We start from the raw sequence: 49,540 nt of genomic DNA, 5'->3' as shown, positions 1-49,540 counted from the left end.
AACAATGTATTTTTTCGCTAATATGTGATTTTTTAGGCTCAGTTTCCTTTCTTATTTCCGTAATTTCTCTATGTGCCAGATCAGGGTGCGGAATGTGGGATAAAAGCTGGCACTTTTTGAAAGCACTTCGGCTTACTTCGACTTACTTCGACTGCGCCCTTCGACGCTGCCCTTCGACACCGCTCAGGACAGGCTCAGTACAAGTCGCTCAGTACAAGTCAAAATAGCTAAAACCCTTTACCTGTAAAGTTTTCGGATTTATATGGCTAACGCCACGCTACGCTATCAGCAAACCCTAAATATTTCCTGTTTCCCCAGTTACCAGTCACCAGTCACCAGTCACCAGTCACCAGTCACCAGTCACCAGTCACCAGTCACCAGTCACCAGTCCCCTGCTATAATTGCCGAATTTTCCACAGATAGCTAGATAGCCAATTTGTCAGGATATGAGCCATTATTGGTACTAACAAGTTGCCACTCAATAAGGCGCTATATGCCAAGATGATACCGATAATAGTTGCCCAAATTACATAAGGCCATTGTTCAGCACCACTGAGATGTAATACTCCAAAACAAAGACTGGAGACAATGACGGCTACATGATCAGCGCCCAAAGCGGGTAACATGACACCGCGAAATAATAATTCTTCACTTAAACCCGGTAACAGCCCCAGCCAGAGCAAGTCTGGTAAAGCTAACGGTTTAATTACCATTTCTAGGTAATAATCTGCGCTTTTGCGATAGGGAGGAGAGAAGCGATAAGCTAAACCACTAAAAACAGTGATGACTAAACCCAACCCCAAACCCAAAAATAAATCCTGGGGTTCCCAGTACAACTTAAATAGGGCAACGTTACCAAAGCGCAGCCACAATTTGGCGGCTATCCATAAAATAATCGCTGTTGCGCCCATAGCTACGAGGACTTGGGTGCGTGAGAGTTCAGGAATTTCTGGTTCTTGCTTTTGTTGTTCTACCACAGGCGTTTAAATAATGAGGACTGGACTGGGGACTGGGGACTGGGGACTGGGAGCAGGGGGAGAATAACTAATAACTAATAACTAATAACTAATAACTAATGACTAATGACTAATGACCAAGGATTAATACCTGCTTTGTGGGCGACTAAGACACCGACTGCTTCTAAATATGAGTTTACCTTTATAGATTTTATTCCTAACGCTGGGGCAGGAACTTGTATTAAAGTTTTATTTTCTGTAACAGTTATTATTTGGCATTGTTTCTGGCTTAAACTTAGTAAGGTACTACTCCCACAGGCGTTTGCTGGTACTATAACGGCATCTACTTGATCTGCCCAAATGTCTGCTTGTAAAGAATTGATAAATTCTCTGTTGACGATAAACTGAGGGGCGCGACTTAAACCGACAAGGACGCATGGTAAAAAAGTATAACCTATTTCTTCGGCTGCGGAACGGGGAGATAAATCGGGATCTGGGGGTGCTGGTGCTAGGGCTGGTGCATGGGCGCAAGGTATTTTAAAGGTTCGCACTAATAAATGGCTAATTACTGCTTCTGCACCTGCTAGGGGGTCTACGCCTTTTCCATGACGGTAATTTTGCGTTGCTTGTTCATCTATATGATCGGGAAACCGGGCTACTACTGCGATCGCCTCTGCTTTCTCTTTTTTAATCAATTTTTCTGCTGCCCGCAATAAACTGTCTGGGTTGCCGATTGTTCCCCAACTGGCTCCAGATGGGGATATACGTAATTCTACGTTTAATGGGGCATCTGTAATTACATGATTTGTAAGATTTAGTCCTAGTGTGGCTCTGGCTGCGTCTGCTGTTTGCAGGTGTCGCAGCATTAATTCTGGTTCTAGTCCTTGGTCTAAAAGTAAACCTACTCGGTTACTATGCACGGGTCTTAAACCCCATTCTCCAGCGGCAAATTTATCTAAACCATATCCTTCTACATAGAAAGAGTTGGGAATATTCCAGTATAAACTTGCACCGTTGAGGACATTGGGATGAGTAATCAGGCGATCGCACACCTGTGATATAACTCTAGCTACTGGTAATGCGTCACCTGCATAACCACCTATGGACGCGCCTATGCCGGTAGGTATAATTAAAATTGCTGTATATGGGCGTTGCATGATGGTATTATGAATTATGTTTCCGCGCAATCTCCGTCAGAAGATCCCGCAGGGTAGGGACACAGGAGCAAAGGCGCAAAGTTGCTGGTTGTAAATTTCTCAGTTTTTTCATGCTCATTCAGCAACGCCTTAATCTTAATTATTCAGGGTTTGCTGTGGTGACAACTGCTTCTATTGTTGCTTTTTCCTGTTCTGTATCTACGGAAGTAACCGCCCAGCGCAGGGGTTCACCTTGTTTTTTTAGTTCCGCTTCAATGGCTTTTTGTAATTCTGTGGGTGTTTCTTGCAGGTCTATTTCGGCAGTAATAAAATGGGTGGTCATGATGGTAAAATATAGGGTTTTGGTTATTTATAGAATACAGCTATTTTTGGGTAATTGGTGATTGGTGATTGGTAAACATTTATTACTTATCCTATCACTCATCACCCATTAATCGGTTGACTAACTTTTACCAAATTGCTTTTGATAAACTACTTCTTCTTTGTCTGTTTCGATTTTTAAATCAGAAAGAGGTTTAGCTACACAAAGTAAAGCATAACCTTGTTTTTGCAATTCTGGACTTACACCCATTCCCTCAGATTGATCTACGCTTCCTTCAGTGATCAAAGCAGCACAAGTTGTACAAACTCCAGCATGACAGGAAGCTGGTAACTCTAAAAGTTTTGTTTCTGCAACAGCTAAGATGGTTTCATTGTCAGGAACTTGCAAATTATAAATTGTGCCTTGGTGGTTAATTTCGACGGTGTAAGTTTTGGTCATATTTAAAAGAGGAGTCTTTCAACTGATAAATTACCTATTTTATCTCATAAGATGCAAATTTCACAATGGTTACTTTTAACTACAAATTTTGCTAGTAATGAATCCTGATTCATGAATGTTTACTAAACATGATCATTTCATTACCCACAACGGGACTACGTGCAATTAATTTATTTTCAGCATCAACAAGTTGTAAATGTGTAAAATCTAGTTCTTGAGAGCGTTTTAATATATCCGCTGCTAATTGTTGCTGTTGTGATGGTTCTAAGGTGTACCAATCATCACTAATTCTTATGGTTAAGTCGCTGGTGCGAAAATTAGCTTGGACTAATTTTATCAGATTAATAGAAATATTTTCATCTTCTTTGGTTTGTACGGAGATAACGGTAATTTCCGCAAGTTGCTGTTCTATTGCTGCTATTAAAGCTTGTTCTGGTGTTAATTGTACTGCTTCTGGTTCTGGTGTTGGTTCTGGTGTAGGTTCTGGTGTGGGTTCTGGTGTAGGTTCGGGGGTAGGTTCTAGTGTAGGTTCTGGTGTGGGTTCTGGTTCGGATGTGGGTTCTGGTGTAGGTTCTGGGATAGGTTCGGGTGTAGGTTCTGGGATAGGTTTGGGTGTGGGAACTTCTGCAACTAAAGGAATATCTGGGGGAATGGTTGCTACTTGAGTAGGTTTGGGAGTCAAGAAAGCTGCTGTAACCCCGACTATCACCACTGCAAAAATAGCAAAAATTGCGTTTAAGGTAAAATCTGATACATTATTAGCAACTTTGGATGGTAAAAACAAGCGGAATGTTTGTAAAAATTTATCCCATGCTAATAAAACCCTTGCTAAAAGATTAGGTTTTTTTTCAGTAGTTGGAGGTGGTTCTGTTTCTAGTTTGACTACTGTATTTTCTAAAATTCCTATTGTTCCTCGGAGAAATTGAATTATTGCTGTTTTCCAAATTGGTTGATTTTTTTGGTAAGGTTGTGGAGCAGGTGGAGTTTTTTGTTCTTTTCTGGGTTTGCGTTTTCTATCTTGTGACATATAATTGATGTTGATTTGTTGATTTATTGATTTATAAATATGAAACGTCGGGAATTTTTAGTTTTAGGTGGTCTGAGTGGGTTGTTTTCGGGTTTGTTTGCTGGTAAGTTTGTGAATAAAAATCTTAAAAATCCTTTTTTAGAAACTGCTATAGCTGCAAATTCCAACCAAAAAGATTTGTTATTGCGGTTTGTGTCGGTTGCGGATACGGGAACAGGTGCTAAAGGACAGTATGCTGTTGCTAGGGCGATGAATTTTTATCATCAAAAAAATCCCTATAATTTAGTTATTTTAGCTGGTGATAATATTTATAACAATGGGGAAATTGAGAAAATAGGGGCAGTTTTTGAACGTCCTTATCAACCTTTGTTGAAAAAAGGTGTGAAATTTCATGCTTGTTTAGGTAATCACGATATTAGAACTGATAATGGTGTTCCACAGGTAAATTATCCTGGGTTCAATATGCAGGGAAGGTACTATACATTTATTAGGGATAATGTACAGTTTTTTGGTTTAGATACTAATGGGAATGCTGACTGGAAAAATCAGCTAATTTGGTTAGATAAAGAATTGAGTTTAAGTAAAGCTGCTTGGAAGATTGTATTTGGTCATCATCAGATTTATGCTTCTGGTGTTTATGGGAGTAATGCGAATTTTATTAAGACGTTTACTCCTTTATTTCAAAAGTACGGTGTGCAACTTTATATTAATGGTCATGAACATCATTATGAACGCACTCGTTCTATTAATGGTACAACTTATTTAACTTGTGGTGCGGGTGCGGGAAATCGTTCTGTGGGTCGTTCTGAGTGGACTGAATATTCTACAAGTAATTTGAGTTTTGCTGCTTATGATGTGTATGCAGATAGAATTGAGGTGAGTGGTATTGGTACTAATAATCGTGTTTTTGATCGGGGTTTGATTAGGGTGAAGGGTGTTTGATAATAATTGTTTGAATTAGGATTTTCAGGATGTGATTTTGTCAGAATCAGGTGGTTATCGAGCGACCTGTACTGAGCGCAGTCGAAGTAAGTCGAGATAATGTCCAGGATTTAAGGATTTTTAGGATGTGTTTTTTGATAAAATGCTATTTGAGTTGCTTTGATTAATTTGTAAACAGATATGCTATAATCATGAGCTATAGCAGAAGGCTAGAGTGAAACCCTTGCTATTATCAGTTGTTAAGGATTAATAATTTCATAATAATTCTGGCTACAGCTATATGAATAAAGAATATATAATTTATGTTGGTTCAGTTTTTCAGTTGGAGTGGTATTTTGATGAACATGGTAAAAGTGAAGCTCTGGAGTATTTTAATCAACTATCCGAACAACAACAATTAAAATTTTTATTTTTAGTGAAAAGAATTGGTGATTTTGGCAAAATAAGTAATAAAGAGCAATTTCGTAATGAAGGAGATAAAATTTACGCTTTTAAACCACAACCAGATAGATTTTTATGTTTCTTTTTTACTGGTAAAAAAATTATTGTCACTAATGCTTTTCAGAAAAAAACACAAAAACTACCCAACAATCAAAAAGAGAAAGCTATACAATATATGAATGCTTTTATTCAACGTCATGAGGAAGGAAAATATTATGAAGAAGAATGAACAGTTATCAACTTTTGATAGAATGATGCAAGATGATGATTTTCAAGCTAAGTTTGCATCAGGATATCAGGAGTTTTTACTATCTGAATTTTTAGTTTCTATCATGGAAAATGATCATATTTCTATTGAACAATTAGCTAAAGAAGTTAATCTTTCTCCTGCTGTTATTCAAGATATTTGTTCTGGAAAGAAAAATGATATTAACTTTAGTAAGTTTTTGCAAATAGTTCAATCTTGTGGGTTTCGTCTGGTTTTAGAGAAAGGTGATGATCGTATTCCTCTAGGTTTGTAAATCTGATTATTCATTTTATCAATTTGTCTGAATCAGGATATCCAGGATTTCAGGATTTTCAGGATGTTGAATTTATTAATACCCACATACTTCATATCCCGGACTTCTTTAAGAAGTCCGGGATCTAGTATTTTGTCTGAATCAGGATATCCAGGATTTAAGAATTTACTGTTGTGGGTTACGCCCTCATTAACCCACCCTACTATACTTATAGTAATTTGTAAATTATTGCTCCTGTGGATTTATCGTTGGTAATTTCCATGAGTCCATCAGTACAAATAGTTTCTAAAATTGAGCGCACTTCTGAAGTAGGTTGACCAAGTTCAATCACTGCATCAGTGAGTGATATACTACCACCTTTACTTTGAGCTAACTTTAAAAGTGTGACAACATCATTTTTGGCTGAAGGTGCAGGTTTGATTTGTCCTTGGGGAAACTGTTGTTGTGGTAGTTGAATATTAGAAGAATGATAACCTGATTCTGGTATTTGTCCATCAAAATTATGGAAACTTCTATCTGAGGTTTTTAAAGAAGATATTAAACAAAGTAATGTTCATTCTATTTTAGAAAATCAAGCTGCATCTACTATCTACAATTATGGTAATTCTTCATTGATTATTAGTAAGCCTAATATAAATAAAAGCCGTATCAATATCTGTAGAGAAAACTCCCAATCTTTAGAAGATATACAAAATCAATCATCTTCTTCGCAAAACCAAACCCCAATAATTGACCTTACAAAAGCACCAGAATTAAACTATAAATATGGACGCACTTCAGAAATTGCCACTCTCAAACAATGGATATTAGAAAATCACACTAGACTAATCACAATTTACGGATTAAGTGGAATTGGTAAAACCGCCTTAACACTGAAATTAATCTCAGAAATTACCACACAATTTGATTATATTATTTATCGCAGTCTTGATAATCTTCCTAAACTGATAACTGTTAAAAACGAACTTAAACAATTCCTTTGTCAATCCCTATCAAAACCATTACCTGAAATCCTAGATTATTTTAAATCATCTCGTTGTTTAGTGATCATGGATGACCTAGAGAATATTTTTCAATTTGGTAACTTCGCAGGTCAATATTTAACAGAATACAAAGATTATAGTAAATTTTTCCAACAAATTGCAAATTCATATCATCAAAGTTGTGTAATTTTAATCAGTTGGGAAAAACCCGCAGATATCGAAACTTTACAAAGTGAAAACCAACATACAAAAACATTACATCTGCAAGGTTTAGGAGAAGATGCTAAAGCAATATTCCAAGAAAAAGATTTAAAAGATGATGAAAAATGGGAAGAATTAATCACACTCTATCAAGGTCATCCTGGTTGGTTAAATATTATCACATTAGCGATTAAAGAATTATTTAATGGTCAAGTTTACCAATGTTTAATAGATGAAGATGAGGTATTTTTAGGAGATATAGAAGCACTATTAGAAAATCATTTAGAACGTTTATCAGAATTAGAATATCATGTAATTAACTGGTTAGCAAGATAAAATGAACCGATAGATATTTCTCAAAAACCTACTGATTTGGAATTATCAAATGCTAGATTTATCAAAGTTTTACAGTCTTTAAATCGTCGGTGTTTGGTGGAAAAGGTGTTAATAGAAGAGAAAGTGAAATTTAAGGTAAATTCTTTATTCAGGATATATCTCAATAATTAATATTATGGTTGATTGAAAAGATTTTATTATCTGCGTTTATCTGCGTTTATCTGCGTTATTATCCTGTAAATCCTCAAATCCTGGACATCCTGATTCTGATAAAATTCAAATTATCTCAACAAGCAACAAAATTACATAAATTTGACATTTATAAAACCCGTAAAGTAATCAGGAGTCAGTAGGGGTTTAGTAATGCTAAACCCGTACATAATTCAGGATATTATCTATTCCACAAATTTAGGACGATTTTGTTGATTTAACTTGAGCTTTTGCTCTAAAACTTCCCAGTTTTCCTGTTCAATCACGTTAATAAATATGTCGAGGTTTTGACGATATTGATGTAGTGAATTGATTAATGCTTGACGATTATATTGCGCCATCATCACCCCTAATTCTGGATTACCAGCACCAACGCGGCTGGTATCTCGAAATCCTGAACTAGCAAGGTTTTGGGCTAATTGAAAAATTTCTGGATCGGTTTCACCCAAACAAGCAGCCATCAAAGAGGCGCTAACCATCACAGGTAAATGGGAAATCCAACTCACAGCCCGGTCGTGTTTTTCTGGCTGACAATGATAGATAATAGAACCAAGCGATCGCACAATTTCCTCTAAAACAGTAATGGCAGTAGTTGGGGTTGTTTCTATTGGTGTGAGTACATAAGGTCGATTCACAAATAAATTGCGCTGTGCGGCCTCTATACCCACATCTGTATTTCCCGCCATAGGATGACCGCCAATAAAATTCTTCCATAGAGGAGAAATTGCATTGACTATAGGTGCTTTTACTGAACCTACATCAGTTACAATAGTAGTCTCAGGCAAATGAGCAACCAACTGTTCAACTTGAGGCACAATCAGTCCTATAGGAGTACAAATAAACACAACTTCAGCACTAGCTAACAAACTCAAATCAATTGATGCTTGATCGACACTGCCAATATCAACAGCTTTTTGACAGGTTGATTCACGACGGCTAACTCCTAAAACATAATGTCCTTGGGAACGTAAATCAAAACCTAATGAACCGCCTATCAGTCCCAGTCCTAAAATACCAATTTTCATTTTTGCCTTTAACAACTAAACTTTGAAATATTATCTGTATTTCTGACTCCTGCTATAACTAAGAAAATTATATGGAGAAGAAAAATGAGCAATTTTTTTAATAAAATGATGGGTAGAACTCGCTATGTAGTTTGTCGTCTATTTGTGCATTTAGCCGGCAGTGAAGTAGCACCAATTTTAGGAGTTTTAAACCGCGCCGCAAGAGAAGCGATTGAAGCTGACGGTGATTTAGAAGTTTTGGGCGAAGGATTAGTAGAAATTTGTGAAACTTTGCTCAGATACGATCAATACTGGCTTTCAGCAGCTAATGAAGGAGATGTTTTTTGGAATGAAGGAGAAGCGGGAGATTATGTCAATGAATTATTTACCGACTGCGCCCAAAGATACGGCGCTGAATTTGATATTAGTTCTTCCTCTGGTTTCGATCAACCTTTATCTATTCCTGTAACGCGCAACGTAGTCATCATGGTGACAGTGGCTTATGAAGGAGAAGTACCAGAATTAGAAACAGACCTTTCCAACATCCAAGCCTTAAAAGAAGGATTGAAAGCTTTCATCAACTTACACTACAACCATAAACTCCGAGCTATCCAAGTGCATTTCTCACCAGCCCAGCTAGGAGACGAACTCACAAACGATCAATTGTTGCAGTATTTTCCAGAATTGATCCCATTGTAACTTGTTGTTACTCTTTAGTTATCACACCTAACATCGACAATGATAACTAACACATAAGGACAATTATCTAATGATCAGGACTATAATGCGTAAACTAACAATTTTTTGTTTAGCACTAAGTTTGTGCTTGACAAGTGTCGCCTGTGGGGGAGGAAACCAAACTACATCTTCTACTCAAAGTAGTAGCCAAAGTAGCAGCCAAAGTGCAACCCCCACCAAATTAAATGATGGACGGTACGACGTACAACAGGCTACTTACAATGATGCTAATGGGGAGTATACGCTGTTTTTACTTGGTAGTCAGCCGCCTACCTTTAGCACAGAAAAGTTACAAATGGCTCGGTTGACAGATGAAGAACTCAAAGCAGGTAAAAAAACCTATCTCAAAGTAGAAAATGGTCAGCCAGCCTTATATCTGACAGAAGACTTTAAAATTGAGTACGTTCACAACGTCACCGAAACCAAAACCAATCCCCAAACCGGACAACAAGAAACCGTAATTGTACGTCAAGAATCTAACTTCTGGACACCTTTTGCTGGAGCTTTAGCTGGTAACATAGCAGGTCAAGCTATTGGTAGTCTTTTATTTAGACCTCAATATTATGTACCTCCCGTTTATCAGCCTGGTGGAATTATGACCGGTTATGGTGGATATGGTTCTAGCTATGATGCAGCCGTTTCCAGTTATCGTTCTCGGTATAATGAACCACCCGCAGCCGTAAGAAATCGTACAGCTTTCCGCACTACAGGTTCGATCAGAAACACAGGGGGTTCTACTTCTACCACAACCCGCACGAATACAGGTAATAGAGCAACAGGTTCAGGTTTTGGTAGCAGTAATCTCCGTCCTTCTGGTAATTCCAGTTCTACTCGCCGTAATTCTGGTAGTAGTTTTGGCAGTGGCCGTTCTTCTGGTAGCCGTTCAGCCGGTTTTGGTAGCAGAAGAAGAAGATAATTTATAGGAGGCAGGAGGCAGGAGGCAGGAGGCAGGAGGTAAATATTTCTTCCCATCTCCCCTCACAAGGGTAGGTATTTTACATTGTCGTGAGGGCAAGACTTGGAGGACAAGGCAGACAAGGTGACAAGGGAGGAAATACGTAACAAGAATGTACAATTGGTAACAAAAACTGAGGCTAAACAGACCTTGTTTTGTAGAAAATCTTCCTTGTCTACTTTCCCTCCTTGTCTTCCAGGTCCTGCCTCAACAGATAATATTAAAAACCTATCCCTGTGAGCATCTCCCCATCTCCCCATCTCCTCATCTCTACTGTCACCTGTCACCTGTTATATTACACAATTGCCAATGCAGGTTGTGGCCAACGACCGACGGCTTTACCAATAACTGCTAATTCTGACATGAGTTGATCAAAGCTGTCTGGTGTTAAAGATTGGGGTCCATCGGATAAAGCCTTGGCTGGGTTGGGGTGAACTTCAATCATTAAAGAATCTGTACCAGCTGCGATCGCTGCCATTGCCATTGCAGGTACAAACTCAGCCCAACCCACACCATGACTAGGATCAATCATAATCGGTAGGTGAGTCAGTTTTCTTAACACCGGCACAACAGATAAATCTAAAGTATTGCGCGTATACTGACGGTCAAAAGTTCTAATTCCCCGTTCACACAAAATCACATTCGGATTACCAGCAGCCAAAATATACTCAGCGGCCATTAACCAATCTTCAATAGTTGCTGCCATTCCCCGTTTTAAAAGCACTGGCTTAGATTGCGCCCCTACTTGTTTTAAGAGAGAGAAATTTTGCATATTTCTCGCCCCTACCTGAATCACATCAGCAACTTCGGCGATTTTTTCCAAATCTCCAGCGTCCATCACCTCAGTAATGATTCCCAGTCCACTGACTTCCCGCGCCTTTGCTAACAACTCCAAAGCACTTTCACCATGACCTTGGAAAGCATAGGGTGAAGTTCGGGGTTTGTATGCACCACCACGCAGGAACTTAGCACCAGCCGCCTTAACCCGCTGTGCAGTTTCCACAATCATGGTTTCATTTTCCACCGAACATGGTCCAGCAACCACAACTAAAGGATGATGTTCACCAAAAATTACAGGCCCATCGGGAGTATTTACCACCACCTCAGAAGCTTCACCGTGGCGGAACTGACGACTAGCGCGTTTATAGGGTACTTCCACCCGTAAAACTTGTTCGATCCATTGACTGAGTTCTTGAATTTGCAGGGGATCTAAATCCGCCGTTTCACCTACTAAACCTATTACTACTTTATGTTTGCCAATGATTTTTTCTGGTGTTAAACCCCAGTCAGCTAATTCTTGAGTTAAACGATCTATTTCTGACTGTGGGGAGCCGACTTTCATTACAACAATCATTTTAAAATCCCTGTATTTTTGAGTAAACTTTGAGTCAAATATTTACCGAGTCAGGAATGTTGATTTAATTTTTGGCTACTGGAATTACTAAATAATTAAGCGAGAAGATATATAAAAAATGTAGCGCCAGGTACTTTGTCTGCATATTGGGTATAAATCAGATAAGAGTCATTTCCTAATTTACCCAATATGGCAGTTATCTCAAGATACCTGAGCGCCGTTGATCAGACGTTCTTTTTGCGTGTTTCTCGCCAACCTTCGACCATTCTGCCCCAATTGGTACTAAATTCACCAAAACCTAGTAAAGTACCAGGTCTTTCTACATCCCAAGAGGCGGAAAGTACACCGTAGGTTATACCTAAAACCCCTAACCCAAATAATCCCATATTCACCAATAATACTGCGATGGGAGGTAATTGGACATGAGCGTAACTGACCAACAAATAGCTGACCACCAGAGTAGTAATACCTAAAGCCGTAGGTATCCCACAAAATGCAGCGACTCTGCGGATCATCCGCTGGCTGACCACTTCAGGAATCGCCATTTCCTCTTTCGTGTAAGGTGGTTGCTGTGGCGACTTTTGATTAGATTCCTGTGTTTTTACTATCGGTTGAGTTTTAGTTTTTACAGGTTTTTGACGCTTTTTATTTGGCTCAAAAGGTAAATTACTGCGTTCTGATCCTTCAGCAGACATAAGCAATAATTCCTAACCACGAATGCCCAGGCGAGAAATCAAAGCCTGATACTTTTCCCGGTCGTTTTTGAGAACATAAGCTAAAAGACGCTTGCGCTGTCCGATCATCTTTAATAGTCCTCGGCGGGAGGAGTGATCTTTTTTGTTAGCTTGCAGGTGTTGGCTGAGGCGGTTAATACGATCAGTCAACATAGCGATTTGGACATCCGCAGATCCGGTATCGGTTTCGTGTACTTGGAAGCCAGAGAGAATTTCTTGTTTGCGCTGTTGCGTGAGAGCCATGATTGATTAAACTTCGATTTTCGCTAAATGTATGCAGCAGTCTCTTATAATATCACAGCAATCAAAGTCTGTGGTAATTTTAGGTGATTGGTGACTGGTTATTGGTGATAGGGTTATTTACCTCCCCATCTTCCCCCTGTTCCCTATCCATGACTTTCGTTCTGTTTTGCGTAAGTCCTGAAGTATTTAATCGAACTGAATATTAGTTATTTTCTTGCATACTTCTAACAATTTTTGTCACCATCTTTCGAGGAAAAAATCTGACACTTTTCGCCAGAATTTGATTTAAAAGTCCGGGAATAACTATAGTTTGACCGCGCATTAAGGCATCATATCCCATCAAAGCCACAGTTTGAGCATCCATCATTTTTTGACCTTTCAACAATTTAGAATCTGCCATTCCTGTGCGTTCATGAAATGCAGATACAGTTGAACCTGGACACAAAACAGTTACTGTTACACCTGTACCTTCTAACTCATTAGCAATAGCTTCAGAAAAGGATAAAACATAAGCTTTAGTGGCAAAATAAACCGCCATTAAAGGACCAGGTTGAAAAGCAGCAGCAGAAGCAACATTTAATATTTTCCCCCTACCTTGCTTAACCATATTTTTGAGAAATAACTTAGTTAAATGAGTCAAACAAACTAAGTTAACCTGCAACATTTCTAATTCATGATTCAAGCTGGTTTCATTAAAAAAACCATAAGTACCAAATCCGGCATTATTCACAAGTACATCAACTTGAATATTATCTTGTTGCAATTCTGTAAAAATTTCGTTGGGAGAAGTATGTATAGATAAATCTTTAACAATAGTTTTGACAAGAATATTAAATTTCTCCTTGAAATCAATAGCGATTTCTAAAAGTTTGATTTCGTTTCTATCTACTAGGACTAGATTGTAATTCTCAGAGGCAAATATACAGGCTAATTGGTAGCCAATTCCACTTGCTGCTCCAGTAATAAGAGCAGTTTCTTTACACTGTAATTGACCTTTGATGTTCATATTATAAACTGGTGTTATTCACCTAAAATTATTAGATTGTAAGGTGGGGAATGCCCACCCTACTTTTTTAAGACTATAATTATGCGAGAGTCAGGAAACCTGTTTGCATTAAATAGGAGGTGTAAGTGATTAATAATTGTGAGTCAATTTGCGGACAAACAATAGAACTTCCTTTCAATGCTTCCAGGGTTTCTTCACAGCTAATAATTGGTCTTCTTGCTTGCAAATACAAATCAGGAATGGTGATTTGTTCATCAGACCAACGCTCTAATAAAAAGGGTTTCAGGGTGTATAATGGATTCTCTTGGTCAGTGACATTATTGATTAATTCATTTTGCCATTGTTCGTAGGGAATCATTTCTAATTTAAAGCCAAAGGTGCGTATCCATTCCACCAATGATTTTAAAGAAGCGGGTTGGGGATGTTGCAAATGGAAAGCTTGACCAATGGATTTTTCCTGTCTAGATAAGTAAACTACTGCTTTACTTACATAGTCTACAGGGGACATATCCAACATATAATCTACATCGGGAAAACATCCCATTTGTAGACAACCTTTAATCATTAAATTGATAAAATCATGGGTGTTACAAATCCCAGTTTGGCTATCTCCAGCAATTAAAGGTGGTCTGTAGATTGTAATCGGTAATCCTCTGTCACCAGCAATTTTAACTAACTTCTCAGCTACCCATTTTGTTTGAGAATAACCTAAGAAAATACCTTGCCAATCATCAAAACTATCTTGTTCTTTAACTACCTTACCAGCGTAAGCGGTAGATTCAAAAACAGCAACGCTAGAAACGTAATGTACAGGTTTAACTTTGGTTTTGCAAGCTAACCTTAAAACTTCCTGAGTTCCTAATACGTTTGCTGCTTTTAATGCCGAATAAGGATAAACATAATTCAGCAAAGCACCACTATGATAAATGGTGTCAATATTGGCAGCTAAATTTTCAAATTGTTCTGCACTAATGCCTAAAAGTGGTAACGATAAATCACCAACAATAGGTATTAAACGCTCACTATATTGATCATCCCAAATGGCATACTGTTGGAGATTTTTGATTAATTTGCTCTTAGCTTCGGCAACATCAGCAGCACGTACCAAACAATAAATAGTTGCTGGGGTTTCTGTTAGAAGTTCCTTAATAATAAACGCCCCTAAATAACCAGTCCCCCCTGTTAAAAAGATGTTTTTAGGATTGGTAACAGCAATCGCATTATTACCCACTGGTTGAATAGTGGGATCTAGTACCACTTCCACACCTAAATCTAAAAATGGTACAGGAATATTGACATTATTAACAGTACCATTGCTGGAGTTTTCTAACTGGGCATTTTCGGGATTTTCTTCTGATAAACGTTGAGAAAGCGCAGCGATGGTGGGATAATGCCACAATAAAACCGGAGAGGGTTTAAAACCTAGTAAATTTTCTAATTTACTAATAATAATCATAGCTTGGGCAGAATCCAAACCATAATTTTCTAGATGTTCTTGAACGTCAATTTCTTCTGGTGTTGTCCCTAGCACTTCTGCTAAGTTAGACACCATAAAATCTTGAATTTGAGCAGCACTATAAGTAGTTGTTAAACTCATGTTTACATCTCCAATTTAGAGTTAAGAGGTTGATATTGACTGTAAAAACTGGGAAGTTGCAAACCTTGGAATTTTAGGTTTTGAATGCGATATAAAAAGGCAGTTCCTAACATAATGTGATTGGCGACATCAACAACATGACGGTTTTGAGGTGCTGCTAAATAAGAACCTTTTACCCAGTCGTTAAAACTGCCCATTGCAGGACCGCACCAAATTTGATAATCTACTTCTCGACCTTTTTCACCGCTACTTGACCAACGAGAAGATAAACCTAAATACCAACGAAAAATTAAAGCCATTTTTAATTTAGGGTTATTAACAGCTTTACCTAATTTTTCCGGGTTTTTCTGTGATAAATAAGCGGCTGTTCCTTCCCAAACTTCGGCGATAGTTTTACGGAAGATTTGTTTTTCTAACTTCTCTCTTTCTGCTTGGGGAATATCTTCAATTGAGTCATAACTGCGGTATAATTCATATAGTTTTTGCGCCCGCATGGGAAACATTGTTCCCCGTTTTAAGACCTGTAATTTGACTCCCATTTCAAACATATCAGCAGCAGGAGCCATCATCATATCTGCCATTTCTGCTTGTGCTAATAACTTTTTGGTGTATTCACAAGCTCCCGATTCTATGCAAGATTGATTGATAGAACCAGTGACTATATAAGCCGCACCCATCATAAATGCAGCTAGGGCGGATTCTGGTGTACCAATGCCTCCTGCTACTCCCACTCTAATCGGTTTTTCGTAATTATATTTACCTTGAATTTCGTCCCGCAAACTAATAATTGAAGGTAGTAAACATACGAGGGGACGATTATCTGTATGACCGCCAGAATCAGCTTCTACGGTAATATCATCAGCCATTGAAACTTTGCTGGCTAAATTTGCTTGCAGTTCGGTAATTAATCCTTGGGCAAGTAATTCTTTAACCATTTTTTCTGGGGGTGGCTGCATAAATTTGGTAGCAACTTCACGCCGAGAAATTTTGGCAATGACTTTATTTTTGATTTCAATTTGATGATTAGAATTTAAACTTAATCCGGCAATGCGATAATAAACAATGTTAGGAGTTAAGTCTAAAAATGCTGATGCTTCGACAGTGGTAACGCCATATTTTAAGTATAATTCTACGGCGCGACGTTCTATTGCTGGTTCGTTGGGACTGTGAATTAAATTAAAAGCATAAGGTCCATTGGGTAGGGCAGTTTGGATGTTTTGAATGGCTGTTTCTAGGCGTTCTGGAGGTAAACCACCTGCACCAAATGAACCTAAAAGTTGTTGTTTTCCTAGTGCAATGACCATTTCTTCGGATGCTATTCCCCCAGCCATTGCACCAGTCATGTAGGCATATTTTACATTATAGGTGGAGAGGAAAGAGCGATCGCCAAATTGTTGCAGTTCTAATGCTGGTAATGATATTAATAGTTCTGCTTGTTCGGATGCACCGTTGTTAGCAGGTGTTAAATATCCGTCGTTGGTTACGCCAATGTTACCTGCTATTTTGACTATATGACAGGGTTTTTCTAGGGTGAGTAGTTTTTGTTTGATGGCGTTTTGTTCAAAGGCAATATAATCTAATGAACCTCTCCAAGCTTGGGTTTGATGTTGGGAAATGTGGGAGAAGGTAAGTCCGTTGTTGGGTTTGTTGAGTACCGTATTAAATGTTGTCACGGTAGTTATTTCCTCAAGTTATCAAGGTTTTTAGTAGGTTGGGTTGACGAAAGGAAACCCAACATTTTGCTTACAAAGATTTTGTTTCGCGCAAAGATGCTAAAGAGCAAAGAGGCAAAGGAAGAAAGGAAGAAAGGAAGAGAATAAAGCATTAATTTTTTTCTCTGCGTTCTCTGCGCCTCTGCGGTTAGTTATTCAAAATTCAGGTATTCTAACAGTAGGATAGGATTAATTTCTACCATCTTACTGATAGCTGAATGCTAACTATTATTTTTCCTGTTGCAGTAAGTTTTGAGCGCAAGCTAATTGCAGTTTGATAATTTCGCTCATTTGTTGGCTGAAGTCTTTTCTAGCTTCTAAAAAGCTGGTGTGTGCTTTTGTTAATTTGGAGTTGTTATTGGTCAGTTTTTGATACTGAGCTATTTTTAAATCGTTCATGTGAATTTTACGAGGTAATTTTTTAGGTGTGGGTTTTTGAGTGCAGGTTAATTCTGAAAAGTTTAATGCTTCTTGGGGTTGAAAACGGTTATCCATGAGCGGTTTTATGGCCGTTTTTTCTGGTTCTGGGTAAATGTCTTGGGGTTGAATTTGGTAAGATGGTTTGAGAGAGTTAATGATTTTATACTCTCGATAATTGGTGTTTGATTCCGGTTTTTGATGTGTATCTTTTTGGAACAGTTGGCGGTTTTCTGCTTTTAAAATTTCGGCGGTGATAGAGTTGCCACCTAGTGTTACTTTTCTCAATGTTGCTTTGTTTTGTTTGGTGGTTGCTAGGGAGAGGTTATACAGGGGAGAAATATCTAATTTAACTCCATGACTGAGCAGTTTTGCTAATGCCTTGACTATTGATGTATGGTCATCTAAGCCACGACGATTTAAGGATACGTTAATGTGTTCTTGGTTGCTGAGAATTTTATCTATCCACCGTGAACAAATACCACCAGCACCAGCTTCAATAAATACTTTTGCACCGTCTTGATAAACTCGATTGACTAAGCGAGGAAAGTCTAATTCCTGACATAATCCTTTGGCGATATTATGGGCAATTACTTCACTTTCTAAGGTAATTGGTTGATATTCTGCCGCAGAATAACAGGTAACTCCGGAAATTTTTTGTGCTGGTAAGTTGTTGAGTCGGAATAGTTCTGGGTATTCTGACTGCATCGCTGGAGCGTGAATAACGTGGTCAAAAGGTGCAGGAAAAGCGTTACATCCTAATTTTTTGATCACTCTTTCACACGCTGCTGGTTCACCGGCAATTAATACTTCTTCTCGTGTATTAATTTGGGTGAGGTAGACACGATTTTCACCTTTTAAAACTTCTCTAACTTGGTCAGGTGTAGACATTAAAACGTAGTTACTCCACAAATTATTATCATGATTTGCAGAATTTTTTGGTAGTCCCCAATACTCTCTGACTGCATTTTTTTGTCCTGATAATCTATCACCAAATAATGATGATGAGTTGAAGGTGTTACTTCCTTGATAGAAGTTGCTCCAAACTCCTTGGGCAACCATCATACTGGTTTCACCTAAGCTATAACCAAAGATATATTTGGGTTTAATTTGGAAGTCATCGCTAATAATTGTGGTGATGAATCTCGTAAAGAGCATTTCTGCTTCAAACATAGCCAGAGAATCATCTAACAATTTCTTTTCTAGTGTTTCTAGTTCTCTGGTAGTTAGTTTTTTCAGACTTCTGGGAAATACTAATTTTTCAACATCGGCTGCCCGTTTGTACAAACTTTTAACAATTACGTCATCAAAGGCTTTAGGAAATAGTCGGAATAATGTCCGTCCAATTCCTACATAAGTGTTAACAGCCGCAGGATAAACAAAGGCAATTTCGCCATTTTTTCCTAATGGTTTGGGTGTAAAATAACTACCAATGGGTGTCACCCAATCTTTGCCATTTACAAAGGCATTGGTTACACCTTTTTTGGCAGAATTGATTTCTTTGAGGAGTTCTTTGTGGTTGCGTCCGGTGATAGATAAGGTATAATTGGCGTTAGGTTGTTGTTGAAAATTGATAAATGTTTGACTGGCTGTGGTTTTCAAACATTCAGCAGTTTCAATGGTTTTTTCTAGGTTATTTAACGCAGTTAATAAGCTAGTTTCATCATTTCCATTGATAGGAAAAAGATGATAGGGGCGTGATTCTAAATATCTGCTATTGCGTTCTTCCTGTTGGGTTTCTTCTGATAAAATAACGTGAGCAAAAGAACCGTCACAACCAATACTGTTAATAGCAGAAATTCGACATTTGACCTCTTTTTGTAAAAACCAAGGTCGAGACTCGGTAGCAACATAAAAGGGGCTTCCTTCCCATACTTGCGGTGTTTTCACACCTGACCAGTTGGGGGTTGCTGGTATATATTTATAGTACAGACTCAGGGCAGTTTTGATTAAACTGGCAATACCAGAAGCCACGAAAGTATGACCAATATTAGCTTTGACGCTACCAATGGCACAGTGTAAACCATCTCCCACCGAAGGATAAGCTTGCAGCATACCCTGAATTTCTGCTTCGTCCTCTTGGGGTATGCCACTACCGCAGACTTCTAAGTAATTGACCTCTTGGGGTTGGATGCAGGCTTGTTTTAATGCTTGTTTGCAGACTTGATTGATGGTATCTGCATTTATCGCCATTGCAGGAGATTGACCAATACTTAAACCATCAATGACTGCATAGATGCGTTGATTGTTTTGCAATGCGGTATCATGTCTCTGCAAAACTACCGCACCTGCACCTTCTCCCACATTCCAACCGTCTGCATTTTGGTCAAAACTGAGGGTATTTATGCCTGTATTTAGTTTACCAAATTGACTTCTCAGGAAGACATTTTCTACACCCCCAGCTAAGTCAACAGCACCTACAACTACTGCTTCAACTTCGTGAGTTGCTAATAGCATTTCTGCTAATTCTAAAGCTTTAAAAGTGGCAGTTTCTACGGCGTTAATAGTGAAGGATGGACCAGAGAAATTCCACAAAGAAGAAACTCGACTGGCCATGATATTGCCGACATAACTGAGATATTCGCCAATATCAACTTGATGGTGAATGCTATCTTTTACTATGTTTTCTAGTTGGGTGATTTTTTCTGGTGGTAAGGCAATTTCCGCAGCATTCAAACCATCTTTTAATTGCCAAGAAGAATTCCACCGTTGTTGTAATTGATGTACAGATAATTCTATATCAGCGGCGATAATGACAGCGACATTATTATTAGGTTGAATGTTACCATCTTTGAGGGCGCGATCGCACACTTTTAATAGTAAAGTTTGCTGCGGGTTGAGTTTTTCAACTTCGTTGGGCGGAATTTTGTAAGCTAATGTGTCAATTTCAAAATCTTTAATGTATGCACCGTTGGGTACTGTTCCTGCTTCTAAACCGTAACCTTGCAATAATTTTTCTTGTTCATTAATCCCATGCCATCTTTTTTCAGGTAAGGGAATAAAATGTTGTTTTCCGTCGTAAATACTGCCCTCAAAGGCATCTAAACCATCACATTCCCCAAAAAAGGCATCCATGCCCACAATCGCCATTTTTGCAGCCATTTGCGCGTTCATTCTTTCTTGATTATTCATTATCTGACTTCCCCTTGCTCAAGAATTATGCTCAATAATTAAATGAGAGTTTGTTCCACCAAATCCAAATGCACTCAAAGCTACACGCTTAGTTTCTTTACTCGGCCACGGTGTGGCGGTTCTGACAATGTTTTGAGGCGATATCACATTATTTTCAGAACCCATCGGCTCACTGACATTAATAGTTGCAGGGATGACATTATTAGACATTCCTAAAATCGTTTTTGTAATCCCCACCATGCCAGCAGCAACGAGTAAATGACCGATATTATTTTTAGTTGAACCTACTAAGGGTTTGGCATTTTTCGCGCCAAAAAATCCTTCAATAGAGTTAGATTCGGTGGTATCTCCTAAGAGAGTGCCGGTTGCATGACACTCTAAATAATCTATTTCTTGGGGGTTAAGTTTTGCTTCGTCATAAGCTCTTTGATAGGCTGTCATTTGCCCTTGAGCATTAGGACTTAAAAGATGTTTACCTTTGCCATCATTAGATAAACCATTACCGCAGATTGTTGCTAAAATTTTGTCCCCATCTCTGACAGCATCACCATATCTTTTTAACATTAACATCCCAATGCCTTCGGAGGTAATTAAACCCCGTGATGACTTATCAAGAGGGCGACTAATGCCATTTTCTGGATATCCTTGAATACCTGAAAATAACATTCTTAAAAACAACGGATCTGAACAACTAATAGCACCAGCTAACATTAAATCTGCTTTACTTGATTGCAGATAATGGGATGCTAATTTAATGGCATAAAATGATGATGAACAGGCAGCATCTATACAAAAATGAGTTCCAGAAAGATTAAAAGCGCGGGAAATTATGGCAGCAGGTAAACCGGAAACCATTGCATTATAGGGTGATGCTTTAGCTGCGGTTAATGTACCACCTAAACGGAAATCTTTTTCCTGTAAAAGTTCACTAATTGCAGGTTCTATTGTTTGCTGATAAATAGGGGCAAACAATTGATTTGATGCTTTAGTTGGTAAAGCGAGAGTTCCTAAAATTACGCCACATTCAGAGAGTGCAGATTGATTTCCCCAATAGCCACTGTTAATAATTGCTTGTTTAGCTGCATACAGTGACCATTTAAAAGTATTGTCCAGACTTTGGACAAATTCCCCAGGTAAATTATATTCGTTGGGGTTAAAGTCAAAGTTACGGATAAATCCACCTTTTAAAAAGTAGAATTTTTCCGGTTTGCCTTTGGTTTTATCGTAGAATATGCTAGGATCTAAACCTAATTCGGTTACGCTAATATCAGAAGTTGAGTCTTTTTCTGCGCTGAGATTCTGCCAAAATTGCTCAGGATTGTTTGCGTCTGGAAAGAGGCAGGATAATCCGATAATGGCTATTTTTTCCACTGTTGAAATCCTCGTTGGGGTAGGAGGGAAAGAAGTAAGTTTCTCACGCAGAGGCGCAGAGGCGCAGAGAGAGAGATTTTTACTTCTTTTCCCAAGTTTCTAAGGATTTACGCGATTCCCCCAAACGTGGTTCAAAGTTTTAATTGTAGGTTGGGTTGACGTAAGGAAACCCAACATGAGAAAAACCAACATTTTGTTGATGTTGTTGGGTTGCGCTGTCGCTTAACCCAACCTACAATTTCTTTATCTATCTATTTCTTACTTAACATTTTCATCGGCCAAATGACTGCTTTTGCTCCTAAAATGCGGGAGTATATTTTTCCTTCTCGACTGTGTAAGATAAAGTTGGCTGTTACTCCTGTATCTGTTTTATTTTCTACTTCGCAGGAAACATAAAATGGTAAATTACAAGGTACTGCTAAAAATTGTTCTGAATACGTTAATTGTCCTGGTAAACATACTTCTTGATGAAAGTGGTTTAACCATATCCAAAGTGATTGGGTACTGATATCTGTGGTATAGGGATTATGCCATTTAACGGGAAATTGTCCTTGTGCTTGTTCAGATATTTCTTGCCAGCAACACTCGACGGTAATTTTATTAGGGTTAACATTTAATACCCTGGTAATTTCCTGGAAAGCTGGTCCATGAAATAAGGATGAATCGCCATTTTGATAAAATTCTTTACCTATAGTGGTAATGATGTTATCTTCTGTGAGATTCATTGCTTCATAGATTGGCGCTTCTGGCATTTTACCCACTACTCTGATGATAGCAGAGAAATGAAAATGGGTTTTACCTTGAGCATTTTTACTCAATATTTTGGTTTGAAATTCTATAAATTCACCATCAGCTTTTGATAGTTCTTGAATTTCTAAAATGTATTCATCTGCGAGGGTGGAATTAAAGGATATTCCCTTTAAGACTTTAAATTCTTTGCAATTTAAGTAGCGATAACCTGGATAAATTTCTTCACAAGCATGAATCATCCAAGACATGGCACAGGTAGCTGGTAATACTTGCACCCCGGCAATGGTATGATCATATAAAAAGGGATTTTCTGCTAATGTCATCCGTCTGCGGAGACGATAACTTTTTAGTTCGCTTTCTAGGGGTGTGGGTGGTAAATTCATGGGACTACCAATCACCACCTGGGATTGATTTTGAAAGGCGGGATGGAGTTCATTAACTAACATTTGTGTACCGATTTCTACGGGAATAATATCAATTCCACGTTCAGCAAATGCTTTTTTCAATTGTGGTGTCACCATCCCACTATCCCAACCACCCCAGTTAATTGCGACTACATGAGTTTGGGGATAATGTTTTTTAAATTGGTGGGCTGATTTGTTGAGAATTTCGTTAGCTATAGCATAATCACTTTGACCAATATTCCCATAAAAACCAGTCACGGAAGAAAACAAAACTAAATGCTGTAATTGTTCAGGATGAATGCAATTGAGTAAATTTTGTAAACCTTGAACTTTGGCAGTATAAACTTTTTCAAAATCCTCAGATGTTTTCTTTTCAATTAACTTATCTGCTAAATTTCCAGCACCGTGAATAATACCTGTAATTTGCCCAAACTTTTGAGCAACAGTATTAAGTTTTTCTTGTAATGCTACTGTATCAGTCACATCAACGCTGATATATTCAGCCTTTCCCCCTGCTGCTTCAATTGCGGCTAAAGTCTTTTTAATTTCTCTGCTGGAAGTAATTTGATTAAATATCTTTTGTACCATCATGGGTGTTGGTTTCTTACCTTGAGAAATCAAATTTTCCATGATGCGTTTTTTCAAAGCTGGTTCTTCTAAACAATCACGGGTATAATCTGGTTCTTCTGTAATTTCTGAACGACCTAAAAGAATGAATTTACAAGGTTGATTTTGGGCTAATTTAATTGTGCATTGTGCAGTGATTCCCTTTGCTCCACCACTGACAACAAATACAGATGATGGGCTAACTTGAAGTGTTGCTGTCATAATTCAACTTTATAATTGATTCTGTGTTGATGAATAAATTTATTTTTTTCTCACGCAAAGACGCAAAGGCGCAAAGAGAAGATTTATTGAACCACGAAGGGCGCAAAGGACACGAAGGAAGAGAGGAAGAAGAGAAAGAAGAATAGAGGTACTTAGGAAATAAGTAATATTTACCTTTGCGTCTTTGCTCCTTTGTGCCTTTGCGCGAAACACAATTTCTTTGTGTGGTGGGCATTGCCCACCTTGCAGGTTATTCGGCTTCAGCTACAAGCGTTACTCTTCCCTTTGAGCTATAACCAACTTCACCAATATATCGGTTAGAATCGTACAATTCTCCCACAATATATTCTGCTGATTGATGTGGGTCTAAGTTGGGATGTAAATCAATTGCTCTCAAGAAGACTTTTGGCCATTCCCATCTCAAACTCTTGGTTAATCCAAATAATCCTGCGCCGATAATTCCGAAGTTTTCTGTGTAGTCTAATCCAAATGCACCGTCAAGATGGGCAACTGTACAAAAGCTAACTCTTCCTTCTAATTCGGCGGCTGTGGTCAGCGATTGTTTGAGATGTTTTGCCATTAAAAAGATGTGTTTGACAATCGCTTTTTCTGTTTCTGAATAGCCGAGATTTGCGGTTGTGAATTGTGGATGTAGGTGAATAAATGCCCCAATCTTTCCATGTTGAATAGTTATACTTTGCAGTAGTAGTTGTAGGTGTTCTTCACTCATGTTTGCTAAGGTGAGGCGGGTAACTCCTACTGGTAATGGTGACTGTTCTGGAACTATTGATTGGGGGAAACTCAAAACTACTACTTTCCAACCTTTTTCTATTAGCGCGTGGGCTAATTTTGTTGTAGTTAAAGAACCGTCATCTGTGATTAATCCAATGTGTCCTTCTGGGAGTTTATATTCCCAAAAATCAGGTCTGGGTAATGTTTTGAGTTTGGCTGGACGACGAGGTAAATTTGGGTCTGCTGGTAGTGGTGGGGTTAAGTCCACCACTTTTTTTATTGTTTCTGTTTGTGTTTCTATCTGGTAAGAATCAAGCTTTTTTTTTTCACCTGCCACCAGTTTTTGGAGGTAGTTAACTATCTGTCCAATTGTTCGCAGGTCGCCTAATTCTTCGATGTTTGGTTTGGGTAAATCGGGGTACGCTTCTTGCATTCCTCCTAATATTTCTACCCGTTTGATGGAGTCAATTCCCAGGTCGGCTTCCATGTCCATGTCTAGTTCTAACATTTCTACTGGATAGCCTGTTTTTTCACTGGTAATTCTTAACAGGGTTTCGGCTATATCCGGGTGTTTGGTACTGGGGACTGGGGACTGGGGAATAATGACTAAATCTTGTTTTACTTCCTCTATTTCTGTCACCTGTAACCTGTAACCTGTCACCTCTTCTATCACCTGTAAACTGTCACCTTTTACCTCATTTTTTACTTCTGAACTGTTAACCGTAACCTGTTTTCCTAGATATTCAACTATTTGCCCAATGGTGCGTTTTTCTGCCAGTTCTTCTAAGTTTGGTTTGGGTAAATCAGGATATAATTCTTGCAATCCTCCTAAGATTTCTACCCGTTTGATGGAGTCAATTCCCAGGTCGGCTTCCATGTCCATGTCAAATTCTAACATTTCGATGGGATAACCTGTTTTTTCGCTAGTAATTGCTAGGAGATTTTTACCTAGTTCATCAATATTAACTGCGGGTTTTGTTGGCTCAGAAATTAATGCTACAGGTGCAACTGGTTCGGGTTTATTTTCTATTACAGGTTCAGCAATTTTTGTAATGGGAACTTGTTCTATTACAGGTGCAGTTTGAGTTATAGGTTCTATTACTGGTTCAGGAGTTTCTACTATTTTGTTAACAGGAGTAACAACTGTTTCTGTAATAGTTGGTTCTGGGTTTTGGGGGATAAATTCCCGTAGACTTTGGGTGTGTGTTTCTGTAAATTGTGGGGGAATGACAGGTGCGGTTTCTGTAGCGTCAATTAGTAATGAATATTCTTGTTGAATAAGCTGGAAGAAGTTTTTGGTGTATTCTACTTGTTCCCGCAAATATTGTTCATGGATGCGGAGAGTTTCGGCTTGTTGGTTGTGAAATTGCACCATGCTGCGCTCGAAACTTTCCATGATTGATTGTTTAATTTGGGCAGTTTCGGCAGCTTGACTGTTCATTAACAGGGCGTTTTGTTGCTGCATCAATTGGAAAAATGTTTTCGCATATTCCATTTGATGATTTAAATATGTGCCGTGAATTTCTAAGTTATCACTTTGATTATTTTGAAACTGGTTGAGGAGGTTTTCTAAACTTTCCAAAACCTGTTGAAAGTTGGTGTTTTTATCTGGTGTTTCCATATTCCCTCCTAGACTCTCTGCCAGCGCATAAGGCACTTTAGATAATTGTTCTTTGGTGGCTGGATTTAAATTTACAGGTGTAGCAGGATTCATCTGAGAAACTGTTTGCAAAGAAGTAATTACTGGTGTTTTCTTGTTGCCGTTACCGTTACCGTTACCATTTCCGTTTCCGTTGCTGAAAGAAGTTACAGAAGTTACAGGAGTTATAGAAGTTGCAGAATTTTTAACTTCTAAAATCTTAGATTCTTCTAAATTCCGAGATTCTTTAATTTCTTGCACTCCTTGAATTTTGAAACCATCATTAAGTGCTTCGGTAAAGGCATTTTTGGTTTTATCGGAAACGTAGTTAATGCCTCTTAATTTAACGTTTAAGGCTTTTTTGGTTTCTTTGGTGGGTAATGTTTCTGGTAGTTGGTAGGGGTCAAGATTACCTAAAGTCATACCAATTACACGCAGTTGTACTGCTGCTTCTCTGAGAGAGCGATCGCTATTTTTCTGGGTGCTAGGATTGAGAGATATAGTAATATGTGGACGCTCACCCAAAATATCTTTTACCAAGTTGGTAAGAATGCGTTTTGGTCCAAATTCTACGAAGCAATAACCACCGGCAGCATAGATATTTTCTATCTCTTGTTTGAAGTGAACTGAGCTAGAAAGATGACTTTCTAATACTCTTTGAATGGCGGATGGTTCTTGAGGATATTGTTTACCAGTAACGTTACTGAAAACAGGAACTTTGGGATTTTGGAAGGATACAGATTTTGTTGCAATGGCAAAGGATTTTTGAGCAAAGGCAATTAAAGGTGTGTGGAACGCGGCGGATACTGGCAAAGGAACAGCACCATATCCTAACTCTTGAAACTTCTCGTGAATTTTCTGAATTTCCGCAGTAGGACCAGCTAAAACAATTTGAGTGGGAGAATTGAAATTAGCGATCGCAATTTTCGGGAAGTTCTTCAGCACTGCTTCAACTTTGCTGATATCTTCTTTCACCGCTAACATACTACCTGCATCATGATCAGGATCTTTCGGTGCAGCCATCGCTTGACCTCTAGACTTAACCAAGTACAAATAATCTTCTTCACTCAACACTCCCGCAGCCCACAAAGCGGTTAATTCACCAAAACTATGACCGGCGGTAAAATCAGATTGAAACCCAGCTTGTTGGAAAATAGAATACAAACCAGCACTAAAAACACCAATTGCCGGCTGTGCATATTCTGTTCTTTGTAAAGCTGCAATTTGCTCGTTTTTCTCCGCTTCATTAAAAGTTGGATGAGGGAAAACAACTTCCGAAATAGGCTGCAAATTATCTTTATTTAACAACCCATCCATCAACCCATACAACCTTCTTAAAGTTGGGAAATTCATCACCACCTCTCTACCCATTTCTAGGTATTGAGAACCTTGACCAGAGAATAAAGCCACAACTTTTCCAGCTAATTCTATCCCAGAAGCACGGTAATAAATACCCTGTGGATGTTCCCAAGAAGTTGCAGATTGTTTATTTTTCAGTAAGTCAATACTAACTTTGAGTAACTTACAAGCCTCTGCTTTATTCTCGGCTACAAAACCAATTCTCGCCGCAGTCTTAGGAATACTTAGAGATTGAGATTCGAGAACCAATTGTGAATAATATCTATCACCATCGCTAGATTGCAAGTTATTAAAAGTTGCTTCTAACTTATTGATTAATTCACTAGGATTGGTAGCAAATAATAACATTTCACTTGCCACATTATGTAAACGATAAGCCTCTTGTTGCTCCCCTTGATATTCTTCCAAAACTACGTGATAATTAGTGCCACCAAAACCAAAGGAACTGACACCCGCACGTCTTGGATCTTCACCTGCTGCACGTATCCAAGGTCTAGTTTCAGTGTTTAAATAAAATGAAGAATTTTCAATATCAAGCTTCGGATTTGGTTCAGTAATATTGATAGTTGGTGGTAAAATCTTGTGGTGTAAAGCTAGGGCAGTTTTCACTAAACTTGCTGCACCTGCGGCGGCTTTTGTATGTCCAATTTGGGATTTTACACTACCTAAAGCAATATGCTGTTTCTTGTTATCATATTGACTAAAGAAACTGTGTAAAGAGGCAAATTCTGTAGGATCTCCCGCCATTGTTCCCGTACCGTGAGCTTCCATTAAACCCACAGTTGCCGGCGAAAAACCAGCATCATTATAAGCACGTTCTAAGGCTTTAACTTGTCCTTCTTTTCGTGGTGCATAAATACTCTTGTAGCGACCATCGCTAGAAGTACCAATACCTTTAATTACAGCATAGATTTTATCGCCATCTCTTTGGGCATCTTCTAAGCGTTTGAGAACTAACATAGCGATACCTTCACCTAACATCATCCCATCTGATTTTGCATCAAAAGGTTTGACATTTTCGCTAGGAGAAACCGCCGGAGTTTTGCTAAAAGAAATGTAAGCCATGATGGTGTTATCGGTATCCACACCACCGGTTAACATCATATCGCTGCGATGTTCTACCAGTTCACTAATGGACATTTTTAAAGCACCAAAGGAACTAGCACAAGCAGCATCAACTACACAATTCATACCGCCAAAATTGAGACGGTTGGCAATACGTCCAGCCACAACATTTGCTAACATTCCAGGGAATGCGTTTTCATCCCATTTAACGTAAGCACTCTTAATTTTTTCGACTATTTTCTGAGTATCTTCGTCAGATAAACCGCTACTTTTAAGAACTTTTTCCCACACAGGATATTCTAATCTGGCTGATAATGGCATACCCAATTGTTTAGCCATTGCCACACCTAAAATAACCCCCACATTCTCCCGGTTAAAATCACGAGATTCACCATAACCAGCATCTTCCATTGCTTCTTTAGCAACTACTAAACTTAATAGTTGCGAGACATCAGTAACTTCTAAAATGCTGGGAGGAATCCCAAATTCCATCGGGTTAAAATCAACTTCAGGAAGAAAACCACCACGTTTACAATAGGTTTTATCTTCTGGAGTTCTGGGGTTAGGATCGTAGTAATCTTTGACGCTCCAATGGGTTTCAGGAACATCAGTAATACAGTCAGCTTTATTAACAATATTTGACCAGTATTGTCTTAGGTTTCTAGCTTGTGGCAATAGAGAAGCCATCCCCACAATAGCAATAGGATTTTGTTGCAATTGTCTGTTAATTTTGTGAGTTGACATTTGATTTTCTGACTTCATTTTTCTTTCCTCTATAAACCTAATCAAATCCTTTTCACAACTGTTAATAAGGCTCTCTAACTCTGCCAAGGCAGTATTAATTGAATCAGCAGACATCATGGCATAGAGTAATTTTGAGGATTGTTAATTGTTGAGCAACAGAATTTACGGAAACGTCTGTGGCTTACAAATCATAGACCCATTTTTTTCTTACCAGTATTTCTTGATTTAGCTGTGTAAGAAATCAGGCATTTTCATCCATTAACACCACACGGTAAATACTGCCTTGATTTCCCATTTTAATAATTGGATTCTTTGGTGTTTTGATGTAATTGGCTAACACTATAAACCTGAAACGATACTATACAATGTTGTCTTTCCTTTTCTTGTTTGTTTAGAGACATTATCAGTAAAAACTGGCGTGTGTGAGAAAAGACAGCAGGATTTAGAAAACTCAATCCAAAGAACTCAGGATATTGTAGAAACTGGTAAAATTTTCTGAACTTGTTTGGTTACTAATTGGTTAGTAAATTGGTTAATTGTCTAATCACAGTAGATATGATGTCAGCATCTTTGTGAGCATTAAATTACCAGTGATTAGCAAAATAAGTTAATATATTTTATGACATTCAACCAATAAAAGCTGCCAAACTCGTTACAGAAATAACATCACCTTGACTCTAAATCCATACAATGTGAAAAAATACTTAAACGGTTTTATCGAGATAAGAACAGAGTTTGTTTATCGAAACAATCGGGTCTAAAACTTCGCTTTTTAAGGCGAAAATTTATTGGAGCGGCATATAAATCCCCGTTACAAAAACGGTCTCCTGCCTCCTGCCTCCGGTTGGAGAGCGAAGCGATGCACTGAGCGCGCTCGAAGTGTCGAACCACTGCCTCCTGCCTTCGTTAAGGTATTTTTTCCTTTTTACTTGCAACTAATTGAATAATTGACTTGCTGCTTTTCATTATTGAATTAATACAAAGAATAACACAATTTGAAAAAATAGAATAGTTCACAGAAAGTAAGTTTTGAAAAATATTTTTGGCTCATGAACTCACTTTTCAATATTCTATCGGTATCATAGTATAGCACCTTACTTGAATTTGCACAATAAAAGTTTTGTTTTAGGTGTGTTCTTGTCATTTACGCTGGCATTATCATGAATTTTAGAGCAACTGTCTTGTCAGTAACAAATCATTAAATAGACACATTATTGATTTGAACATAAATATCTTTTTCTCAGAGAAACATGATAATTAGGCTGTGGTATTTGATGAATTTATAAGATAACTCAGTTTGTTACTCAAATTGGTTATTTATAAAGCAAATCTTAATTTAGTAGCTGTAATTAATCGTATTAAGACCACAGGAGCAACTTGTGATGGAATCTTTATATTTTGACAACATCAATCGTTATTTGATCACAAAACTACAGATGTCACAGTTGATTCATAAACCTCTTATGTCATGTTTTCAAGAAAATATATTATTTGAGTTATTTTCAGTAACAATAACAAATAAGTCCATTTACTTTGTTGACAAAATTCATTTTTTTTGGCAGAATTAGATTGAACTTTTACAGATTTCTTGATTTACTTCTCTGGAAAATCGTTCTATCGGAAACACAAAATTTTTAGTTAGCTATCTTGTATTTCTCGCTACTTTATCAAAGGCTAATTAAAGATAAAACTGATGATAATTGCAAGCTAAATCACCGAGTTCAATCACTGTTGATTTTCCTGTTTATCTTGTTACCTGTAAAGATTGCTATAAACTATCACAACAATTCATACACACAAGTAATGCGACTTATCCATTAGCTAAACGTCAGATTATAAAGGATAAGTTATTTTAGGTAATTTGCGCTATTAAAACTATACCTGAGCAAAAATAACGGGAATAAAAATATGGCAGTAAATAAAGAAAGCCAACTATTAAAAAAAGCTACCAAGCAGTGGAAAATTATTCTAGTAGTTGCAACTGCGTTAACTGCTGGTTTAGGATCTTTCTACAGTTTTTCTCAATTAAGGGGAAAATCTAATTCTCCACTTCCCGCTACTGAAAACCCATCCCCTCAACCCACTCCTGTAAAATTTGCTGTCACTGCTTTAGGAAGACTACAACCCCAAGGGGAAATTACTTATTTATCTGCTCCTAATTCCATCAACGGTGTGCGTGTAGAAAAACTATTAGTAGCAGAAGGGGATGAAGTAACAGCAGGACAAACATTAGCTTATTTAGAAAACTATGAACGTTCAAAAACTGCAATCAAACAAGCTTTTGATAAATTATTAGTTGCTAAATCTAAACTAGCACAGGTAAAAGCTGGAGCAAAACCCGGAGATATTAACGCTCAAAAAGCAACAATTACTCGGTTAGAATCACAATTAAAAGGTGAAATTGCAGTACAAAACGCGACAATTAACCGCATTCAAGCTGAAGTAGAAAATGCTCAAAAAGAGAGCGATCGCTATCAGAAATTATACAAAGATGGCGCAATTTCTGCTTCCATTGCTGATGCCAAAACTTTACAACTAAAAACAGCCCAACAACAATTAACAGAAGCAAAAGCGACACTGCAAAGAACCAAAAACACCTTACAAGATCAAATTCAAGAAGCAACTGCCAAACTCAACAGCATCAAAGAAGTACGTAGTGTAGATGTGGCATTAGCAGAAAGTGAAGTTAAAAGTGCAGAAACTGCCGTTCAACAAGCCAAAGCAGATCACGAATTAACTTACATCAAATCCCCCATAGATGGCAGAGTATTAAAAATTCATGCCAAAAACGGCGAAGTAATAGCAACTTCTGGTTTTGCAGAACTTGGTAAAACCTCAGAAATGAATGTCATTGCTGAAGTTTATCAAACAGATATTCAAAAAGTGAGAGTTGGACAAAAAGCTAATCTTACCAGTGCTGCATTTTCAGGAAAACTACAGGGAACAGTCAAAGAAATTGGCTGGCAAATTGACAAACAAAGCATCTTTAGTCTTAACCCCAACTCAGATACAGATCGCAGAATTGTCGAAGTAAAAATCGCCATTGATCAACCAGCAGACAGCCAAAAAGTATCTCGTTTAACTAACTTGCAGGTAGACGTTGCTATTCAGATTTAGTCATTAGTAGGTGATTGGTGACTGGTGACTGGTGATTGGTGATTGGGTAGAATTAACTAATGACTAATGACTAATAACTAAAAACAAAATATATGACCATCAAAATACCTTTAGCATGGCTACAGTTAGCCCAGCAAAAACTCCGTTTTGTTGTCGCTGTAGCCGGAATAGCCTTTATTGTGCTGCTGATGTTTATTCAACTTGGTTTCCAAGATGCACTTTATTCTAGTGCTACAGCAGTACATCAAAATCTCAAAGGAGACTTATTTTTAGTTAGTTCTCAATACAAATCTTTGACCTCAAATCAAAGTTTTAATCGCAATCGTTTATATCAAACATTAGGGTTTAATGGTGTAGAATCAGTTAGCCCGATGTATTTGCAATTTGCAAAGCTAAAAAATCCAGAAACAGGCGAGAAATATTCTATTTATGTCATTGGTTTTGACCCCGGTAGACCAGTGATGAATATTCCCGAAGTGCAGGAGAATTTAGATAAACTCAAAATTCCTGATGTCATGTTATTTGACAGATCCTCACGCCCTGAATTTGGTCCCATAGCCAAAAATTTTGAGAGAGGAAATACAGAACAAAAAATAGAAATTTTCGCATTTGATGCCTTGCAAGGTTATCGAGTCAGAGTAGGGGGTTTATTTAGTTTAGGTCCCTCCTTTGGTGTCGATGGCAATTTAATTGTCAGTGACTCAACTTTTGTAAAAATCAATCCCCTTGTACGTCCATCAGAAAAAATAGATGTAGGTATTGTTAAACTGAAACCAGGTGTTGATCCCCAGGAAGTGTTAAAAAACTTGCGGGACAATATACCTAATGATGTCCAGATTTTCACCCGTCAACAATTCATTGATTTTGAAAAAGAATATTGGGCTTCTAGAACACCCATTGGCTTTATTTTAAACTTAATGTTGACAATGGCTTCTGTCGTTGGCGTAGTCATTGTTTATCAAATTCTTTATAGCAATATTGCTACCCAATTTATTGCCTACGCCACCTTAAAAGCTATCGGTTATGCCAATGGCTATTTATTAAATGTAGTTTTTCAACAGGCACTCATTCTAGCTTTACTAGCTTATTTCCCAGGATTTATTATTTCAGTTGCTTTATATGATTTTGCTATGGAAGCAACTAAATTACCCATCGTGATGACTTCTAATAATGCCATACTTGTTCTTACCTCTACAGTTTTGATTTGCATCACTTCCGGCGCATTAGCAATTAATAAACTGCGCTCCGCAGATCCAGCAGATATTTTCTAAATCGTCAATAAATTAACTCAGAATATTCACTAATCAATACTATGGACATCAAAAACAAAACCATTCTCATTACCGGCACTGACGAATTTATTGGCTCTCGTGCAGCAGAATTAGCAATATCTCAAGGCATGAAAGTCAAAGGTTTACAAACTTCTCAAGTACAGGATAAAAACCTCCAAAACTTAGGAGTAGAAATTATTGTTGGTAGCATCACTGACGATAAAATAGCCCAAAAAGCTTGTCAGGGAGTAGACATTATTTTACACACTGCCCAACTAGCAGAAGAAGCAGGAGACATTAAAAGTTTTCGAGAAATTAATGTAGGAGGTACTGTCAACATAGCTAAAGCTGCTAAACAAGCAGGTGTGAAAACATTTGTTCATCTTTCCACTGTCTTAGTTTATGGCTTTAACTATAGCGATAATATTGCCGAAATAGGAACATTATCTAGTGATAATAACCCCTATTGTCAAACTAAAATTGAAGCAGAAACAGAAGTTTTAAAACTTAACTCATCCCCAGATTTTGGAGTTATCATAATTCGCGCTGGAGATGTTTATGGTCCGGGTAGTATTCCTTGGATAGTGCGCCCAGTATTAATGATGCGTCAAAAATTATTTGCCTATGCCAATGATGGTAAAGGTGTGATGAATCATCTTTATGTTGATAACTTAATTGATGCCATCTTTTTAGCAATAGAAAAAGAAGCTTATGGCGAAATATTTAATATTACAGATGGTGAAAAAACTTCTTGGAAAGAATATTTTATTCACCTCGCAGCAATGGAAGGTTTACCTGCTCCCATGTCCTTGCCTAAGGAAGAAATGAAATTGTTTCTTAAAGTGCGTAACCAAGGACAAAAACTATTTCGCAAAAAAGCTGATATCCTCCCAGAGTCAGTAGACTTTATGAGTCGTCCTTATGCTTATTCTATTGCTAAAGCTACAAGTTTATTAAACTATAAACCCAAAGTTGATTTAGAAGAAGGCATGAAACGTACTCATCAATGGTTACAAAAAACCGACATCCAAAAATTGATGAAATAAGTAATCAGTAATGTAAGTATTCAGCTATCAGTAATCAGCCCATAGCCAGGATTCAGGCGTTTTTAGTTCAGGAATGTTATCTACATCTATTTCTTTTGATTCTTTTTATTTCAATCTTTCATTTACATAGCTGATAACTGACGGCTGAATGCTTACTCAGTAATATATTTTTGTCGGGAATGGCGTATGTATAAACCTCAAGCAAAATTAAGTATTGGATTACCTGTATACAACGGCGAAAAATTTATAAAACAGTCTCTAGATTCTCTGCTAAATCAGACATTTAGTGATTTTGAGTTAATTATTTCAGATAACGCTTCCACAGATAATACTGAAGAAATTTGTAGAAATTACGCTGCACAAGATCATCGCATTCGTTACTATCGTAATCCTACTAATATCGGTTGCGCTTGTAATTTTAACCGCGTTTTTGAATTATCGAATAGTGAATACTTTAAATGGGCAGCTTACGACGATTTACACGCTCCTGATTTTCTCAGTAAATGTATACAGGTACTTGAGGAAAATCCACATTATATCTTATGCCATTCCCACACATATCTGATTGATGAACAGGGTAATTTTTTCCAAAACTATGAAATTAAACTCAATACTAACTCAGAAAAAACACAGATCAGATTTGAAGAATTACTCACTAAACATCTCTGTTATCAAATGTATGGAGTCATTCGCAAAAGTTCCTTACAAAAAATCACTCCTATGGGTGGTTATGGCAATGCAGATGGAATTTTATTATTAAGACTTGGTACAGTTGGCCAGTTTTATGAAATTCCCGAATACTTATTTTTTGCCAGGATTCATCCCCAACAATCTTTGAGTATGTTTTTTCCAAGTTACCTGTCTTTTACTCAGAAAGATCCTCAATATTCATTAGATATGTTACCAGATTTCTATGAGTATTCAATTTGGTTTGATTCAGGTAACAAAGGCAAACTTTTATTTCCCCATTGGCGCATTCTCAAAGAATATTTACTTTCAGTCAGTCAAAGTTCACTGAATTTATATGAGCAAATATTGTGTTATTTGATTATTGTTAAAAAGCTATCTGGAACAGAATCTTTATTACTTAAAGATTTGTGGATGGCTGCTAAAATTTTGCGTTCCCCAAGAACCAAAACCAAGAGTAATTTAAGTTTGGCTAATGAATATTTAAGCAATTAATCTACAGGCTATATCTCACAGCTTATGTTAAAAATATCTCGCCTTTCTTATCTATTGCTGGCGACTGTTTTAAGTTTCAGTTGTGCTAACACTGCCCATGCACAAACTACCACGGCATTAACTGTAGTCGTGAATGGAATAAGTAACAAAACAGGTGAAATTTGTTTCCGAATTTATAACTCTGAAAAAGGCTTTCCTATGAGTAGTTCTAGTGAAGTTCAAAGTGGCTGCACTAAAATTACTGGTAGTTCTGTGAAAAAAGTATTTTCTGGTTTAAAACCAGGAACTTATGCAGTAGCAGTAGTTGATGATCAAAATGGCGATCGCAAACTCAATAAAGACTTTTTTGGTATTCCCACAGAAGGTTTTGGTATTTCCAGAAATCCCATTGTCTCTATCCAAACTGGTACACCAAAATTTAAACAAGCCAGTTTTAAAATGACTAAAAATACCACCATTAACATCAACATGAAATATTCCCTTGATCCATAAGTAATTGGTGATTTGTGACTGGTGACTGGTGACTGGTGATTGGTGATTGGGTTATTTACCTCCCCATTACCAATTACCAATTACCAATTACCTATTACCAATTACCTATTACCTATTCCCTATTCCCTATTCCCTATTCCCCATGACTAATGACTAATGAAAGATTTGACCGCATTTCTGTCTAATTCTTTGATAGGTTGGCTGGTAATTCAGGTATGTTTAATGCTAATATTTTTATGGTATTTGCGAACCTATAAACAACCATTTTTATCAGATAACCAACTACCAAAAACGGCAGTAATTCTTTGTTTACGAGGTGCTGATCCATTTTTACCTAATTGTGTGCGATCGCTCTTAAATCAAAACTACCCAGAGTACGATTTAAAGCTGATCATTGATAGTCCAGAAGATCCAGCTTTTAAAATTGCCAAAGAAGTCATCGCTGAAACTAAAGCCACTAATTTCCAAATTAGCACCCTCAGAACAGTACGTCATAATTGTAGTCTCAAATGCAGTTCTTTAGTACAAGCAGTTTCCGATTTAGATGACTCTTACCAAGTAATTGCCTTAGTAGATGCTGATACCATCGTCCACAAAAATTGGTTAAGAGAATTAGTTAGTCCCCTCACCGATGAAAAAGTGGGAATAACAACAGGAAACCGTTGGTATGTACCCACAGGAAAATATTGGGGTTCTTTAATACGCTACGCTGGTAACGTTTCTACTGTCGTGCAAATGTTCCTCTTTCAAGTTCCTTGGGGTGGGAGTTTAGCAATTAAAAAACAACTCCTCCAACAAACAGAAATACTGGAAAAATGGGGAGAAGCATTTGGTGACGATATGCTCCTACACAAAGTCATCAAAAAACACGGATGGAAAATTAAATTTGTCCCTTCTCTGTTAATGGTAAACCGAGAAGAAAGCAATTTATCTACTTTATTTCCATCTCTCCAACGCTTAATACTTTGTTCTCGACTTTATCACCCCAATTGGTTAGCATTAGTCAGTGATGCAGTTTCCAGTATTCTCTTTCCTACCCTCACCCTGTTCTTAGCTTTAGGATTGTTTTTAGCCACAGAATGGAATACAGCATTTTCCTTATTTAAATCCTATAGCATCTACACAATTGGATTACTCTTGTTAATGCTAGTCATGGAACTAGGAGTACAAGAAATAATTCGCTCTCAAGGACAACCAATTCCAGAAATTTCACTCACCAACATCCTCAAAATGTTCATTGCTATTCCTTTAACACAATGGGTTTATGGTTTAGCAATGTTATCTTCTCTGGGGATGTCAACAGTGACATGGCGAGGACTTACCTATAAAATTCAAAGTCCCTGGCATATTCGCTTAGTTGAATATCATCCTTATCAATGGTTAGATCAACCAATTGATCCGAAAATTTCTCTCTAGTCATACTCTTGATAGAAATTCAGAAGCTTGTCTGTAATTTGATTGGGAATTATAATTGGGAATTTTATTAATTATCAGCGCAAAAACCAAAAGTTTCATGATAGTTGCTGCGTAAATCCTGAAACCAGCACTAAAATCATTGAAACAAAAATGACAAAACAAACCCTCCGCATTGCCTTATTTACTGGCTTATATTCTCCTTTCTTAACAGGAGTATCCGTTGCTGTACATCAGCGCGTCCATTGGTTACTTGAACAAGGACACGAAGTTTTTCTTATTCACCCACAAATCAATAATAAGTTCAGTAAACAAGTTGGGAAACGTCCAATGGCAGGACTAGAAGAACTAGAATCTTTTGCCAACTTTTCCTCCTATGCTTTTCCCACAGAACCGCTAATATTCTATAAATCTCTGCCCCAACCTCTAAACTATCGTCATTGGAGCGATACTCAATTACTAGAAAAGTTTCAACCTGATATCATTGTAGTTGAAGAAGCAGCCCAAATGAGAGGGCTATATTCAGTTTTTCTGCAAGGTTATGGCAGACCTGTAGGAGTTGATTATGCGAAACGTACTAAAACACCCATCATCTCCGTTTTTCATACCGATATCGTTGCCTATATCCGATATTATTTAGGTGATTTCCTATTCGGATTGATGCGTCCCATAATTCCATTATTAGTTAAGCAATTTAGTAATGCTTACACCCTCAATATATTTTCTTCTAGGGAACAACTTTCCAAGTACCAAAAACTAGAATGTCTACGCGGTGAATACGTCCCCTATCAAGGAATTAACTGTGAAAAATTCCATCCCCGCAACATCTGTTATGATCCAATTCCTAACGATAAAAGACCTACAATTTTATTTGTAGGACGCATCACTGCCGAGAAAAATGTCACACAACTTTTAGATGCTTATCCCTTGATAGCTGCTCAAATTCCTGATGTCCATTTAGTCATCGTTGGTAGCGGTCCATTAGATCAAGAAATTCGTCGTCGCGCTCAAAAATTCCTCCACGGTGTAACGCTGTGGGGTGAGTCCCACGGTACTGAACTTTTAGGATGGTTTGCTAGAGCAGATGTTTTTATTAACCCTTCAGTAACGGAAAACTTCTGCACTACAAATAACGAAGCTTTAGCATCAGGAACTCCTGTAGTCGCCGCTATGGCTCCCTCAACCACTGAACAAGTAACAGTTGGTTATAATGGTTTTCTAGCTCAACCCAACAACGCCCAAGATTTCGCCGAGAAGATAATTGCAATACTGCAAAATCCTGAACTCAAAGCCCAATTATCCGCACAAGCTCGTCCTTCTATCTTAGAGTTTGATTGGTCAGTATGTAGCCAAAAATTTGAAGATAAGCTATACCAGTTAGTTGGTATACCCCAAATAGTTAAGTCTTCCTCATAATTATTAGCACCCACAGGTTAAAAAAAGCCAATTTGGCTACATATCTTTGATTATGTTTGGTAGAGTATTCCAGTAATTGACCTGTGGGCTTTTAGGTTACAAGTTGCAGACACGAGCAAACTTTGCCACGGTTTTATCAGCAGAGACATGACCTACTCTCACTGATGATCATCCTGGTATTGCCCTCAACTGTGCCTAAAAATCTTTAGACCTCATAAGTCATGACTTATGGGGTTTTTTATCATCTTACTACTCAGCAGTCAGCTTTTTAACTTAACCAATATTTTCAACATCTTTACTCCTCAATCTTCACTCCTGAATGACCACACAATTACAGACAAAATTACAGGAATTTTGTCTCAAGTTTTTGATGTTTAAATGCACTCTTATGTCAAGATTAAATTCTTAGCAACTACATAAACTAGAAAATGTGTTATTTCTCAGACATAATTACTGCTATTATGTCTCAAGACTTACAGTTAGAGTATTGATTTTTCATATTTTTGCAGCAAAAATACAAAGTAAGTCTAACATCTTGTAGGCTCTCTTGGTGACAACTTAACCTTATCCAATGTCCATAGTCCGCACCTGCGGACTTTTTTTTAGAATTGTTGCAATACTCCAATTGCAGCAAAGTTGTGTTGTAATAAAAATTATACTTAAATAAGCTGTTACACAGCTAAATTGTATAATCATAATATTATGAGCTCTTGTGCAACAGGCAAGATGCCTGTTCCACTTATACAAATTAAATGCACAACAGCTTATGATTATTTAAAAGCAAATAATTATGATCCAAAAACATTAAGTCATAATCGCCAAAGTCCTTATGTTTTAACTGAGGAAACAGGCATAAATTTAGCTTTTTTATTTCAGACGATTCAACCACTTTCTAAACCAGAAAGAATTGCTAATATTGCCCAAGGAATAAAAGCTATAAGTTATGAAGAATCCCATTATTGGTTTGCTAAGATTAGTAACGGGAAGCATAGTCAGGCGTTAAAAGCGATTAAGGTATTATTGGGAGATTAATAAACTTATATTGGGGTATCTTATGTTTCCTATTCCAGATTTTTCGTATTTTGCAGTACCGGGTTTTATTCCTCAAATGAGGAGTTATCCTAATATGTCTTCATCACTAATTTTGCATAATAAAAATAATGATCAATGGGATTTATTATTAAGACAGGAAGATGCTTATTTAATAACTTGGCTACATGAAAAAAGTGGAAAAATACATAATATTTATTTTCCCTATGCTCCCAACCATAATTTTTTAATTCTTAATAGTAAACATATTATGGATATAGTTGAGCCAGCCAAAAATAGAATACATAACTTTCTTGTGGAATTAGGAGTTGATGATGTTGAAGAATATATGAGAGATAGTGACGAATGGTTATCTGTACTCTTTAGTCTTGGACATCATCACCATCGAGCGGCAGAAATTGCAGCGTCTTGTTTTCAAATTCCTTCAGACCGATTTCCGGTTATATTAGTTTGGTCTAATTTAGATAGTCAAACTTTAATTAAAATAATGCCAAATTCGTCTGATGAAAATATCACTGAATATGTTAAATCACTTTATTGGTCAATCACTATGGCTACTCAAGATTTAGTTAAAAATGGGAAAAATATACCCATAGATAAATTATTAGAAAGGATCAAAAGTAAATTAAACGAATCACACCACATAAAAAATTATCCTAGAAAAATCAAGTCAATACAAACATTTAGAGCAACTAAAAGTATAGCCCGTATTTTAGAGGAGATAGGTGAGGCATATAAAGATGAATTTAATGATGCTATATTGAATTTTGAAGATACTGTTAAAAATATCATTGATACCAAATCAATTATTGAATTTTCAGATGAATCAAAAAATAAAATTATCAGAAAAATGGTTGATATTGGATTTTACAAGGTTAGAGAAGGTGGTAATCATGAGGTTTGGCAGCATCCTAAATTAAACAAACCTACTCCAGTTCCTCGACATAGAAACTTATCTAATTTTGTTATTCGTAGTATTGAAAAAGATATTCAATTGGCGACGAGTGCTTAAAAACGCATTAGTTCTGGATATTTGCCATGAAAGTTACCATCAAAGATAGTCAAACACTGAAAACAGTTCAACCAGATGTTATACAAACAGAGGTTGTTTGAAAAGTTTTAGATGGTGACTTTATACACTTGCAGATCCCCCCTAACCCCCCTTAATAAGGGGGGAAATAGAATTAAAGTCCCCCTTTTCAAGGGGGATTTAGGGGGATCTAAAATTTTTGATACATCATGAGGGACTTTTCAAACATCCTCTAAGAAGAGCGATCGCACCACAACCTCAATATCAGAAACTATTCATTTAACTCATTCGCAGCACATAAAACCTCTTGGTAAAGTTGATTACTTACCCGAAAACTTGCCTGGGAAATTAAATCATTTATCACCGGTTTAACTGCGTGAATTAATCCTCTATGTTTAGCAATTAACAGAAGACCTAACACTCCCGTAATTGATAATCCTAAACGAGTAGCTTCTCGTCTCCCCAAACGTTCATCAATTAATAATTCATTTGCATTCAATTCCAGCGCAAGAGTAATAGCTTCTGCTTCACCACGATCTAGGTTTTGTTTACTTCGTAAAAGTTCTACAAATTCTAAATTACTTGTCTGTTGAATTTCAACCCATTCTAGAGAAAGTACAGATGAAATACGGCTATCTTCATTGCTTGAATTTGTTAATTCTTCTGCAACTGCTTGAGGAATGATGACTATAGTGTAAATTTCTCGCAAAAGTGACAAACAACCAACAATAGCTAGACTGCTTAAAGGAGAAGTATCACTAACAACAATCATAACCAACCCTTTTGTTGCAGATGTTGAATATCCTCCTGAAACTCAGCTACGTCATAGTGAATGGATATTCCCCGTTCAGCTATCAAACGTTGAAACTTGAGTTGACTTATTGCCAACAACTCACTAGCTTTTCCCAAACTGATTTTGTCTTGTTGAAATAACATAATGACAATTTGCTGTAAAAATTCGTCCTCTGATAAACCACTTGCTTTCACAATTTCTTCAGAAATTACTAAACTCATTTTTCCTCCAGCAATTATTATTAATAACTTTTACTATTCGTTGCCGTTGTTTTTATTTTAAGCAATATTGAATCAATTACAGAAGTTGGGTATCTTATCACCTCACCTTGAATCCTTACTTTATTTTTTATCCTGGATTTATCTTCATTTTAGGGGGTGATTGAGAGAAAGCGATCTGACGACGTTCATCAATCGTATTTTTATTAGTTTATGGGACACCAACAATTCCTAATCCTGCCATTTGACGAATATGATCATCAAAAGCGAATACCTTAAATATTTGTAAGCGATGACCCATAACTAAAATAGAACAATCTGTGTAACTCCATTTTTTGTCATTGTACTTACAGAAAGCTTCCCATATTGCCATTATAGCCTGTTTTTGAATTATAACAACTAGACGCAAACGCGATCGCTTGAATCAGTTACCGAAAGGCTAACAACTGTTTACTGATTCAGGTGATTCGCCAGAAGTCCAGAAAACAAGTTTCGTGAAGAAACCAGTTTTCTAGATATTGTCACAGAAGGAAATTTTGGCACGGTTACTTTCATTCTGTTTTGCGTAAGTCCTCACCTATACTAAACCCACCAGAATAGCGATCGCTCCCAGTAAGGAATGACTAATAATGATACTATATAAATTACGAAACTTTGCGTAGTTCCAGCCCCAAATTATACCTATAATTAATGTAAATACCAGCGTCGGTATATCTTTATAAATCAGATGTACAAAACTGTAAAGTAAGCTAGAGAGTATAATTTGTACCCAAGTTGCAAATTTTGCTCTCTTAAAAATAGCAAATAAAAACCCCCGATATAAAAACTCTTGGATGGGAGAAGATACACCCACAAAGAAAAGGTAAAATAGCCATTGATATGCTGAGTTATCTAACCGTGATCCATGAGTTAAATAATAAATAAACATGAACGCAGTAAAGATTAATGTTGGTAAAGCGATCGCTGTCAAAGATTTTTTTAAGTTATTATTTGTAAATCCTAATTCTACAGGAGAAAATCGGTATAAATAGGCGATCGCTACTACGACTATAGCGGCCAAAATTAGCACATAAAACCGCCAGGAAAAGGGAATTACTTCTAAAAATACAAGTAAAATTGGTAGAATGTATATCAAAAATACAATCAGAATTACTTTTTGTCGTTCTTGAACAAGTTGCTTATTTTTAGGTAAATGAACCATATTTTTTTATCTCACGCAAAGACGCAAAGGGGAATTAAGGGATATTATGGGGATCTGATATTTAATCATCACTTACTCGCAAATCAATCCAACGAACAAGTAAGAAAAATAAAGGAGCAAAAAACACGATACTGGCAAACCAAGGAGTTAAAGGATTGGTGCTATTCATTCCAAACAAGTGATCAATCATAGAAACACCAAAAATACTACTTAACACAGTAAAACCTAAACTACCTAATAAAAATGACAATAAAATAGGCTGATATTTTTGGGTAGCACTTTTGTATATACTGCTAATAGTAGTGAAAAATAAAATGGCAATAATCGCATAAGTAATCACATTAATTCCAGCTAGAGTACCTCGGAAATCAGAGGAAAATAAGAGACTTTTGGTATGTTCTATACTATAGCTTTGAAAAGGCAACCATAGGAGAATACCTAACTCACAAATAATCAGATAAGTGAGGTATTTATTTTTATTAAAGATGGAATCTGGAGCAAAAAGAATATTTGACACCAGTGCTACAAGTTGAACACCACAAGCAACAATACTGAGAAAATTGAGAATGTAAAACGATCTACTTAGGGAAAAATATTGATGATTTTGTTGCCAAACTTGATAGGATGTGGCAATTCTTAAAAGTCCTTGAAATCCTTTTTTATTATTACTTTTTTTTAGTCGTTTAATGGCTGATTCTAATGCGGATTTTTTGATAATTAAATTGCCTTGTTTGTCAAAAGCTTGATTAATATTAAAAAGGTTTTGGGGAATACTTTTGATCTGTGATTCTGAAGTTTCCCAATCTAAATACAGTGTTTTTAGTTTCTCAGATTTAATTGTTGTCATCGCTTGGGAATTAAATTCTAAAAACATCATGCGATCGCCATTAATCTCGAAAAACAACGCCCCCAAAGTAATAAAAATTGTCACCAATGTTAAAATTAAAAAAGAGCGAGTTTGTACCCGAATCATACAATGCACTCTATAAGCTGCAAATAAAGACATCCAAAGAAACAGGGAAGGATAAATGATAATATGGGGGTAAAGTTGAGCGTAAAGTGTTAAAGTTTCCCGTCCATTAAACTCGGTGAATATGCCCACAGGTAGACAAATTAGCATAGCGATCGCTATCAATCCTAAAACCATTTCCCATTGCCAAGATAACCTTCTTTCAGAAAATAAACGATTCCAAGTTACTTCTTTAGCTAAGGGGTTAGCAACAATTACAGGTAGCCAACTTTTACCAGGTTCAAATTTTTTTTGTAACTGTTGACGGGCATAATTCATTGCCGCAAATAAAGAGCGATCTTGTACAAATGCCTCTAAAAAATACCTTAATAATTCTCTAGCTACGGCAGATTCAACTCTTTCGCGCATGACAATACAATAAGGCAAAGATAGCTCAGTTAATTGATTTGCTAATCCCAAACCATCACAAGAATTAAAAATAGCTATTTGTAATTTTTTCTGAATTGCACCTGTTAACAAATCTCTTAACTCGGCAATTTCAATAATGCCTTCTTCCCCATCGGCGGGATTAATTTGAATCCTGCCAATACGTCCATTGCGATCGCTTTCACTATGACCAGCAAAAAAGAAAATGTGCCAACCTTGACTATCTTGTAAATTCTTTTCTAACTCTTGTCGTGTAGGTTGTCTGAGGATCTGAGGATCTCCGCCATGTCGCCGCAAACTTTTAATAAAACTGATTTCTTCTGCAAAATCAAGTTTTTCATCACCAAATACCACCAATATCCGAGCAGTTGCTTTTAATTGTGCTGTTTGTTTTTGTGTCAACCGTTTAAAATTAGTCGCACTAATGGCAACTTCTACCCCATTGCTAGTATACCCTGCTAAAGTGTCCCATTCTTGCCAAGGAAGTCCCCGTAATTGTCTATCTTCTGTTTGAACAATAATTTGAACTTCATCTTTTTGACTTATTTTCTCCCTAAATTGTTCTAAAACCATAGTCACACGGGGATCTGGTTGTCCATTTTCATCAACCCAACCATCCCTACCTAACCATTTGTTTAATTCTGCTTTCAAAGAATTGGCTAATTCTGTGAGATTAATGACCCCAGAAGTCCGATTTTCCCGATTTTTGACAACTTTGCGATCGCCTTGTAAACCAATATAATCTTGCCAATCTTTAAACTTATTTGATAAAGATTTTGGTAGAGGAGAAAGAAAAGAAACCAGTTCTTCTATTTGTCCATATTGATCATAAATAGCAAGAGTGACAGGTAAAACTTCAGCATTATTTATTTGCACCCTGCCACCAATTTTAAAGGAGATTTTCCAAGTCATAGACAGTCTTTTTTAAGCAATGAAATATTCTCTAATAAAGGTTTCTCCTATCCGCAACTCTACCCAAAATTTCTCACTTGGAGATAATTCTAGGGGTATTTTTATCAAATCTCCAGCTTCATCTACTGTTTCTGTATGAATATCAGATTCATCTGGTACACTCACCTGCATACCCATAGGCAAAAAAGTATTTTCACCTTGGACAATGACTATAACAGTAACTAATTCCTCACTGGGTTGGGAAACAGAAAGCTGCATTTTAAATATTTGTCCTGCTAAGGAGATATTTTTCTTGCAGATAGCATTTCTCAGATCCCGCGTTGCAGGTTGCCAATCTCCCTCATAAATATTATTCAACCAATTTCTTAAATAAGTAATTTTTTTTTCTGTAAATTCTAGTGATATCTCATCAATTTCTGCTGTTTCTGCTAGTGAAGATGTTTCTTTCTCAGATAAATAATCAATCAGAGCATCCATAGATTGTAAATCTGTTATTTCTAATTCTTCATGTTTAGTATCAAAAGCAGGTAAAAAACCCAGCAATAGGGCTTCTTTTTCTGAATCAGCAATTTTTATAAATAAATAGCCGATGTTATTACTAATAATATCAGATGGTAAAATAATTTTTTCCTGTTCTTTTTTAATGACACAACATTCTAAATTACCTAATCCTAATAATTCTAATTCGTTAGCTTCACTCCATAAACGTTGAATGACATTCCATCTTTCTGTCCGATTTAGATTAGTCTGAAAACCAAGTATCTGAAAATAAGCATCAGCAACAAATACAGCCAAGGTATTCAAATAAATTCTTTGTTGTATATTTGGTGTAAAATATTGTGCTGCATAAGTTCTAGCTTGGTGGCGAAAGGATGCAGTAATGGGAAAGGTAATAGCTAAATCATGTAATACATTTAGTTTATTTAGTTTATCATTCATTGTTTTCTTCTCCAAATAATTTTTGATTTTCTGCTAACCATTTTTGCAGTAATGGTTCACATTTTCTATTCCAATGGGATCTCAGCGAACCCTGCGGTGATCCAACTTCATCAGCTATTTCTTGCCATTTTTTTCCTTGGATACGGTTCAGTTCAGCAAATAATTGACAGTTAGCTTTTGGGTTATCTCTGATGTGACAATCTTTAAGAACATTATCAGGATCTTCTATAATCCATTGCTTAAATGATTCCCAAGTTGCAATGAGTAAAGTCGCATCTATAGGAGAAACTCTTTGCTCTAATGGATCAATAGATATTTCATCATTTTGTAAGACAGACTGTATGCGATTTTTATAACCGTTGACTGTTCTTATTTCATCTCTGTACTTATTTATTAGACACCTGTTAAACCAGTGTAGAAATAATCCCCGATCTGGATCATACTTCTCACATAATGTTTTACTAGATAAATCAACCAGAGTTTTTTGTAATGCTTCTTCATAAATATCCTCGTTGTTGTCATTCCCTGCTGATGGCCTCCAAATACGTCCTGATTTGAGAAGCGATCGCAGTAAACCGTTAATTGCTTGACGGTGCTGGCGGGTGTCTTTGGGGTACTTGCAAGCTTCCTTGACGAGGATTTGCAGGTGGAGGTTTAGATCATTCATACACTTATGACATTTTAGTAAGAACATCATTAAGTATAGAATAATCTCTACTATTATTTATACGAAGAATAATTAACTCGTGTTGCAAATATTTATTTATATTTTTTTGTATTTGTTTTTTTTGTATTTGTTTATAGTTTTTTGGAGAGCGATCGCAGCGATCGCGCTGATCCGATATAATAGTATAAATACTATCAACAAGTCTTGACTATGCAGATTAGTGAAGAAATTACAATCAAAGTGAGTCCTAAAGTTGCTCAAGCCTATCAAAAAGCAACAGAACGGAAAAAGCAATCTTTGGCAACGCTGGTTAGTTTATTTTTACGAGAGGATCTGAATGAGGAAGTTGATTTTCTTGGTAAATTGATGGATGAAATTCTTGTACTGAGCGAAGCCGAAGTAGCGATAGAGTAGTTTCCAGAGACTTGACACCAGAAATTTTGGAGACAATTCTGAATGAATAATCTCCCTAAATATGTCTTAGATAAGCTGTTATGCAGCTAAACTGTATAATCTTAATATTCTTAAGTCTTGTGGAACAGGCATCTTGCCTGTTAACCTTATATAAATTAAATGCACAACAGCTTACCAATATTATTGTTAGTTAGACAATTTTTAGAGATGGAATAATTTGGGTTGATATTGGGTTTTGTTGATTCAACCAACCAAAAAGCGATCGCCTCTTACACATTACTATCATCACATTTTCAACATTATTCAGGACTTACGCAAAAAAGACCGAAAGTAGGGGTAATGCCCTTCGGGAAGCAAGCTACATGAATTACCCCTACAAACTAATTTGGAGTCTGACACTCCTATTTTCCCGCCAACTCTCTAACTCGCTTTTGAATCAAACTGTGTTTTTCTACCCCTTCAAAAGCATAACGATTGTAACCACTGCTAGTAATCAAATCTTCCAAATAGCGAACCCGTTCTTTAGAAGATGGGTGAGTTGAAGCATAACTTTGACCACTAGAACCATAGCGTTCGTGTAGAGTTTGCATAAAACCACGTAGACCATCAGCAGCATAACCATAACTAGCTAGAGCGCGAGAACCAATAATATCAGATTGGCGTTCATTACCACGACTATAATCTCTACTTACCAAAGTAGTAAAAAAGTTGCCAAAGGGAATAACTTCTCTTAAATTAGCCAATAAGCTATTATTAGCAATACGTTGATAGCCATGAGAAAGAACTGCATGGCCAACTTCATGACCAATCAAACCTGCTAATTCTGCTTCAGATTTGGTATTAAGAATAGACCCAGTGTTGATAAATACTTTACCTCCTGGTAAAGCAAAAGCATTGAGAGAATCATCTTGGACGACATAAAACTCATAATTAAATTCACTTCGTCCCATCAACTTAGCAATATCCTGACCAATGGTATTGATATAACCTTGAACTATTTCATCTTGTACCAAAGGTAATTGCTGTTTATATCCATTAGCAAGTTGCGCTCCCATTGCTGACTCACCGTTAAGCATCAATTGGGCAAGTTGTACAGCTTGAAAAGCACTAGATCTAAAATCACCTGTCAATAATCCACCAAGACCACCCAAAATTGCTGTGGTAAGAATTTGATTATTCAAATCACCACGAAAACGCCCAAAATTTTTGTCGGCAATATTTACAAATTCCGCATTTTCTGAATGATCGGGATTAACAATAGCAAACTGACGAGCAGCAATAGAAGCTTCTAACCATTGTTCATCTGCTTCTAAAGCTCTAATTCTTGCCTTAGCCACATCGGGATTATAGGGAAATAAACTAGAAGCTCTTTCTAAAACTTCTCGTGCTTCTTTTGGCTTATTATATTTTTCCAATGCTTGTGCTAGTAAGACATGACCAGGTACAAATTCAGGATTTTTTTCGCTCAACAATTGTAGTGGTACAAATATTTTACTTTCTAATCCTTGTTGAAAACCTGCCTGTGCTTCGCGCCAATATACTTTACCAGCAGGTGACAATTGTTCTGGATCATTGATCGGTTCTGGAAACTGACTAATCTGGCTATTTTTGCTATCTTTAGCAAAAGGTTTTTTAACTTGACGATAAAGTTTTTCTGCTTCTGTT

General features: G+C 37.1%; 41 protein-coding genes and 1 pseudogene (1 of these 42 running past the window's edge). 17 read left to right on the top strand and 25 right to left on the bottom strand.

All coding sequences use genetic code 11. From position 1 onward, the window contains the following. The first annotated feature begins 262 nt into the window (after window positions 1-262). The gene (locus H6F47_RS02800; RefSeq protein WP_190647559.1) at window positions 263-427 is read left to right on the top strand and encodes a hypothetical protein; all 165 of its coding nucleotides are present in this window, start codon (window positions 263-265) and stop codon (window positions 425-427) included. On the opposite strand, the gene H6F47_RS02795 is transcribed toward H6F47_RS02800, so the two are convergent. The 5 genes from H6F47_RS02795 to H6F47_RS02775 all read right to left on the bottom strand — a co-directional run bounded on the left by H6F47_RS02795 (window position 396) and on the right by H6F47_RS02775 (window position 3,900). Beyond that, the gene (locus tag H6F47_RS02795; protein ID WP_190348343.1) at window positions 396-977 is read right to left on the bottom strand and encodes a CPBP family glutamic-type intramembrane protease; all 582 of its coding nucleotides are present in this window, start codon (window positions 975-977) and stop codon (window positions 396-398) included. The two genes, H6F47_RS02800 and H6F47_RS02795, sit on opposite strands and share 32 nt — an antisense overlap. A gap of 95 nt (window positions 978-1,072) precedes the next feature. After that, complete coding sequence (locus tag H6F47_RS02790; protein ID WP_190647557.1) at window positions 1,073-2,113, bottom strand: DUF3326 domain-containing protein; 1,041 nt, start codon at window positions 2,111-2,113, stop codon at window positions 1,073-1,075. 139 nt (window positions 2,114-2,252) lie between these two features. After that, window positions 2,253-2,435, bottom strand: coding sequence for a hypothetical protein (locus H6F47_RS02785; protein ID WP_190348342.1), 183 nt, complete (start codon window positions 2,433-2,435; stop codon window positions 2,253-2,255). 120 nt (window positions 2,436-2,555) lie between these two features. Next, window positions 2,556-2,873 carry a 2Fe-2S iron-sulfur cluster-binding protein gene (locus H6F47_RS02780; protein ID WP_137666550.1) on the bottom strand — a complete coding sequence of 106 codons (318 nt, stop codon included), beginning with the start codon at window positions 2,871-2,873 and terminating at the stop codon, window positions 2,556-2,558. Between the two features lie 109 nt (window positions 2,874-2,982). Next, the gene (locus H6F47_RS02775; protein WP_190647555.1) at window positions 2,983-3,900 is read right to left on the bottom strand and encodes a hypothetical protein; all 918 of its coding nucleotides are present in this window, start codon (window positions 3,898-3,900) and stop codon (window positions 2,983-2,985) included. Window positions 3,901-3,933: 33 nt separating this feature from the next. Here H6F47_RS02775 and H6F47_RS02770 point away from each other — a divergent pair, with 33 nt between their 5' ends. From H6F47_RS02770 to H6F47_RS02760, 3 genes are all read left to right on the top strand, one after another. Continuing rightward, window positions 3,934-4,842: a metallophosphoesterase gene (locus H6F47_RS02770; RefSeq protein ID WP_137666552.1), complete on the top strand. Its 909-nt coding sequence runs from the start codon at window positions 3,934-3,936 to the stop codon at window positions 4,840-4,842. 280 nt (window positions 4,843-5,122) lie between these two features. Continuing rightward, window positions 5,123-5,512 (top strand): type II toxin-antitoxin system RelE/ParE family toxin, encoded by a 390-nt coding sequence (locus H6F47_RS02765; RefSeq protein ID WP_137666553.1) that lies wholly within the window; start codon window positions 5,123-5,125, stop codon window positions 5,510-5,512. Next, complete coding sequence (locus H6F47_RS02760) at window positions 5,499-5,804, top strand: helix-turn-helix transcriptional regulator (protein ID WP_096572218.1); 306 nt, start codon at window positions 5,499-5,501, stop codon at window positions 5,802-5,804. The genes H6F47_RS02765 and H6F47_RS02760 overlap by 14 nt, the downstream gene beginning before the upstream one ends. Before the next feature lie 208 nt (window positions 5,805-6,012). On the opposite strand, the gene H6F47_RS28360 is transcribed toward H6F47_RS02760, so the two are convergent. Further along, window positions 6,013-6,135 (bottom strand): hypothetical protein, encoded by a 123-nt coding sequence (locus H6F47_RS28360; RefSeq protein ID WP_277877012.1) that lies wholly within the window; start codon window positions 6,133-6,135, stop codon window positions 6,013-6,015. Between the two features lie 280 nt (window positions 6,136-6,415). On the opposite strand from H6F47_RS28360, the gene H6F47_RS02755 reads away from it, so the two are divergent. Continuing rightward, window positions 6,416-7,324: an NACHT domain-containing protein gene (locus H6F47_RS02755; protein ID WP_190647553.1), complete on the top strand. Its 909-nt coding sequence runs from the start codon at window positions 6,416-6,418 to the stop codon at window positions 7,322-7,324. Between the two features lie 395 nt (window positions 7,325-7,719). On the opposite strand, the gene H6F47_RS02750 is transcribed toward H6F47_RS02755, so the two are convergent. Continuing rightward, window positions 7,720-8,559 (bottom strand): prephenate/arogenate dehydrogenase, encoded by an 840-nt coding sequence (locus tag H6F47_RS02750; protein WP_137666556.1) that lies wholly within the window; start codon window positions 8,557-8,559, stop codon window positions 7,720-7,722. Between the two features lie 84 nt (window positions 8,560-8,643). On the opposite strand from H6F47_RS02750, the gene H6F47_RS02745 reads away from it, so the two are divergent. Continuing rightward, window positions 8,644-9,237, top strand: coding sequence for a DUF1517 domain-containing protein (locus H6F47_RS02745; protein WP_137666557.1), 594 nt, complete (start codon window positions 8,644-8,646; stop codon window positions 9,235-9,237). Window positions 9,238-9,307: 70 nt separating this feature from the next. Further along, a complete protein-coding gene (locus H6F47_RS02740) occupies window positions 9,308-10,192 on the top strand; it encodes a hypothetical protein (protein ID WP_190647551.1) in 885 nt (294 codons plus the stop codon). Between the two features lie 334 nt (window positions 10,193-10,526). Here H6F47_RS02740 and aroF read toward each other — a convergent pair whose 3' ends face one another. From aroF to H6F47_RS02690, 10 genes are all read right to left on the bottom strand, one after another. Continuing rightward, window positions 10,527-11,585, bottom strand: a complete 1,059-nt coding sequence (gene aroF / locus H6F47_RS02735) for a 3-deoxy-7-phosphoheptulonate synthase (RefSeq protein WP_187038503.1) — start codon at window positions 11,583-11,585, stop codon at window positions 10,527-10,529. A gap of 224 nt (window positions 11,586-11,809) precedes the next feature. Further along, window positions 11,810-12,280 carry a PAM68 family protein gene (locus H6F47_RS02730; protein WP_137666560.1) on the bottom strand — a complete coding sequence of 157 codons (471 nt, stop codon included), beginning with the start codon at window positions 12,278-12,280 and terminating at the stop codon, window positions 11,810-11,812. A gap of 12 nt (window positions 12,281-12,292) precedes the next feature. Further along, window positions 12,293-12,562 carry a 30S ribosomal protein S15 gene (rpsO, locus tag H6F47_RS02725; RefSeq protein ID WP_096572226.1) on the bottom strand — a complete coding sequence of 90 codons (270 nt, stop codon included), beginning with the start codon at window positions 12,560-12,562 and terminating at the stop codon, window positions 12,293-12,295. Between the two features lie 202 nt (window positions 12,563-12,764). Next, the gene (locus H6F47_RS02720; RefSeq protein ID WP_137666561.1) at window positions 12,765-13,568 is read right to left on the bottom strand and encodes an SDR family oxidoreductase; all 804 of its coding nucleotides are present in this window, start codon (window positions 13,566-13,568) and stop codon (window positions 12,765-12,767) included. A 79-nt stretch (window positions 13,569-13,647) separates the two neighbouring features. Beyond that, window positions 13,648-15,165, bottom strand: coding sequence for a thioester reductase domain-containing protein (locus H6F47_RS02715; protein ID WP_190647549.1), 1,518 nt, complete (start codon window positions 15,163-15,165; stop codon window positions 13,648-13,650). Window positions 15,166-15,167: 2 nt separating this feature from the next. Continuing rightward, window positions 15,168-16,838, bottom strand: coding sequence for a PfaD family polyunsaturated fatty acid/polyketide biosynthesis protein (locus tag H6F47_RS02710; protein ID WP_137666563.1), 1,671 nt, complete (start codon window positions 16,836-16,838; stop codon window positions 15,168-15,170). Window positions 16,839-17,105: 267 nt separating this feature from the next. After that, a complete protein-coding gene (locus tag H6F47_RS02705) occupies window positions 17,106-20,426 on the bottom strand; it encodes a type I polyketide synthase (RefSeq protein ID WP_242027320.1) in 3,321 nt (1,106 codons plus the stop codon). 18 nt (window positions 20,427-20,444) lie between these two features. After that, window positions 20,445-21,797 (bottom strand): polyketide synthase, encoded by a 1,353-nt coding sequence (locus tag H6F47_RS02700; protein WP_096572230.1) that lies wholly within the window; start codon window positions 21,795-21,797, stop codon window positions 20,445-20,447. A 251-nt stretch (window positions 21,798-22,048) separates the two neighbouring features. Then, the gene (locus H6F47_RS02695; RefSeq protein ID WP_137666565.1) at window positions 22,049-23,779 is read right to left on the bottom strand and encodes an SDR family NAD(P)-dependent oxidoreductase; all 1,731 of its coding nucleotides are present in this window, start codon (window positions 23,777-23,779) and stop codon (window positions 22,049-22,051) included. A 250-nt stretch (window positions 23,780-24,029) separates the two neighbouring features. Then, on the bottom strand, window positions 24,030-29,432 hold the full coding sequence (locus H6F47_RS02690; RefSeq protein ID WP_190647565.1) for a type I polyketide synthase: 5,403 nt from the start codon (window positions 29,430-29,432) through the stop codon (window positions 24,030-24,032). Between the two features lie 1,794 nt (window positions 29,433-31,226). Here H6F47_RS02690 and H6F47_RS02685 point away from each other — a divergent pair. From H6F47_RS02685 to H6F47_RS02645, 9 genes and pseudogenes are all read left to right on the top strand, one after another. Next, window positions 31,227-32,435: an ABC exporter membrane fusion protein gene (locus H6F47_RS02685; RefSeq protein WP_137666566.1), complete on the top strand. Its 1,209-nt coding sequence runs from the start codon at window positions 31,227-31,229 to the stop codon at window positions 32,433-32,435. A gap of 92 nt (window positions 32,436-32,527) precedes the next feature. Further along, window positions 32,528-33,706 carry an ABC transporter permease DevC gene (gene devC / locus H6F47_RS02680; protein ID WP_190647547.1) on the top strand — a complete coding sequence of 393 codons (1,179 nt, stop codon included), beginning with the start codon at window positions 32,528-32,530 and terminating at the stop codon, window positions 33,704-33,706. A 41-nt stretch (window positions 33,707-33,747) separates the two neighbouring features. Then, entirely contained in the window at window positions 33,748-34,752 is a 1,005-nt protein-coding gene (locus H6F47_RS02675) for an NAD-dependent epimerase/dehydratase family protein (protein ID WP_096572235.1), read from the top strand. A 186-nt stretch (window positions 34,753-34,938) separates the two neighbouring features. Further along, entirely contained in the window at window positions 34,939-35,934 is a 996-nt protein-coding gene (locus H6F47_RS02670; RefSeq protein WP_190647545.1) for a glycosyltransferase family 2 protein, read from the top strand. Window positions 35,935-35,958: 24 nt separating this feature from the next. Next, on the top strand, window positions 35,959-36,426 hold the full coding sequence (locus H6F47_RS02665) for a DUF2141 domain-containing protein (RefSeq protein ID WP_137666569.1): 468 nt from the start codon (window positions 35,959-35,961) through the stop codon (window positions 36,424-36,426). 156 nt (window positions 36,427-36,582) lie between these two features. Further along, window positions 36,583-37,842 (top strand): glycosyltransferase family 2 protein, encoded by a 1,260-nt coding sequence (locus H6F47_RS02660; RefSeq protein WP_137666570.1) that lies wholly within the window; start codon window positions 36,583-36,585, stop codon window positions 37,840-37,842. Between the two features lie 150 nt (window positions 37,843-37,992). After that, window positions 37,993-39,255, top strand: coding sequence for a glycosyltransferase (locus H6F47_RS02655; RefSeq protein WP_190348333.1), 1,263 nt, complete (start codon window positions 37,993-37,995; stop codon window positions 39,253-39,255). Between the two features lie 765 nt (window positions 39,256-40,020). Beyond that, window positions 40,021-40,287, top strand: a pseudogene (locus tag H6F47_RS02650) (hypothetical protein); the annotation flags it as partial. A gap of 22 nt (window positions 40,288-40,309) precedes the next feature. Then, window positions 40,310-41,317, top strand: a complete 1,008-nt coding sequence (locus H6F47_RS02645; RefSeq protein WP_190647543.1) for a type II toxin-antitoxin system HicA family toxin — start codon at window positions 40,310-40,312, stop codon at window positions 41,315-41,317. A gap of 289 nt (window positions 41,318-41,606) precedes the next feature. On the opposite strand, the gene H6F47_RS02640 is transcribed toward H6F47_RS02645, so the two are convergent. The 7 genes from H6F47_RS02640 to H6F47_RS02610 form a co-directional block, all read right to left on the bottom strand. After that, entirely contained in the window at window positions 41,607-42,107 is a 501-nt protein-coding gene (locus H6F47_RS02640; protein ID WP_190647541.1) for a DUF3368 domain-containing protein, read from the bottom strand. After that, window positions 42,104-42,349 (bottom strand): UPF0175 family protein, encoded by a 246-nt coding sequence (locus H6F47_RS02635; protein ID WP_190348804.1) that lies wholly within the window; start codon window positions 42,347-42,349, stop codon window positions 42,104-42,106. The genes H6F47_RS02640 and H6F47_RS02635 overlap by 4 nt, the downstream gene beginning before the upstream one ends. 208 nt (window positions 42,350-42,557) lie before the next feature. Next, window positions 42,558-42,719 (bottom strand): hypothetical protein, encoded by a 162-nt coding sequence (locus H6F47_RS02630; protein ID WP_236104039.1) that lies wholly within the window; start codon window positions 42,717-42,719, stop codon window positions 42,558-42,560. Between the two features lie 204 nt (window positions 42,720-42,923). After that, the gene (locus H6F47_RS02625) at window positions 42,924-43,547 is read right to left on the bottom strand and encodes a type II CAAX endopeptidase family protein (protein WP_190347959.1); all 624 of its coding nucleotides are present in this window, start codon (window positions 43,545-43,547) and stop codon (window positions 42,924-42,926) included. Between the two features lie 61 nt (window positions 43,548-43,608). Beyond that, window positions 43,609-45,855 (bottom strand): CHAT domain-containing protein, encoded by a 2,247-nt coding sequence (locus H6F47_RS02620; protein ID WP_190647539.1) that lies wholly within the window; start codon window positions 45,853-45,855, stop codon window positions 43,609-43,611. A gap of 12 nt (window positions 45,856-45,867) precedes the next feature. Continuing rightward, window positions 45,868-46,794 (bottom strand): DUF1822 family protein, encoded by a 927-nt coding sequence (locus tag H6F47_RS02615; RefSeq protein ID WP_190647538.1) that lies wholly within the window; start codon window positions 46,792-46,794, stop codon window positions 45,868-45,870. Continuing rightward, the gene (locus H6F47_RS02610) at window positions 46,787-47,461 is read right to left on the bottom strand and encodes a sigma-70 family RNA polymerase sigma factor (protein ID WP_190347957.1); all 675 of its coding nucleotides are present in this window, start codon (window positions 47,459-47,461) and stop codon (window positions 46,787-46,789) included. Before H6F47_RS02610 ends, H6F47_RS02615 begins: the two co-directional genes overlap by 8 nt. A 210-nt stretch (window positions 47,462-47,671) precedes the next feature. Here H6F47_RS02610 and H6F47_RS02605 point away from each other — a divergent pair, with 210 nt between their 5' ends. After that, window positions 47,672-47,875, top strand: coding sequence for a hypothetical protein (locus H6F47_RS02605; protein ID WP_199291034.1), 204 nt, complete (start codon window positions 47,672-47,674; stop codon window positions 47,873-47,875). 401 nt (window positions 47,876-48,276) lie between these two features. Here the strand turns inward: H6F47_RS02605 and H6F47_RS02600 are convergent, their stop codons facing one another. Next, window positions 48,277-49,540 carry the 3' portion of a M48 family metalloprotease gene (locus H6F47_RS02600; protein ID WP_190647535.1) on the bottom strand. It continues 698 nt past the right edge of the window, so 1,264 of the gene's 1,962 nt are visible here — the last part of the coding sequence; the start codon falls outside the window, past its right edge; the stop codon is at window positions 48,277-48,279.

The organism is Sphaerospermopsis sp. FACHB-1094 (assembly GCF_014696195.1).
GTDB lineage: Bacteria > Cyanobacteriota > Cyanobacteriia > Cyanobacteriales > Nostocaceae > Sphaerospermopsis > Sphaerospermopsis kisseleviana.
This window is presented reverse-complemented; position numbering and strand designations above follow the sequence as displayed.

What these genes read in the sequence shown, in the direction of transcription:
- H6F47_RS02655 (WP_190348333.1), top strand. Translation starts at nt 37,993, where the DNA reads ATGACAAAACAAACCCTCCGCATTGCCTTATTTACTGGCTTATATTCT.
- H6F47_RS02760 (WP_096572218.1), top strand. Translation starts at nt 5,499, where the DNA reads ATGAAGAAGAATGAACAGTTATCAACTTTTGATAGAATGATGCAAGAT.
- H6F47_RS02695 (WP_137666565.1), bottom strand. Translation starts at nt 23,779, where the DNA reads ATGACAGCAACACTTCAAGTTAGCCCATCATCTGTATTTGTTGTCAGT.
- H6F47_RS02605 (WP_199291034.1), top strand. Translation starts at nt 47,672, where the DNA reads ATGCAGATTAGTGAAGAAATTACAATCAAAGTGAGTCCTAAAGTTGCT.
- H6F47_RS02645 (WP_190647543.1), top strand. Translation starts at nt 40,310, where the DNA reads ATGTTTCCTATTCCAGATTTTTCGTATTTTGCAGTACCGGGTTTTATT.
- H6F47_RS02765 (WP_137666553.1), top strand. Translation starts at nt 5,123, where the DNA reads ATGAATAAAGAATATATAATTTATGTTGGTTCAGTTTTTCAGTTGGAG.
- H6F47_RS02720 (WP_137666561.1), bottom strand. Translation starts at nt 13,568, where the DNA reads ATGAACATCAAAGGTCAATTACAGTGTAAAGAAACTGCTCTTATTACT.
- H6F47_RS02730 (WP_137666560.1), bottom strand. Translation starts at nt 12,280, where the DNA reads ATGTCTGCTGAAGGATCAGAACGCAGTAATTTACCTTTTGAGCCAAAT.
- H6F47_RS02790 (WP_190647557.1), bottom strand. Translation starts at nt 2,113, where the DNA reads ATGCAACGCCCATATACAGCAATTTTAATTATACCTACCGGCATAGGC.
- H6F47_RS02615 (WP_190647538.1), bottom strand. Translation starts at nt 46,794, where the DNA reads ATGAATGATAAACTAAATAAACTAAATGTATTACATGATTTAGCTATT.
- H6F47_RS02715 (WP_190647549.1), bottom strand. Translation starts at nt 15,165, where the DNA reads ATGAGTTTAACAACTACTTATAGTGCTGCTCAAATTCAAGATTTTATG.
- H6F47_RS02745 (WP_137666557.1), top strand. Translation starts at nt 8,644, where the DNA reads ATGAGCAATTTTTTTAATAAAATGATGGGTAGAACTCGCTATGTAGTT.
- H6F47_RS02780 (WP_137666550.1), bottom strand. Translation starts at nt 2,873, where the DNA reads ATGACCAAAACTTACACCGTCGAAATTAACCACCAAGGCACAATTTAT.
- H6F47_RS02625 (WP_190347959.1), bottom strand. Translation starts at nt 43,547, where the DNA reads ATGGTTCATTTACCTAAAAATAAGCAACTTGTTCAAGAACGACAAAAA.
- H6F47_RS02685 (WP_137666566.1), top strand. Translation starts at nt 31,227, where the DNA reads ATGGCAGTAAATAAAGAAAGCCAACTATTAAAAAAAGCTACCAAGCAG.
- H6F47_RS02660 (WP_137666570.1), top strand. Translation starts at nt 36,583, where the DNA reads ATGAAAGATTTGACCGCATTTCTGTCTAATTCTTTGATAGGTTGGCTG.
- H6F47_RS02740 (WP_190647551.1), top strand. Translation starts at nt 9,308, where the DNA reads ATGATCAGGACTATAATGCGTAAACTAACAATTTTTTGTTTAGCACTA.
- H6F47_RS02785 (WP_190348342.1), bottom strand. Translation starts at nt 2,435, where the DNA reads ATGACCACCCATTTTATTACTGCCGAAATAGACCTGCAAGAAACACCC.
- devC (WP_190647547.1), top strand. Translation starts at nt 32,528, where the DNA reads ATGACCATCAAAATACCTTTAGCATGGCTACAGTTAGCCCAGCAAAAA.
- aroF (WP_187038503.1), bottom strand. Translation starts at nt 11,585, where the DNA reads ATGATTGTTGTAATGAAAGTCGGCTCCCCACAGTCAGAAATAGATCGT.
- rpsO (WP_096572226.1), bottom strand. Translation starts at nt 12,562, where the DNA reads ATGGCTCTCACGCAACAGCGCAAACAAGAAATTCTCTCTGGCTTCCAA.
- H6F47_RS02620 (WP_190647539.1), bottom strand. Translation starts at nt 45,855, where the DNA reads ATGACTTGGAAAATCTCCTTTAAAATTGGTGGCAGGGTGCAAATAAAT.
- H6F47_RS02610 (WP_190347957.1), bottom strand. Translation starts at nt 47,461, where the DNA reads ATGAATGATCTAAACCTCCACCTGCAAATCCTCGTCAAGGAAGCTTGC.
- H6F47_RS02800 (WP_190647559.1), top strand. Translation starts at nt 263, where the DNA reads ATGGCTAACGCCACGCTACGCTATCAGCAAACCCTAAATATTTCCTGT.
- H6F47_RS02775 (WP_190647555.1), bottom strand. Translation starts at nt 3,900, where the DNA reads ATGTCACAAGATAGAAAACGCAAACCCAGAAAAGAACAAAAAACTCCA.
- H6F47_RS02705 (WP_242027320.1), bottom strand. Translation starts at nt 20,426, where the DNA reads ATGAATAATCAAGAAAGAATGAACGCGCAAATGGCTGCAAAAATGGCG.
- H6F47_RS02635 (WP_190348804.1), bottom strand. Translation starts at nt 42,349, where the DNA reads ATGAGTTTAGTAATTTCTGAAGAAATTGTGAAAGCAAGTGGTTTATCA.
- H6F47_RS02665 (WP_137666569.1), top strand. Translation starts at nt 35,959, where the DNA reads ATGTTAAAAATATCTCGCCTTTCTTATCTATTGCTGGCGACTGTTTTA.
- H6F47_RS02750 (WP_137666556.1), bottom strand. Translation starts at nt 8,559, where the DNA reads ATGAAAATTGGTATTTTAGGACTGGGACTGATAGGCGGTTCATTAGGT.
- H6F47_RS02675 (WP_096572235.1), top strand. Translation starts at nt 33,748, where the DNA reads ATGGACATCAAAAACAAAACCATTCTCATTACCGGCACTGACGAATTT.
- H6F47_RS02630 (WP_236104039.1), bottom strand. Translation starts at nt 42,719, where the DNA reads ATGGCAATATGGGAAGCTTTCTGTAAGTACAATGACAAAAAATGGAGT.
- H6F47_RS02640 (WP_190647541.1), bottom strand. Translation starts at nt 42,107, where the DNA reads ATGATTGTTGTTAGTGATACTTCTCCTTTAAGCAGTCTAGCTATTGTT.
- H6F47_RS02690 (WP_190647565.1), bottom strand. Translation starts at nt 29,432, where the DNA reads ATGTCTGCTGATTCAATTAATACTGCCTTGGCAGAGTTAGAGAGCCTT.
- H6F47_RS02670 (WP_190647545.1), top strand. Translation starts at nt 34,939, where the DNA reads ATGTATAAACCTCAAGCAAAATTAAGTATTGGATTACCTGTATACAAC.